Origin of the sequence: Actinomadura decatromicini, from assembly GCF_008121305.1 — a bacterium.
Classification (GTDB): Bacteria; Actinomycetota; Actinomycetes; order Streptosporangiales; family Streptosporangiaceae; genus Spirillospora; species Spirillospora syzygii.
In genome coordinates this window covers 338,178-394,703 of record NZ_VSRQ01000003.1, presented here as the reverse complement: position 1 = coordinate 394,703, position 56,526 = coordinate 338,178, and the positions used below count along the sequence as shown (strand labels likewise).

General features: G+C 72.3%; 53 protein-coding genes (1 of these 53 cut by a window edge). 26 read left to right on the top strand and 27 right to left on the bottom strand.

Annotated elements, in window-relative coordinates; all coding sequences use genetic code 11:
• Nucleotides 1-20 precede the first annotated feature (20 nt).
• Entirely contained in the window at nucleotides 21-2,090 is a 2,070-nt protein-coding gene (locus tag FXF68_RS15630) for a M6 family metalloprotease domain-containing protein (RefSeq protein WP_246178721.1), read from the top strand.
• Nucleotides 2,091-2,332: 242 nt separating this feature from the next.
• Complete coding sequence (locus FXF68_RS15625) at nucleotides 2,333-3,529, top strand: hypothetical protein (protein WP_148759782.1); 1,197 nt, start codon at nucleotides 2,333-2,335, stop codon at nucleotides 3,527-3,529.
• A 49-nt stretch (nucleotides 3,530-3,578) separates the two neighbouring features.
• Here the strand turns inward: FXF68_RS15625 and FXF68_RS15620 are convergent, their stop codons facing one another.
• From FXF68_RS15620 to FXF68_RS15595, 6 genes are all read right to left on the bottom strand, one after another.
• Nucleotides 3,579-4,769 carry a Cmx/CmrA family chloramphenicol efflux MFS transporter gene (locus FXF68_RS15620; RefSeq protein WP_148759780.1) on the bottom strand — a complete coding sequence of 397 codons (1,191 nt, stop codon included), beginning with the start codon at nucleotides 4,767-4,769 and terminating at the stop codon, nucleotides 3,579-3,581.
• Nucleotides 4,770-4,846: 77 nt separating this feature from the next.
• Nucleotides 4,847-5,422: a TetR/AcrR family transcriptional regulator gene (locus tag FXF68_RS15615; RefSeq protein WP_148759778.1), complete on the bottom strand. Its 576-nt coding sequence runs from the start codon at nucleotides 5,420-5,422 to the stop codon at nucleotides 4,847-4,849.
• Between the two features lie 46 nt (nucleotides 5,423-5,468).
• The gene (locus FXF68_RS15610) at nucleotides 5,469-9,839 is read right to left on the bottom strand and encodes an SAV_2336 N-terminal domain-related protein (RefSeq protein ID WP_148759776.1); all 4,371 of its coding nucleotides are present in this window, start codon (nucleotides 9,837-9,839) and stop codon (nucleotides 5,469-5,471) included.
• Nucleotides 9,829-10,803, bottom strand: a complete 975-nt coding sequence (locus tag FXF68_RS15605; protein ID WP_148759774.1) for an AAA family ATPase — start codon at nucleotides 10,801-10,803, stop codon at nucleotides 9,829-9,831. The genes FXF68_RS15610 and FXF68_RS15605 overlap by 11 nt, the downstream gene beginning before the upstream one ends.
• Entirely contained in the window at nucleotides 10,804-12,465 is a 1,662-nt protein-coding gene (locus FXF68_RS15600) for a VMAP-C domain-containing protein (protein ID WP_148759772.1), read from the bottom strand.
• A 7-nt stretch (nucleotides 12,466-12,472) separates the two neighbouring features.
• Complete coding sequence (locus FXF68_RS15595) at nucleotides 12,473-12,826, bottom strand: CU044_2847 family protein (protein ID WP_148759770.1); 354 nt, start codon at nucleotides 12,824-12,826, stop codon at nucleotides 12,473-12,475.
• 93 nt (nucleotides 12,827-12,919) lie between these two features.
• On the opposite strand from FXF68_RS15595, the gene FXF68_RS15590 reads away from it, so the two are divergent.
• Nucleotides 12,920-13,261 carry an MmcQ/YjbR family DNA-binding protein gene (locus FXF68_RS15590; RefSeq protein ID WP_148351573.1) on the top strand — a complete coding sequence of 114 codons (342 nt, stop codon included), beginning with the start codon at nucleotides 12,920-12,922 and terminating at the stop codon, nucleotides 13,259-13,261.
• A gap of 12 nt (nucleotides 13,262-13,273) precedes the next feature.
• On the opposite strand, the gene FXF68_RS44455 is transcribed toward FXF68_RS15590, so the two are convergent.
• From FXF68_RS44455 to FXF68_RS15575, 5 genes are all read right to left on the bottom strand, one after another.
• Nucleotides 13,274-13,408 (bottom strand): hypothetical protein, encoded by a 135-nt coding sequence (locus FXF68_RS44455; protein WP_281292210.1) that lies wholly within the window; start codon nucleotides 13,406-13,408, stop codon nucleotides 13,274-13,276.
• A 188-nt stretch (nucleotides 13,409-13,596) separates the two neighbouring features.
• Nucleotides 13,597-15,075, bottom strand: coding sequence for a hypothetical protein (locus FXF68_RS15585; protein ID WP_148759768.1), 1,479 nt, complete (start codon nucleotides 15,073-15,075; stop codon nucleotides 13,597-13,599).
• Nucleotides 15,076-15,214: 139 nt separating this feature from the next.
• Complete coding sequence (locus tag FXF68_RS15580) at nucleotides 15,215-16,963, bottom strand: serine/threonine-protein kinase (protein WP_187437943.1); 1,749 nt, start codon at nucleotides 16,961-16,963, stop codon at nucleotides 15,215-15,217.
• A complete protein-coding gene (locus FXF68_RS42360; RefSeq protein WP_187437942.1) occupies nucleotides 16,960-17,757 on the bottom strand; it encodes a hypothetical protein in 798 nt (265 codons plus the stop codon). The genes FXF68_RS15580 and FXF68_RS42360 overlap by 4 nt, the downstream gene beginning before the upstream one ends.
• Nucleotides 17,751-18,335, bottom strand: coding sequence for a hypothetical protein (locus FXF68_RS15575; protein ID WP_187437941.1), 585 nt, complete (start codon nucleotides 18,333-18,335; stop codon nucleotides 17,751-17,753). The genes FXF68_RS42360 and FXF68_RS15575 overlap by 7 nt, the downstream gene beginning before the upstream one ends.
• Before the next feature lie 170 nt (nucleotides 18,336-18,505).
• Between FXF68_RS15575 and FXF68_RS15570 the strand changes: the two genes are divergently transcribed.
• Entirely contained in the window at nucleotides 18,506-19,462 is a 957-nt protein-coding gene (locus FXF68_RS15570) for a zinc-binding dehydrogenase (RefSeq protein WP_148759762.1), read from the top strand.
• Here the strand turns inward: FXF68_RS15570 and FXF68_RS15565 are convergent.
• Nucleotides 19,446-20,642, bottom strand: coding sequence for an alpha/beta hydrolase family protein (locus FXF68_RS15565; protein ID WP_148759760.1), 1,197 nt, complete (start codon nucleotides 20,640-20,642; stop codon nucleotides 19,446-19,448). The two genes, FXF68_RS15570 and FXF68_RS15565, sit on opposite strands and share 17 nt — an antisense overlap.
• A gap of 145 nt (nucleotides 20,643-20,787) precedes the next feature.
• Here FXF68_RS15565 and FXF68_RS15560 point away from each other — a divergent pair, with 145 nt between their 5' ends.
• Nucleotides 20,788-22,719: a TNT domain-containing protein gene (locus FXF68_RS15560; RefSeq protein ID WP_246178720.1), complete on the top strand. Its 1,932-nt coding sequence runs from the start codon at nucleotides 20,788-20,790 to the stop codon at nucleotides 22,717-22,719.
• Between the two features lie 12 nt (nucleotides 22,720-22,731).
• Here FXF68_RS15560 and FXF68_RS15555 read toward each other — a convergent pair whose 3' ends face one another.
• Nucleotides 22,732-23,397 (bottom strand): hypothetical protein, encoded by a 666-nt coding sequence (locus FXF68_RS15555; protein WP_148759758.1) that lies wholly within the window; start codon nucleotides 23,395-23,397, stop codon nucleotides 22,732-22,734.
• A 30-nt stretch (nucleotides 23,398-23,427) separates the two neighbouring features.
• A complete protein-coding gene (locus FXF68_RS15550; protein WP_148759757.1) occupies nucleotides 23,428-24,234 on the bottom strand; it encodes a class I SAM-dependent methyltransferase in 807 nt (268 codons plus the stop codon).
• 189 nt (nucleotides 24,235-24,423) lie between these two features.
• Between FXF68_RS15550 and FXF68_RS15545 the strand changes: the two genes are divergently transcribed.
• On the top strand, nucleotides 24,424-25,278 hold the full coding sequence (locus FXF68_RS15545; RefSeq protein ID WP_187437940.1) for a polysaccharide deacetylase family protein: 855 nt from the start codon (nucleotides 24,424-24,426) through the stop codon (nucleotides 25,276-25,278).
• Nucleotides 25,279-25,389: 111 nt separating this feature from the next.
• Nucleotides 25,390-26,505 (top strand): hypothetical protein, encoded by a 1,116-nt coding sequence (locus FXF68_RS15540; protein WP_148759753.1) that lies wholly within the window; start codon nucleotides 25,390-25,392, stop codon nucleotides 26,503-26,505.
• Nucleotides 26,506-26,512: 7 nt separating this feature from the next.
• On the opposite strand, the gene FXF68_RS15535 is transcribed toward FXF68_RS15540, so the two are convergent.
• Nucleotides 26,513-26,770, bottom strand: a complete 258-nt coding sequence (locus FXF68_RS15535) for a putative acetyltransferase (protein WP_187437939.1) — start codon at nucleotides 26,768-26,770, stop codon at nucleotides 26,513-26,515.
• 109 nt (nucleotides 26,771-26,879) lie between these two features.
• On the opposite strand from FXF68_RS15535, the gene fdxA reads away from it, so the two are divergent.
• From fdxA to FXF68_RS15500, 7 genes are all read left to right on the top strand, one after another.
• Nucleotides 26,880-27,206: a ferredoxin gene (gene fdxA, locus FXF68_RS15530; protein ID WP_067890974.1), complete on the top strand. Its 327-nt coding sequence runs from the start codon at nucleotides 26,880-26,882 to the stop codon at nucleotides 27,204-27,206.
• Between the two features lie 144 nt (nucleotides 27,207-27,350).
• Nucleotides 27,351-28,436 carry a succinyldiaminopimelate transaminase gene (gene dapC / locus FXF68_RS15525; RefSeq protein ID WP_148759751.1) on the top strand — a complete coding sequence of 362 codons (1,086 nt, stop codon included), beginning with the start codon at nucleotides 27,351-27,353 and terminating at the stop codon, nucleotides 28,434-28,436.
• Between the two features lie 170 nt (nucleotides 28,437-28,606).
• Nucleotides 28,607-29,221: a DUF4178 domain-containing protein gene (locus FXF68_RS15520; protein ID WP_425458598.1), complete on the top strand. Its 615-nt coding sequence runs from the start codon at nucleotides 28,607-28,609 to the stop codon at nucleotides 29,219-29,221.
• A gap of 2 nt (nucleotides 29,222-29,223) precedes the next feature.
• A complete protein-coding gene (locus FXF68_RS15515; protein WP_148759747.1) occupies nucleotides 29,224-29,790 on the top strand; it encodes a DUF2617 family protein in 567 nt (188 codons plus the stop codon).
• The gene (locus FXF68_RS15510) at nucleotides 29,780-30,214 is read left to right on the top strand and encodes a DUF4247 domain-containing protein (protein WP_148759745.1); all 435 of its coding nucleotides are present in this window, start codon (nucleotides 29,780-29,782) and stop codon (nucleotides 30,212-30,214) included. The genes FXF68_RS15515 and FXF68_RS15510 overlap by 11 nt, the downstream gene beginning before the upstream one ends.
• A gap of 10 nt (nucleotides 30,215-30,224) precedes the next feature.
• Nucleotides 30,225-30,662 (top strand): DUF350 domain-containing protein, encoded by a 438-nt coding sequence (locus FXF68_RS15505; protein ID WP_148759743.1) that lies wholly within the window; start codon nucleotides 30,225-30,227, stop codon nucleotides 30,660-30,662.
• 95 nt (nucleotides 30,663-30,757) lie between these two features.
• Nucleotides 30,758-32,275 (top strand): polyamine aminopropyltransferase, encoded by a 1,518-nt coding sequence (locus FXF68_RS15500; protein ID WP_425458603.1) that lies wholly within the window; start codon nucleotides 30,758-30,760, stop codon nucleotides 32,273-32,275.
• Nucleotides 32,276-32,287: 12 nt separating this feature from the next.
• Here the strand turns inward: FXF68_RS15500 and FXF68_RS15495 are convergent, their stop codons facing one another.
• Nucleotides 32,288-32,989 (bottom strand): MerR family transcriptional regulator, encoded by a 702-nt coding sequence (locus FXF68_RS15495; RefSeq protein WP_148759739.1) that lies wholly within the window; start codon nucleotides 32,987-32,989, stop codon nucleotides 32,288-32,290.
• A gap of 78 nt (nucleotides 32,990-33,067) precedes the next feature.
• Between FXF68_RS15495 and FXF68_RS15490 the strand changes: the two genes are divergently transcribed.
• A complete protein-coding gene (locus FXF68_RS15490; protein WP_148759737.1) occupies nucleotides 33,068-34,210 on the top strand; it encodes an acyl-CoA dehydrogenase family protein in 1,143 nt (380 codons plus the stop codon).
• A gap of 31 nt (nucleotides 34,211-34,241) precedes the next feature.
• Here the strand turns inward: FXF68_RS15490 and FXF68_RS15485 are convergent, their stop codons facing one another.
• Nucleotides 34,242-35,189 (bottom strand): helix-turn-helix transcriptional regulator, encoded by a 948-nt coding sequence (locus FXF68_RS15485; protein WP_148759735.1) that lies wholly within the window; start codon nucleotides 35,187-35,189, stop codon nucleotides 34,242-34,244.
• Nucleotides 35,190-35,275: 86 nt separating this feature from the next.
• On the opposite strand from FXF68_RS15485, the gene FXF68_RS15480 reads away from it, so the two are divergent.
• From FXF68_RS15480 to FXF68_RS15465, 4 genes are all read left to right on the top strand, one after another.
• On the top strand, nucleotides 35,276-35,974 hold the full coding sequence (locus tag FXF68_RS15480) for an alpha/beta fold hydrolase (protein WP_148759733.1): 699 nt from the start codon (nucleotides 35,276-35,278) through the stop codon (nucleotides 35,972-35,974).
• Nucleotides 35,971-37,038, top strand: a complete 1,068-nt coding sequence (locus tag FXF68_RS15475; protein ID WP_148759731.1) for an epoxide hydrolase family protein — start codon at nucleotides 35,971-35,973, stop codon at nucleotides 37,036-37,038. The genes FXF68_RS15480 and FXF68_RS15475 overlap by 4 nt, the downstream gene beginning before the upstream one ends.
• A 66-nt stretch (nucleotides 37,039-37,104) precedes the next feature.
• Complete coding sequence (locus tag FXF68_RS15470; RefSeq protein ID WP_246178718.1) at nucleotides 37,105-37,821, top strand: ABC transporter ATP-binding protein; 717 nt, start codon at nucleotides 37,105-37,107, stop codon at nucleotides 37,819-37,821.
• Nucleotides 37,818-40,148 (top strand): ABC transporter permease, encoded by a 2,331-nt coding sequence (locus tag FXF68_RS15465; protein WP_148759729.1) that lies wholly within the window; start codon nucleotides 37,818-37,820, stop codon nucleotides 40,146-40,148. The genes FXF68_RS15470 and FXF68_RS15465 overlap by 4 nt, the downstream gene beginning before the upstream one ends.
• 43 nt (nucleotides 40,149-40,191) lie before the next feature.
• On the opposite strand, the gene FXF68_RS15460 is transcribed toward FXF68_RS15465, so the two are convergent.
• Genes FXF68_RS15460 through FXF68_RS15450 form a run of 3 tightly spaced genes read right to left on the bottom strand, consistent with a single transcriptional unit; the run spans nucleotide 40,192 to nucleotide 42,546 of the window.
• Nucleotides 40,192-41,472: a sensor histidine kinase gene (locus FXF68_RS15460; protein WP_246178717.1), complete on the bottom strand. Its 1,281-nt coding sequence runs from the start codon at nucleotides 41,470-41,472 to the stop codon at nucleotides 40,192-40,194.
• Entirely contained in the window at nucleotides 41,469-42,122 is a 654-nt protein-coding gene (locus FXF68_RS15455; protein ID WP_148759727.1) for a response regulator transcription factor, read from the bottom strand. Before FXF68_RS15455 ends, FXF68_RS15460 begins: the two co-directional genes overlap by 4 nt.
• A gap of 49 nt (nucleotides 42,123-42,171) precedes the next feature.
• Complete coding sequence (locus tag FXF68_RS15450; protein WP_148759725.1) at nucleotides 42,172-42,546, bottom strand: glyoxalase superfamily protein; 375 nt, start codon at nucleotides 42,544-42,546, stop codon at nucleotides 42,172-42,174.
• Between the two features lie 346 nt (nucleotides 42,547-42,892).
• Here FXF68_RS15450 and FXF68_RS15445 point away from each other — a divergent pair, with 346 nt between their 5' ends.
• The 3 genes from FXF68_RS15445 to FXF68_RS42350 are packed head-to-tail and all read left to right on the top strand — an operon-like array spanning nucleotide 42,893 to nucleotide 44,314.
• Complete coding sequence (locus tag FXF68_RS15445) at nucleotides 42,893-43,102, top strand: hypothetical protein (protein WP_246178716.1); 210 nt, start codon at nucleotides 42,893-42,895, stop codon at nucleotides 43,100-43,102.
• A gap of 55 nt (nucleotides 43,103-43,157) precedes the next feature.
• A complete protein-coding gene (locus tag FXF68_RS42355) occupies nucleotides 43,158-43,757 on the top strand; it encodes a DUF6879 family protein (protein WP_187437938.1) in 600 nt (199 codons plus the stop codon).
• On the top strand, nucleotides 43,727-44,314 hold the full coding sequence (locus FXF68_RS42350; RefSeq protein WP_187437937.1) for a phytanoyl-CoA dioxygenase family protein: 588 nt from the start codon (nucleotides 43,727-43,729) through the stop codon (nucleotides 44,312-44,314). The genes FXF68_RS42355 and FXF68_RS42350 overlap by 31 nt, the downstream gene beginning before the upstream one ends.
• Before the next feature lies 1 nt (nucleotide 44,315).
• Here the strand turns inward: FXF68_RS42350 and FXF68_RS15435 are convergent, their stop codons facing one another.
• Together FXF68_RS15435 and FXF68_RS42345 are read right to left on the bottom strand one after the other, a co-directional pair.
• Nucleotides 44,316-46,739, bottom strand: a complete 2,424-nt coding sequence (locus FXF68_RS15435) for an ATP-binding protein (RefSeq protein ID WP_187437936.1) — start codon at nucleotides 46,737-46,739, stop codon at nucleotides 44,316-44,318.
• 355 nt (nucleotides 46,740-47,094) lie between these two features.
• A complete protein-coding gene (locus tag FXF68_RS42345) occupies nucleotides 47,095-47,241 on the bottom strand; it encodes a hypothetical protein (protein ID WP_187437935.1) in 147 nt (48 codons plus the stop codon).
• A gap of 222 nt (nucleotides 47,242-47,463) precedes the next feature.
• Here FXF68_RS42345 and FXF68_RS43050 point away from each other — a divergent pair, with 222 nt between their 5' ends.
• Nucleotides 47,464-48,276 carry a helix-turn-helix domain-containing protein gene (locus FXF68_RS43050; RefSeq protein ID WP_148759719.1) on the top strand — a complete coding sequence of 271 codons (813 nt, stop codon included), beginning with the start codon at nucleotides 47,464-47,466 and terminating at the stop codon, nucleotides 48,274-48,276.
• Entirely contained in the window at nucleotides 48,273-48,479 is a 207-nt protein-coding gene (locus FXF68_RS43045) for a DUF397 domain-containing protein (RefSeq protein ID WP_222869955.1), read from the top strand. The genes FXF68_RS43050 and FXF68_RS43045 overlap by 4 nt, the downstream gene beginning before the upstream one ends.
• A gap of 52 nt (nucleotides 48,480-48,531) precedes the next feature.
• Here the strand turns inward: FXF68_RS43045 and FXF68_RS15420 are convergent, their stop codons facing one another.
• From FXF68_RS15420 to FXF68_RS15405, 4 genes are all read right to left on the bottom strand, one after another.
• On the bottom strand, nucleotides 48,532-50,151 hold the full coding sequence (locus FXF68_RS15420) for a serine/threonine-protein kinase (RefSeq protein ID WP_148759717.1): 1,620 nt from the start codon (nucleotides 50,149-50,151) through the stop codon (nucleotides 48,532-48,534).
• 242 nt (nucleotides 50,152-50,393) lie between these two features.
• Entirely contained in the window at nucleotides 50,394-51,683 is a 1,290-nt protein-coding gene (locus FXF68_RS15415; RefSeq protein ID WP_148759715.1) for an MFS transporter, read from the bottom strand.
• On the bottom strand, nucleotides 51,662-52,843 hold the full coding sequence (locus tag FXF68_RS15410) for a glycosyltransferase family 4 protein (RefSeq protein ID WP_222869954.1): 1,182 nt from the start codon (nucleotides 52,841-52,843) through the stop codon (nucleotides 51,662-51,664). The genes FXF68_RS15415 and FXF68_RS15410 overlap by 22 nt, the downstream gene beginning before the upstream one ends.
• A 90-nt stretch (nucleotides 52,844-52,933) precedes the next feature.
• On the bottom strand, nucleotides 52,934-54,571 hold the full coding sequence (locus tag FXF68_RS15405) for a GMC oxidoreductase (RefSeq protein WP_148759713.1): 1,638 nt from the start codon (nucleotides 54,569-54,571) through the stop codon (nucleotides 52,934-52,936).
• A gap of 149 nt (nucleotides 54,572-54,720) precedes the next feature.
• Here FXF68_RS15405 and FXF68_RS15400 point away from each other — a divergent pair, with 149 nt between their 5' ends.
• Nucleotides 54,721-55,800 carry an NAD(P)H-dependent amine dehydrogenase family protein gene (locus tag FXF68_RS15400; RefSeq protein WP_148759711.1) on the top strand — a complete coding sequence of 360 codons (1,080 nt, stop codon included), beginning with the start codon at nucleotides 54,721-54,723 and terminating at the stop codon, nucleotides 55,798-55,800.
• Nucleotides 55,797-56,279, top strand: coding sequence for a carboxymuconolactone decarboxylase family protein (locus tag FXF68_RS15395; RefSeq protein WP_148759709.1), 483 nt, complete (start codon nucleotides 55,797-55,799; stop codon nucleotides 56,277-56,279). The genes FXF68_RS15400 and FXF68_RS15395 overlap by 4 nt, the downstream gene beginning before the upstream one ends.
• Nucleotides 56,280-56,376: 97 nt before the next feature.
• Here FXF68_RS15395 and FXF68_RS15390 read toward each other — a convergent pair whose 3' ends face one another.
• A protein-coding gene (locus tag FXF68_RS15390) for a TauD/TfdA dioxygenase family protein (protein ID WP_148759707.1) crosses the window boundary here: on the bottom strand, nucleotides 56,377-56,526 show its 3' portion. The gene runs 759 nt beyond the window's last position; 150 of the gene's 909 nt are visible here — the last part of the coding sequence; its start codon lies beyond the right edge, outside the window; its stop codon occupies nucleotides 56,377-56,379.

Below are 56,526 nucleotides of genomic sequence, written 5' to 3'. Positions count from 1 at the left end.
CCACCAGAGGCAGGGGAGACATGCGCGCCAAGAGAACCCTGATGGTGCCCGCGGCGGTGATGGGTCTGGTCGTGGCGCTCGCGACCGCCCCGCCGGTCGCGGCGCAGCCGAGACCGGCGATCCCGAAGCCGACCGCCAACCCGTGGCAGATGCGGCACTGGCCGCAGACGCAGCCGTGGCAGCGCGCCCAGCCGCCCGGCCGTCCGCACCGGCACGGCGCGCCGAGCGCCATCGACCCGCAGAACTACGAGCTTCCCGAGACGATGACCTGGGACGACTACAAGTCGATCCCGGGCACGAACTGGTCCGACCCGTCCCGGAAGGGCTCGGTGAAGAACTTCAACGGCGCCGTCGTCCTCGTCGACTACTCGAACCAGCCTTTCGTGGTGACGCAGCCGAAGAACTCCACCATCTTCGGCAACCCGGTGGCCGTCGGGGACGTCCCGCGCACCCAGGTCGCCAAGTTCTACCAGGACTTCCTCAACAAGCCGCAGCAGCTCAACCACGGCCACACCCTCCACGAGTACTGGATGGAGGACTCCGGCGGCCGCTACGGCGTGAACCTCACCGGGTTCGGCGCGTACAAGATGCCCGCCAAGGACCACGAGTACGGCGTGGACGGGATGCAGGGCGGCACCGGCTGCCCGTCCGGCGACACCTGCAACCGCGACCTGCGCAAGGACGCCCGCGCCGCGTGGGTCGCCGACGTCGGCGAGGCCGAGGCGAAGAAGTACGACTTCGTGTTCTTCCTCAGCGCCGGGCAGGACGAGTCGTCCACCTGGCAGGAGTTCGGCGAGATGAAGTTCGGCACCAAGGAGCAGGTGCCGGCGGAGTGGGGCCCGGGCGATCCGAAGCTGACGAACTGGGTGAAGACCCGGTACGTCCCGTGGACGTCCTGGCAGGCCGGCTCCACCCTCTGGCCGAACGCCGTTCCCGGTGAGTCGTCCACCCAGGCGGAGAGCTCCGGCATGTCGGTCTTCGCCCATGAGTTCAGCCACATCCTGGGCGTCGGCGACAACTACAACAACCCGTACAGCAACCCGCCCCGCCGCGACTACAGCGGCCCGTGGGAGATGCTGAGCCGCGGCACCTTCAACGGGCCCGGCGGCCCGCACAGCCGGTGGACGATCCCCGCGACGGGCGGCGCGTCCATGGGCGCCCAGCACATGCTGCGCAACAAGCTGAAGCTCAAGATCGTCGACACGGGCAAGGTGCTCCAGCTCGACCGGGGCGACCTCGCCAAGTCCGGGACGCTCGTCGCGCGGGTCACGGCCCGCTCGGTCCAGCCGGGCGCGAACGAGCTGGCGGGCATCAACCTCACGTTCGGGGCGGGCGGCGACAAGAGCCCGAAGTGCGACATCAACACCGACCCCCTGTGCGACGGCGGCGGCTACAACAACTACACCCTCGAAGTCGTCGACCGGATGGGCACCGACTCCTTCACCCCCGACTCCGGCGTCCTGCTGTCGAAGACCAAGGACCAGGACACCGAGCCGTTCATCTGGGTCAAGGACGCCAACCCGCAGGACATCAACAAGGTCGACTTCGTCCTCCCGGACGGGACGCCCAAGAAGATGACGATCGGCGACTACCGGCAGCTCTCCGACGCCCTGTTCCACGCGGGCACGGACTCCGGCAGCCAGTACGAGTACGTCGACCAGGCCAACCGGCTCCACTTCTACGTCCTCGACCTCAAGCGGGACAAGGACGGCGTGCTCTCCTACACGGTCGGGATCCGCTCGCTCGACGGCGCGGGATCGCAGCAGCGCGGCGTGGAACTCGGCGACGGCAAGGCCGAGCCGACCGGCGGCGGCTGGACGAAGTGCAAGCTGACGCTCCGCAACACCGGCTCCGGCGGCACCGGCTACTACGGCTCCGACGTGTTCCGGCTCAAGGCCACCGCGTCCATCCGCGGCGTGACGACCTGGCTGCCGAACGCCCTGGCCACCGCCCAGGCCAAGGGCAGCACCGAGGTCGAGGTCTGGGCCAAGCCCGCGCGCTGGAACTCCCGCAAGGCGGGCCTGCGCCTGACGGCCACCTCGGAGAGCGACCCGACGAAGTCGGCCACCGGCACGTGCTCCATGCGCTAGCGGCATCTAGTGGCTCGTTAGCGGTACGTGGCGCGTTGCGCTGATCTGGTCCCGGATGGACGGGACGGCCCGGGCCGTCCCGTCCATCCGCGTCTGGTCCTCCGTCCCCGCCTCCTGGGCGGTTGACAAGGACGACGTAATGGCCGATGAAAACTAAATTGCATTTCCCAAGGTCATATCGGGATCGCGGGTGAGGTGCGATCTGGGTTACGTTGCACAGTGTGATGATCTTGCAACGTATTGTGACCAGCGGTCGATGGTGCCTGGCGGCCGTGCCGCTGGCGGTCGCCGCGCCGGGCGTCGCCTACGCCGCCCCGCCCCGTCCCGCGTCCGCCGCCGTGGATACCGCCGCGCCGGACCCGCGTGACTTCGATCTGCGCCGGGGCTCCGACCGCGGCCCGGCCGTCCGGGAACTCGGGCGCCGCCTGCACCGGAGCAGCGTCGGCGGCCTGCTCGCCTCGTCCGGACAGCGAAGGTTCGGGCACGGCTGCGCGGGTCCGGCCGCCGTGCCCGCCCGCTCCCTCGTCTACTGCTTCGACAGGCACGACACCGACACCCACGACTGGGTGCCGCAGGGCGTGACCAGCGTGTCGGACGCGGTGGCCGGCGAGCGCTGGACGGGCGGCAGCAGGCCGATGCTCGTGTCCTGGCACAACGGCGGCCGCATCAGGCTCACCGTCGTCGACCCGGACAGGCGCTCCTACCGGCACGTCCTCCTCGTCGAGCCGAAGTTCGAAGGCGGGACGGCCACCTACTCCGACATCGGCATCCACGCGGGCGGCATCGCATGGTACGGGAACAGGCTGTACGTGGCCGACACCCGGCACGGCATCCGCGAGTTCGACCTGCGGCAGATCTACGACCTGGCGAGGAGCAGGGGCGGGGTCGCCGGGCACTCGGAGCGCGTCGGGCTGCAGGGCGGCAAGTACTACGCCCACGGCTTCCGCTTCCTCATGCCGCAGACCGGGAGCTGGCGCTTCGCCCGGGGGAGGACGGGCGGCAAGTGCCGGGGCACCGGACCGCTGCGCATGTCCTGGGTCGCCGTCGACCGGACCGCGTCGCGGCACGTCCTCATCGCGGGGGAGTACTGCCGTCCGGGCGGGCCGCAAGGCCGACTCGTGACGTGGCCGCTTTCGGCGCTGTCCCGGTCTTCCGGGACGGTCCGTCCCGACTGGGGCGCGACGCTGCCCGGCTACCGGATCCAGGGCGGCGTCCGGGCGAACGGCCACTGGTGGTTCACGCAGAACCGGGGCGAGCAGCGCGGCCTCCTGCTCGTCACGCGCCACCGCGGGTCGGGATGGGACCGCGTCCAGCGCCGCACCATCTCGCACGGTCCCGAGGACCTGTCCTGCTACCGCGGGCAGCACCGCGTCTGGACGGTCGCCGAACATCCCCGCAGGCGCGCCCTCTGGGGGTTCCGCGCCGACGCCTGCGGGTGACCGGACCGAAGGGCCCGGCCCGCGGACTGCCCCGTGCCGGGCCTTTCGCTCACGTGCCCACCTCCTGGCGGGCCCGCCGCTCGGCGGCGGGCGCGGCCGACCGCCGCCGGGCCTGGTCGAGCGCCACGGCGGCCACGGCGAGGACGCCGAACCCGGCCCCGATCCAGGCCGTGGCCGCGTACCCGGCCCCGGCGTCGATCGCGAGGCCGCCGATCCACGGGCCGAGCGTGATGCCGACGTTGAACGAGACGACGTTCCCGGCCGCGACGAGCGTCGCCGAGCCGTCCACCACCCCGAACGCCCGCGTGTTCAGCGTCGGGTTGGTGCCGAACCCGGCGAAGCCGAGCAGGAACACGAGCACCGCCACCGGCACGGGCGAGGTCGCGGTCAGCGCCAGGACCACCGACACCGCGACGAGCCCGCCGAACCCCGCGTACAGGGTCGGGACGGGACGCGTGTCGGCCGTCCGCCCGCCGACCGTGATGCCGATGAGCGCGCCCGTCCCGTAGAGGGCGAGCACGGCGGGGACCCATTTCTCCGCGATCCCGGTCGTCTCGGTCAGCAGCGCGCCCAGGTAGCCGAACGTCACCATCAGCCCGCTCGTGGACAGCGCGGTCGTCCCGTACAGGAGCCACAGCCGGGGGACGGCCATGGCGCGGATCTGGTCGCGCGTCCGGGGCGCTGTGCCGTCCGCGCGGCCGCCGGGGATCGTCGCCGCGACCCCGGCCATCGCGAGGACCGACATCGCGGCGACCGTCCAGAACGCGGCCCGCCAGCCGAGCTGCTGCCCGACCAGCGTCCCGGCCGGGAGGCCCGCGATCGCCGCGACCGTGAGCCCGCCCGCGAGGATGCCCATGGCCTTACCGCGCGCATCGCGCGGGACGAGCCGCACCGCAGTCGCCGCCGCCACCGCCCAGAACCCCGCATACACGAACGCGCCGACGACGCGGGTCGCGAACAGGACCCCGTAGTTCGGCGTGACCGCGCCGACCGCGTGGGCCAGCGCGAACACGGCGAGGAAGGCGAGCAGCGCCCGGCGGTGCGGCCAGCGCAGCGTGAGGACGGCGAGCACCGGCGCGCCCACCAGCATCCCGATCGCGAACGCCGAGATCAGCAGCCCGGTCGCCGGGACGGACACGCCGAGGTCGTGCGCCATCCCGGGCAGCAGCCCGGCGAGCATCAGCTCGGACGTCCCCTGCGCGAAGATCGCCAGCCCCAGCACGTAGACGGCCACCGGCATCGCTCTCGCCTCCTGTATTGGATTGATTGGTTCAAAATTCGGACATGGGAAAACGGCGGGTCGGTCGGGTTCGTTCGTCAGAGGGCGTCCAGGGCGGTGTCCGCGATCGCGGCCAGGGTGCTCCGGTCGGCCCCGCCCCTGGACATCACGCGCATCCCGCTGATCGTGGAGACGAGGAAGTGCGCGAGCGCCAGCGCGTCCTTGTCCCGGTCGATCTCGCCGGACCGGATGCCCTCCTGGACGGCCGCCTTGAGCGCCACGAGCCGCCGCCGCTGGTCCCGGTCGAGCCGCTCGGCGATCTCCGGGTCGCGCGGCGCCAGCTCCACCATCGTGTTGACGACCAGGCAGCCGACCGGGTCGTCCGGCTCGGGCTCGACCGTCCACTCCAGGACCGTCCGCAGCCGCTCCCGCACGGGACGGCGGCCGTCCTCCAGCACTTCGACGAGCCTGGCCGTCCTGGTGTCCATGTAGCGGACCAGCGCCTTCTCGAACAGGTCGCGCTTGCTGCGGAACGTGTTGTAGATGCTGCTGCGCCCGAGTCCGGTCGCCTCGCACAGCTCCTGGGTGGACGTGGCCTCGTAGCCGTCCGTCCAGAAGGCGCGCATGGCCGCGTCGAGCGCCCGGTCCTCCTCGAACTTCCTCGGCCGTGCCATGCCGGTACGGTAACACGTTATGGACAGTGCGATCCAATACAGAAGGTCAGAGCCTCAGCGTGACGAAACGGTGGCGGCCGGGATACGCGAGGAGCGCCTGTCCCCGCGGTATGGGACCTCGGACGGCGCGCGGCAGCCCCCAGAGATCGCCCTCCCTGCCCCCCGTGTCTCCCGTCAGCAGCACCGGAGCGCCGATGTCCCGCCACGACTTGACCAGATTGCCGCCCATGTCCAGAAGGGTGCGGTGCCGGGACAGGACGAGTCGCGGACCGTTCGCCGGACTCGACCGGAGCAGGTCGAGAAGTGGAAGGAGCGGATCGCTCCGGAAGAGACCCCAGTGGTTCTTGACGAGGAGGAATACATCGGGGCCCCGTGTCATGGTTCCGTGTCGTGCCGCCTCATCGATCGCCTCCCCTAGAAGGCGGCCGAACTCGTGGGCTGCCACGGTGTCCCCCGGTGCCTCCAGAGTGATCTTTTCTTCTTCTTCTCCGGGAATCAGATCGTCCCCGTCCAGGAGGTAGACGAGTCCTCTGGCGTGCGCGCGGATCTCGTCATGCAGGCGGTTCAGAAGTGTCGCCTTCCCGGAGTGAGGCGGGCCGGAGATCAGCAGATGGCGGTCGGCCTCGAAGTTCAGCACCACGTCCTCGCCCGTGTCGCTGTCGACACCGATCGATATCCGCGGATACGGCTCCCGCACGGTCGACGGCGCTGGTTCGTAGCCGTCGAATACCAGGAACCGAGAGGCGAAAGACGGGGCGGCCCGGCGCAGTTCACGGACGTCGTCGCTGTCTCCGCAGAGGACGACCATCGGGTCGTGGCCGTATTCGTCCATCAGACGCGGGAGTTCGCTGACGAAACCGTCCCAGAGCGGGGCGGCATGGTGCCGGATCTCGCTGAGGTGAAAGAGCAGCACACCGCCGCGGTTCTCTTGAAAGAGGCCGGGCCAGGGCGGGACGGGCTCGCCGACCGGACGGCCCGCGGAATCGAGCAGCGGCACCTCGTGCACGACGCCGCTGGAAAGCGCGCCTTCGTCGCGGAGCAGCCATCCGTACAGGCGCGCCATCCTGGCCATCCGAGCCCGATCGGTACCCTCCAGGATCAGATGGCGGATGCGCCTACTCGGCGCTTCCCCAGGGGCGGGCTCCGGAAAAAAGACCCTCCGGAGCATGTCCATGGTCGCTTCGGTGTCGGCCTCCAGGTCGATCTGGTCGAGCTGGATGTCGGGGGGCACGGGCGGCGCCGGGCGGGCTTCGGCTCCTCTCGCCCGCTCGACGAAGTCGTCGACGGCGGATCGCGATGGCTCCGGCGCCAGGACGAGCTGGCGGGGGACGCCGCCGCCGGCGAGGAGGTAGGCCGTCCGCTCGTCGGGGAACGACACGGTCGCCCGTCCGAGCACGCGCTGGAGTTCGGCGGGCGGCCGGGGGCTCGCCGCCATCCGCCAGCCGACGAGGGGCATGACGCGGTTCCAGATCGTGCTGTTCTCGACGGTCTCCGAAGAGAGCAGGAGTTGCACGCCGAGCGCCCTTCCGCGGCTCGCGAGCGAGACCAGGGTCTCTCCGACCTCGCGCCTGCTGGAGGGGAACGTCAGCGAGACGTCGGTGAACACCACGAGGCGTGGATGGTCGCTCGCGGTGTTGGCGGCGCGCTCGTCCATCTCGTTCGACAGATAGTCGAGGAAATGGCGGAGTTGCTCCGGCCGTCCGAGCAACTCGGACTCGGAATAGTCGACGTGCGGCAGCGGAAGCGGATCGCCGAGCGGGTGCTCGCCCATTCCGGCGAACGCGAACCTGAGATCCGAGGGGGAGTACCCGGCGGCGAGCGCGAGGACGATGGCGCGGTTGACGCGCTGACGTGCTTCGGTGCCGCCCACGATGAGGCCGTGCGGGATACCCGACGAAAGGTCGAACGGGTAGAAGCTGAGGGCGTTCCCATCGGCGTGATGGCCGATGGTCGTCTTCCGTGGAGTGGTCGCGGGAAGCGCCCATGTTTCCCCGAACGCCTCGCCGGGACCCGCGCCGTTGAGCCGGAGAACGTCGATATCGAGGGGCGGCTGCGTCTGAACCGGCCCTCCTGGCAGATGGACTGTGAGTTGGCGTGCGCGCGGTCCGCGCTGCTCCATCTGCGCCAGGAGCGAGTCGGCGTCCGCGGCGGAGACACGCGCGGGACGGAAACGCGCATCCGGCCTTCCCTCGACCCTGAGCGTGGCCTGCTCGCCGTCCGCTGGATCGTCGAGTTCGATCCGCCATCTGGTGAGGTGGTCGAACCGGTCGATGTCCGTGGATTCCTCGCGGGAATAGAAGATGAAACGGAAGCCCACGTCCGGCCCCGTGGCAGTCAGCCGGGCGAGGTCGTCGGCCAAATCGGGATCGGCGTCCAGGAGCCGCCGGTCGACGCCCAGGACGACGGCCAGCGCGGGAAGCGGGTCGAGCGGCGAGTTCCGGTCGGCACGGTATTCGGCCCAGGTTTCGATGCCCGCGTCCCGCAGGACGGCCTCGCGGTGCCGTCGTTCTGCTTTGAGTATCGACGCCACGCTGCCGGTACCCGGCTCGGACAGGTCGAGGACGGTTGCGGCGGTGTGCGGGAGCAGATGAAGGCCGCTGTAGGCGTTGCTCTCGTGGAAGTCGGAGCAGTTGAGCAGGGCGAACGCGACCTTGTCCGGCGGGTGGCCGATCGCCAGGCTGAGCAGGACGGTCCGGAGCATCTCATGGACGGCGCGTGGTGGCCCCGAGACAGCGCCGTGTGAGCCCTCGCCACCGTAGAGGAAGTCGAGCTGCGTCGTGCCGCCGTTGTCGTACGTGCCGATGGCTTCGAACATCGGGTCGACAAGGTCCCAGATGAGCCGGGGTCCGTCGGCCGGTGTGACGCGAGGGTCCGACGTCTCGCGCGGTTCCAGGGGGTCGGGGACACCCGCCGGGGCGGTGGCCAGGTGGGAGCGGGTCTCGGGGGTCAGGAGGGCGAAGTGGTCGGTGTCGGCCGTCAGTTTCACCGGGCCGCCGTCGGTGGGGAGGAGGGCGCGGAAGCGTTCGGCGGCCGTTCCGGCGCGGCGTTCGATCTCGGCGGAGACCGCCTCCAGGACATGCCGCGTGTGCAGCGCCTCCGGACGCGGCAGCGTGTCGAGCAGCGCCTCCCGCGCGCCCGGCACGAACTCGTAGCGCACCCCGCCGACCGAGCGCAGCAGGCCGCTCAGCAGCACCTCGGCGAGTTGCCCCGGACCTGAGCCGCCGAGGATCCGGTGCTGGATCAGCCGCATCACCGGCAGCGACGGGACGGAGACCGCGACGTGCGCGGCGAGTTCGGCGGCGTCCGCGGACGCCGTGGCGAGGAACCGGCGGACGCGCTCCTCGACCGGCAGTTCGCGTTCGCGGCGCACGGGCACGGGCACGGCCGCGGCGGGCGGCCGGGCGGGCAGCGTCGCGACGGCGGCGGGCTGCGGGTCGGAGCCGGAGACGAGCCGGGCCCACGCGCCGAACCAGCGCGGCGCCACCTCCAGGACGGGCACGGGCACGCCCGCCTTCGCGTCCCCGTCGTACGGGACGAACCGCAGGTCCGCGTTCGGCGCGCCCGGACGCGGCAGCACGGCGACGCCGGGCGCGGCCGGGGCGGCGGTGCGCCGCCAGAGGCGCTCGGCGAGCGGCTGGAGGATCGCGGTCGGCCCGGTCTGCGCCCAGCGCCGGACGGCCCGCGCGGCGCGTCCGTCCCACCAGTGCGGGCCCGAGCAGTCGGACAGGACGAGCACGGCCCGGCGCCCGGACGCGTCGAGCAGCGTGCCGGGGTCTTGGCGCGGCGCGTCCGGGATGGCGGCGACGCCTCCGGTGGTGTCGAGGTAGGCGACGTGGACGTCCTGGAACGCGCCCTGGCGGAGCAGCGTCTCGGTCAGTTCGCGGGCGAGCGGGCGCCACAGCCGCATCGTCGGGCCGGTGTCCACGACGAGCGTGAGCGAGAGCCAGCGTTCGGGTTCGGGGACGAGTACCGGCGTCCACACCCCGGTGTCGGCGATGCGCGCGGCGGTCGCGTCCTCGTCCAGCCCGAACCGGTGCCGCGACGGCACCCGCCGCTTCAGCGGACGCAGCGCCCGCTGCACGCCGAGCGGGTCCGCGAGCATCGGCGCGGTCGGGACGAGCACCTCCGTCGCCTCCCCGACCGGCTCGGGGACGGCGGCGCCCTCTCCGGGCGTCTCGGGTGCGGCACGGGGATGGAGCGGGGAGAGCGGCTCGGGCTCGGGACGCGGCCGGGGGACGGTGTCCGGGAGCGGCGGCGCTTCCTCGATCACCTGCGGAACCGCCGGGAGGGGCTCGCGGGGAGGGGCGTCCTCGGACGGAGTGATGTGGCAGGCGAGCCACAGGATCTCGCTCAGCTCGCGGGCGTCCGGCGGCGGTCCGATGGCGGACAGCGCGTCCCGGAGCCGGTCAATCGTCATCGACGGGGCCCGCGAGGTTCGGCATGACGCGGTCGGCGAGGGCCCGGCGGTCCTCGGCGTCGGCGTGGCGGCACAGGTAGACGGCGTTGAGGAGCTGGTCGGTCGCCAGCGTCCCGGAGGCGGCCCGTTCGAGGAACCGCCGGACGAGGTCGTCGCTCCGGTCGGCGAGCGGCCCGAGGTGCTCGCGGACGATCGCCGCCAGCTCCGCCTCCCCGGACGGCTGCCGCAGCTCGACCGTGACGCAGCGGCGCAGGAACGCGGGCGGGAACTCGCGCTCGCCGTTGCTGGTCAGCACGACCAGCGGGAACGCGCGGCAGCGGACGGTCCCGGCGGTGACGGTGACGCGCGCGCCCGGCCCGTCGGCGGTCATCACCTCGGCGGACGGGTCGGCGCGGCGGGACAGCTCCGGCACCTCGTACTCGCCCTTCTCGAAGATCGTGAGGAGGTCGTTGGGCAGGTCGATGTCGCTCTTGTCGATCTCGTCCACGAGCAGGACGCGGGGCCGCCGGTAGGGCAGCAGCGCCGTGCCGAGGGGGCCGAGGCGGATGAAGCGGCCGATGTCCTCGTCGTCGGCCGGGGACGTGTCGCGTCCGGCTGCGTACAGGCGGGTGAGGGGGTCGTACTGGTAGAGGCCGTCGCGCAGCGTCGTCCGGCTGGTGATGGGCCAGTGCAGGACGGGTCCGAGCCCCAGTTCGTGGGCCACCGCGTAGGCGAGCGTCGATTTCCCCGTACCGGGCGGACCCGTCACCAACAACGGACGACGCAGGTACAACGCGGCGTTGACCTGCTGCACGGCGTCGTCCGACGGACGGTACGTCGTCGCCTGGTGCGCGTTCCCCGAACCGCCCTCCGGGGACGGCAGCACCGGGCCGCCGTCGAACGCGCGCCAGGGCGGCGGCGGAGGCAGCCGGTCCACTCCGTCGTGCGGGCGACGGCTCCCTGTGTAGATCAGCCAGTCGGGCACCTAGACCTCCATGGCGAGGGGCGGATCGGGCAGGCGGGACGGGTCGTCCCAGAGCAGGGTCAGGGCGCGTCCGCAGTGCGGCTCGCCGTCCGGCGCGACGAGCGCCTCCTTGCGCAGCGCGAGCGCGATGCGCGGCAGTTCGGCGGGCGACCTGCCGCCGACCGCGGCGGTCAGGTCGTCCAGGACGCGGTGCCCTTCGCAGTCGTCATGGGAGGGCCCGACGCACTTCTCGCGCGTCCACAGCATGACGGGGATGCCGTTGTTGAGCGCGGCCTTCAACCACGTCTTCATCGGACGCGACCCGTAGACGAGCACGGAGAAGTCGACGTGCGCCTCGAGCCAGCGCTCGAAGTCGCCGCCCCGGCGCGGCGCGTCGCAGGCGACCCGGTGCGGCTCGCCGCAGCCCCGCTCGGTCAGCAGCCGCCAGCGGTGATGGGCCTGGTCGCGGCGGATCGAGCCGGGGCGCAGCCGCTCCACGTCCCGCACCACCACCGGGTACCGGCGCATCGGGATCCGGTTGCGCGCGTCGACGTACCACTGCTCGAACGGCCTGCCGAGCCAGCTCTCCGGCACCGCGAACTCGATCATCCAGTCGCGGCCGAACAGCGCGGGCGCGACCGCCGCGACGCCCTCCTCGACGACCTCCCGGACCTTGCGCTCCGGGACCCGCGCGACCGGCCGGGACGGCCCCTCCGCCCCGTCGATCCACGTCTGCACGGCGACGTCGAAGGCGTTGTCGAACGTCACCCGCTCCAGCCGGACGATCACCGACGCGGGATCGGAGTGCGCGGGGGCGGGCGCCGCGCCCGGCAGGTGGCGGGCCGACCAGGCGGTGAGCCGCTGCCGCCGCGCCTCCGGCAGATGCCGCCCGAGCGCCGCCAGATACCGGACGAGCCGCTCCTCCGCCAGCCCCTCCGCCACGTACCGCACCGACGCCCACGCCGACCGGAAGCCGTCGAGCGCCGGGCGGCCGACCGTCCACGCCAGGTCGGCGGCGAGCGGCTCGGTGAAGCGGACGCCGTCCAGCAGCTCGCGCAGCTCGCGGCGCGCGTCCGGGGACGCCCAGCGCAGCGGGAGCAGGTCGTCGAGCGGCTCCCAGTGCGCGCGGAGGCTGGCGAGCGGCAGCATCCAGCCGAGGTCGGCGCGGTCGCCGTGCCGCAGCTCCGCGTTCGTCACCATCCCGATGACCTCGCCCGTGTCCGTGTCGTACACGGCGGACCCGCTGTAGCCCTCCTCCAGCCAGTCGCCCGGCCCGGTCTTCAGCTCCCACCACTCCTGCCGCATGCCTCGGTGCGGGGACGTCGTCACCGTCGCGTGCCGCTCGTTCCGGTCGTGCCGCCGGGGGAAGCCCCAGACGCCGAACGTCCGCCCGGCGACGCGCGGGTCGTCGGGCGCGGCGAGCCGCGCGGGCGCGTACGGGACGGGCTCGCGCAGTTCGAGCACCGCGACGTCGCCGAGGTCGCCCGCGCGCCGCCAGCCGCCGACGTGCGTCACCCGGGCGGGCAGGTCCTCCCGCAGGCCGGGGAAGCCGATCCGCGCCTCGTCCAGGCCGCGGACGGAGTGCGCGCAGGTCAGCAGCCGGTCCGCGGTGACGAGGAAGGCCGCGCCGACCTTGCCGCCGCCGGGCGGGCCGACCCAGGCGCGCCACTGCCAGCCGTCCACGACGCGGCTACGCCCCCTCCCCGTCGGTCCCGGCGGTGTTGTCGGCGGGCGGGCGGCCCCAGGTCAGCTTGACCTTGAGCTGCCCCTCGACGGAGGTCTTGGCGATCACCGCCCCCGCCGCCGCGTTGAGCTTCACGCCGAACTCCAACTCGACCGCGTCCGGGTCGGCGGCGCCGCCGCGCAGCGCCGCGAGCGCCGAGTCGGCCGCGTCCTTGATACTGCGGAACGCCTCCTCGAACGAGACGGCCGCGTCGTGGATCATGTCGCCCGCGCGGGACACCGACTGGAAGCCCGGCTCCCGGTCGTCGGTCTCCACGACGACCGTCCCGTGCTGTGTCTGCCACCGCACCAGTTCGTCCACAACGCCCTCCCCGACCCAAAAATCTATCAAGATCACATGATTCGGGATGGTTGGCTGGAGACACCCGCCGGGGGACGGCCACAGGAGGACATGATGATCACCGTGGAGCAGGTGCGGGCGCTCGCGCTGACGCTGCCGCGCACGTCCGAGCACCTCATCAGGGACCGGGTGAAGTTCCGCGTCGGCGCGATCGTCTACGTCGCCTTCTCGCGGGACGAGACCGTCATGGGCTTCGCGTTCCCCAAGGAGGAGCGCGCCGCGCTGGTCGAGTCGGAGCCGGAGAAGTTCCACCTTCCCGGCGAGTCGGACATGCGCTTCAACTGGGTGCACGCCTGGACGTCCGCCCTCGACGAGCCGGAGATGCGCGAACTGGTCGTGGAGGCGTGGCGCATGGTCGTCCCGAAGAAGGTGGCCGCCGCCCGCCTCGGCCTCTAGGCGCCGGCGGGCCTAATGCGGGGGCGGCATCGGGTCGATCGCGTTGGCGGCGCCGCACCCGCCCTCGCCCGCCATGCGCTGCGCCCTCGGCGGCGTCCACACGTCCGTCCGGCCCGGCGCGACCCCAGCGGCTCGCTCCGCGGGCATTCCTTGCTCCGGGGCCTGGCGTCCCACTCGGTGTCCGGGGCGACGCGCAGCTCGAAGCACCGCCGGACCGTGACCGTATCGCCGGACAGGCCGGCCGACGCGGCGCCGGACGTCCGGACGACGACCCGCACGCCGTCCTTGGATATTCAGGACGCGCCGGAATCCGCGTTGCTCCTCAGTTCCCCTACTCAGGGGGCGGCGGCGGGCTGGGGCTCCTTCTCGCCCGGGGTCTCCTTCGGCGGGGCCTTCGACCGTCCGGACGGCACCCGCCGCCCCCACGCGGCCGCCGCCGCGAAACACGCGAACGGCAGGGCGGGCAGCAGGTAGCGGTAGTCGAAGTCCACCGTGGCGGGCGGGATCGCCAGCAGCATCACGGCCGACGACCAGAACAGGGCCGTTCGCGCGCGCGCCCGCCGCCACACGATCCCGGCCGCGCCCGCGAGCAGGACGAGCCCGAGCGCCGTCCCCGGAACGCTGACCCGCTCCTGGTAGTCGCGCAGGAAACCCGCGTACGGCTCGACGATGTGGGTGCGCCCGGTGCCGTGCGAGTACTCGTACACGACCGTCCGCCTGGTGCCGCCGCCGTAGACCGGGAGTTCGGGCTTGCGCGCGGTCGGCTTCGTCGGGAAGTGGTAGCGCGCCTCGGTGCCCACGGTCGGGTACCGGCTGCGATGCCACGCGAACGTCCGGACGAAGAAGTCGTACGACGCGACCTTCGCGTAGTCGAGCGGCTGGTTCCGGATCGCCCAGAACGCGAACCGCTGCGCCCGCGCGTTGGTGTCCGGGTCGAACGCGCCGCCGTTGGTCCACCCGGTCGGCGAGCCCTCCTCCCAGATCTGGTGGGACGACGCGGGCCGGTCGTCCTTCGGCCCGTGCGGGCACAGGCTCGCCAGGTCGGCGGGCGGCGTGTGGGCGTCGCAGTCGGCGAACGCCGCCGTCCGGCCCCAGAGGAAGATGCCGTCCACGCCGGTCATCCCGAACCGGCCGTGCTCCTGCTGGTACCAGGTCGCGTACGCGCCGACCGGCAGCGCGAACGTCACCGCGAGCGCCGCGTACGCGGGCCAGCGCGTCCGCCTGACCACCAGGTACACCACCGCGATCAGGAACAGCGGCACCCCGACCGTGCGGGTCACGGCCGCGACGCCGAGGAGCGTCCCGACGAGCGCGGCCCGCCGCCAGCCCGTCGCGCCCGGCTTCGCGAGGACCAGCATGGCGCCGAGCGCGAGGACGGTGAACAGCGTGTCCGACAGCAGGAGGTGTTCGAGTTCGAGCTGGTAGGCGTCCAGCAGCAGCGGCGCGACGGCCGCCGCCGCCCACGGCCGCCGCACGTCGAAGTCGCGGACGAGCATCCGGTACCCGGCCGCCGCCAGCCCGACGACCGCCGCGTGCTGCAGTGCCGTGACCAGCGCCAGGCTGTGGAACGGCTTGAGCGTCCACAGGAAGATCCCGTAACCGGACGGGCGCAGCGGATGCGGGAACGGGTCGTCCGCGATCCGCACGAAGTCGTAGCTGTCGTTGAACCACAGGACCCCGCGGAACCCCAGCATCGCGACGACGCGCAGCAGCACGCCCGCCACCAGCACCGCGGTGAACAGCCGGTTCCCCTTGACGGCGGCCAGCACGGACCCGGCCGTGGGACGGCGGACGGCCAGCGGGAAGAACGACACCGGGGACCCTAACTGTGGACGTGCGGGCGGACAGGATCCTGCGCCGACCTGGGATCGGCCGCGTCACGCCGGGGCGGGGAGCGGCCACTCCCACCGCCCACGCATCGGCCGCGATCCTACCAGCGCCCCGCCGACCCCCTCAGCTCCCCGACACCTGGAGCACCGGCAGCGTCCCCTCGATGGCGGCCCCCGCGGACTCCGGCGGGATCGGGGTCTTCTCCCGCACCGTCGTCGTTATCTTCATGGGGACGCGCGGGGTCACCAGGTACCTGCCCGGCCGCAGGAGGCGGCGCTCGGGGAGGGTCATGACGTACGTCGTCGTCCAGCGGCTCATGATGGCGCACTCCGCCTGGACGAACGGCTGCTGCTCGCCCTTCGTCTCGCTCGTGACGGGGAGGACGGTCGCGTCCCCGGTCCGCTGCGGGAGGTCCTTCCGCTGCATCGGAGGCATCCGGTAGAAGCCCAGGAACGCCGAGCCGTCGACGCCGAGCTGTTCGTCGTCGAGGCCGATGCCCCACTTGTACCAGTGGGTCTTGGGAGGTTTCGCCTTCTCGCCCAGGCACTGGCGTCCGCCGCCGCCCGGCGGGTAGTAGACGCCGCCGGGCGTCCGCGCCCGGAACTCCTCGACGAGCCGCACCTCCGTCCCGGGCTTGGCCCGCACCGGGGTGAGCGTGTACTTGAGGTCGATGTACGGGGTCTCGACCGGAGGCAGGGCGGCCTGGCCGAGGAGGACGCCGGGCTTGGTGAAGTAGGCGTGGACGCCGGCGTGGCTCGTCCCGCCGACGCCGGGGCCGGGGTCGGGCAGGAAGAACCAGGCCGCGATGGCGGCGGACCCGGCCCCGGCGGCGATGCGGGTCGCGACCTTCTTGCCGCCGAGCCTGCCGAGGAAGCCCTTGGCCGTGTCGGCCGCCGCCCCCTGCGCGAGGCCCCCGGAGGCGTGGCCCGCCGCTCCGGCGACGCCGGCGCCCGTCGCGGTCGAGGAGGCGCCGGGGGCGAGGAGCGCCGCCCCCAGCATCCCGAGCGGAATCGCCGTCGCGACCGTCGCCGCCACCGCGCCGAGGGCGACCAGTCCGCGCCGCTCCCAGTCGGGGCCGTACGCGCGGGCGGCCGCGGCGTCGACCTCGCTCACGAACTCGTGGGCGCTTCGCATCCGCTCGGACGGGTCCTTGGCGAGCCCGCGCAGCACCAGCGGCCGGAGCGCGTCCGGGACGCCCTCCAGCGGCGCCGGGCCCTCGGTGTGCGCGGCCCTCAACTCGGCGAGCGTCGTGCCGCGGAAGGGCTTCTCGCCCGTGACGCACTCGACGAAGACGCAGGTCGCGGCGTAGAGGTCGGTGGCCGGGGTGGCGGGGCCGCCCGCCCATTGCTCGGGCGACATGTACGCGGGCGTCCCGGCCAGGCCGCCGCGACCGGCGAGGACGGCGATGCCGAAGTCGATGAGCCTGCTCCGCCCGTCGTCCTGGACGAGGACGTTCCCCGGCTTGTAGTCGCGATGGACGACGCCGGCCGCGTGCGCCGCCGCCAGCCCGAGCAGCGAGCCCTTCAGCGTCGCGAGCGCGGCCTCGGGGGTGAGCGGGTCGGTGCGCTCGTCCAGGACCTTGCGGAGCGGACGTCCCGGCACCGCCTCAAGGATGATCGCCGCGCCCCAGGGCGACTCCCGGTAGTCCAGCAGGCGCGCCACATGCGGGTCGACGACGCGGCGGAGGATCTGCGCCTCGTCGCGGAACGTGGTGCGCGCCGCCGCGTCTCCGAGTGACTCGGCGGCGAGGTACTTGATGGCGACCGGCGGGCCGCCCGACTCGTGGCGTGCGAGCACGACCACGCCCTGCGCGCCCGTCCCCAGCTCCGCCAGCTCGACGAATCCGGGGAGGCGGTGCCCGGGCGGGATCACTGTCCGGTGTTCGTCTGGATCTCGCTCACGACGAGGGGCGAGGGAACCGAGGTCATGGTCTGGTCGTCGAGGTTGCCCCCGCCCGCGTCGCAGTCCGCGCCGTCGCACTTCCAGCTCACCGTCCACCTGATGGTCGCGGTGATCTGATACTTGCCGCCCGGCTGGCCGGCGGACGACCGGGTGTACGCGTAGTGGCAGGTCTTGCCGTCCTCGGTGCCGCCGTCCTTGCATTCGATCTGCTTCTCGCCCAGGTTCCAGACCACTTCCTGGACCTTCCCCGTCAACTGGACGGTCTGCGCGCCCTCCTTGATCGGCTCGGTCGCGACGTCGTGGTAGCCGTCCACCCACAGGGACGTCTGCAGGGCCACGTAGGTCTTGTCCTTGGGGGCGGTGTGCACGACGGGCACGGGGAACTCGGTCGCCGCGCGGGCGCGGAGGACGAGGTCGGCCGTGGCGGTGGGCGCCGCCTGGAGCGGCGCGGGACCGCCGGGCGCGGGCACGAAGCCCTGCGCCTCGTCCAGGGTCAGGCCCTCGGGCGGCGGGGGCAGCACGGGACCGCCGCCCGTGTTGCCTCCGGATCCGCCGCCGCCACCGCCTCCGCCTCCACCGGGAACGCGGATGACCAGGTTGCAGGTGCCGCCGGTGCCCGTCTTGTGGCAGGGCGCGGCCTGCGCGGGAACGGCGGCCGCCAAGGGGATGGCCAACGCGGTCGCCGTGATGGTGGCGGCTGCCGCGCGGCGCCGGGTGCGGGGGTGCGGGGGCATCGCGTGTCCTTCCCTGCCGGTCGTCAGCATGGACGGTCCTTGACGTTCGCGGCGACCTTCCAGACGCCGGAGTCGTACTGGACCGTGGCCCGGTACGCATAGGTCCCGCCCGGGAGCTCACCCGTCCGCTTGCCGGTCGTCGCGGAGAAGCGGTAGGCGGCGAGGGTGCGGACGCAGTCGATGACGTAGACCTTCGTGTTGTCCGTGGCGCGTGCGTACACGCGGGGGTTGAACGTGTTGGCGAAGCGCCAGATCTCGCCCTTGGCCCTGGTGGCCTCGACGTCCCGGGTGACCTCGCTGAGGAGGGGGTCCATGGCGACGGCGGGGAGGGCCGCGGGGTCGTTCGTCTCGTAGGCCTTCCTGTAGGCGGCCTGGTAGTCGCGGTAGCGCTTCAGGACGGTCTTGAAGAGGCGTTCCGTCGGGATCGCGGACGGCGCCGCGGCGGCCTGGGACGGGGCCGCGCCCGTGTCGAAGGAGCCGTTCGGGGCGAGTTCCCCGCCGGACGACGAGTGCGACGAGCCACACCCCGCGACCGCGAGGGCGCAGAGGGCGAGGACGGCGGGCAGCCGGTCGGCGCGGTGGGATCCCAGCCGAGGGGGGAGAACCAACCGGGCGCGCATCGCCATCCCTGAGCGGCAGCCGACAACGGGGCGGAATACGCGCGAAAGCTTACAGAGATGCGTGTGACGAGAAAAGGGATTCGTTGGGAACGGCTTGACCTCTACCAGGCTTGAGGTAGCACGCTTCCCGTGGAAGGCGTGATCGAAGGGGTTCCTGAATGCGTGCTGTGTGGTTGAGGGAGTTCGGCGGGCCGGAGGTGCTGGAGGCGGGCGACGCGCCCGATCCGGTGCCGGGCGAGGGGCAGGCGCTGGTGGCGGTGGAGTTCGCGAACATCACGTTCGTGGAGACGCAGGTGCGGTCGGGGACGAGTCCGATACCGATGCGATGGGAGCCGCCGGTCGTCCCGGGCAACGGGGTCGGTGGCGTCGTCACGGCGGTCGGGCCGGGCGTGGACGAGGCGCTTGTCGGACGCCGGGTCGTGACGTCCACCGGAGGTACGGGCGGGTACGCGGAGCTGGCCGCCGTCGACGCGGCCGGGGTGTTCGAGGTGCCGGACGGCCTGCCGCTCGACGACGCGGTCGCCCTGCTCGCGGACGGCCGGACGGCGACGATGATGCTCCGCGCCGCCCAGCCCAGGCCGGGAGAGCGGGTGCTGGTGGAGGCCGCGGCGGGCGGGGTGGGGACGCTGCTCGTCCAGTTGGCGAAGGCGGCGGGCGCGACGGTCGTCGCGGCGGCCGGGGGGCCGGGCAAGACGGAGGTCGCGGTGCGGCTGGGCGCGGACGAGACCGCCGACTACCGCGAGCCGGGCTGGGCCGGGAAGGTCGGCCCGGTGGACGTGGTGTTCGACGGCGTCGGCGGGGACGTGGCGCGCGAGGCGTTCACGCTGCTCAGGCGCGGTGGCCGGATGGTCAGCTTCGGGTTGGCGAGCGGCGAGTGGGCGGACGTCAAGGAGGAGGACGCGGCGGAGCGCGGAGTGACGCTGGTCCGCCCGGCGGCCACGCCCGAGGAGTTGCGGGAGTTCACGGAGAGCGCGCTCGCCGAGGCCGCCGCCGGACGCCTCCGGCCGGTGATCGGGCAGCGCTTCCCGCTGGACGGCGCGGCCGCCGCGCACGCCGCCATCGAGGCGCGGACGACCGTCGGCAAGACGCTGCTGGAGGTCACCCGACCGTCTTGAGGAAGGTCGTGAGGGCGCGTTCGTAGGCGGCCGGGTCGACGTTCCACGCCTCGGTGTGGCCGCCGTCCGCCTTGACGTGGGTGACCATTCCCGGTGGGGCCGTCCTGGCGAAGGTGAAGGCGGGGCCGTTCGCGACGGTCCCGTCGTCCTTCGCGGTGTAGAGCAGGACGGGTGTCCGCAGTTTCGGCGCGTACCGGCGCTGGTCGTAGTCCGACAGGTCGATCCCGATCCGCCATTGCAGGACGTGTTTCGCCACGTCCGTGAGGAAGGGCGGCAGGCTGCGCGCGGAGCCCTGCTTGTCGAGTGTGGCGTTCCAGTCCATGACGGGGGAGTCGAGGACGACGCCCCGCACGAACGACGGGTCCTTGCGAAGGGCCGTCATGACCATTGCGCCGCCCATCGACCACCCGTACAGAACGACACCGGTCGCGCCGTGTGCGCGCGCGTACCCCATGGCGGAGACGACCTCGTTCCATTCCGTGTCGCCGAGATGGTTCTTCCGGTCGGGGGACGGAGGCGCACCCACATCGTTCCTGTACGCGATGGACAGCATGGGGAGTCCGAGCGCGTGCACGGCGCGCATGGCACGCATCGTTTCGAGCTTGTCCGCGTTCCGTCCGTGGACGCCGATGACCCATGTGCCCTTGGTCGACGTGCCCTGGGTCGGCCCACCCGGCACCAGCCACGCGGGCATCGGGCCGAGCTTCGACTGATAGGTGACGTTCTGGAAGTCGAGACCGAGCGACTTCTTGGGGTCGTCACCCCATACCCAGTGGTCGATGTTCGCGTGCGTCCCCTTGGTCAGGGTTCCCTGCGTCACCGACGCGACCTTGCGGACGACGTGGTCGCCGTCCCGGCTGACGACGGGGCCGAGGAGGGCGCGGCCGCCCTTCCAGGCGAGCGCCCACGTCCCCGGACGTTCCGTCGACGTCTCGCGCGGCAGCGTGACGGTGCCGTTCGCGACGTCCGCCACGGTGAGCGGATACTCGTCGGAATGGTCCACCTGGGTCGCGACGCCCGCGAAGTACCAGCCGATCCCGCCGACGACCGCGCACAGCAGGACCATGATCGCGACGGCGGCCGCGATCAGCGCGCGGACGCGGCGGCGTCGGCGCCGTCGCGCCGGGGACGGCGCCCCGGGCGTCCCGGGGACAGGTGAATCTGAGGCTACGGTCGACACGACACGAACGTTAACCGCCGCTGAACGTCGCCAACGCCCCGGTCAACCCCCAATATCTGGATTCATACGGCTAATCTGCCCGGCAGACGCCATCAGACGGGTCGCGTGACACGGGGAGGACGCACGGCGTGACGGGGCATAGCGGGTGACGGGGGAGAACGAGCGCATCGCGGAGGCGGAGGGCCGGGTCGTCGAGTTCGCGCGGCGGACCGCGCCGCCCGGCTGGCGGCGGATCGACCTGCACTGCATCGCGACCGTCGCCGTCAACGACGTCGCCCTGACCGTGCTCACCGGGGAGGGCGAGACGGTGACGGCGGAGACCGTCCCGCAGGAGCTGACCGCCCTGCTGATGGACCTCCGCCGGGCGCACTACCTGTCTGAGCAGGGGACCTGGTTCTCGATGGTGGCCATCGTCGAGCCCGATTCCGCGTGCGCGCTCTACAACTACGACTTCGACCCGATGTGGGACCCGCCCATCCCGGCGGACTGCTGGCGGCGCGACCAGATCGTCCTGCCAAGGGACGGCGCGAACATGCCGCCCTGGCTCCGCGACCGGCTGGACGGACGCGCGCCCACGGAACCCCCAGCGCCCGACCCAGGACCGATGAATCCGGTCGAGCAAATGGAGTTGCTGTCCAACCAGGTCACGATCGTGGTCGCCGACCATGCGCCGCCGCTGTGGCGGAAGGTGTTCGGCTACTACCAGGCGGTCGGCGGGCACGTGGAGTTCCCCGCGATGATGTGCAGCCGGGCGGACGGCACCATGACGACGTGGACGCGCCCCGCCGCCGCCGGGGCCCTCCTCGACCGGCTCCGCGCGGGCACCCACGCATTCCAAGGGTCCACCTGGTTCCGCATCGACTTCGAGGTCGTGTATGAGGACGGGACCGTGCGGTGCAGGGCGAGTTTCACCAACGACGACGAACCGCGCTGGAACTCGGAGCCGTCGCCGGACGACATCCGGCGGGAACTCGACCGGTTCCCCCGGGACGACGTTCCGGAATGGATGACGCGGCGGCTCGGCGGCCCGCCGCCGCACACCATCGCCGACCGCCCGCCGCCGCCCGCCACGATCGCGCAGCCGCGCACCGACCCCGGCACCGGCCTGCGGCGTGCGCGCATCTTCGACCACGCGGCGCCGGACGGCGGACGTCCCGCCGTGTCGCGCCCGCCCGTCCCGCCGGACGAGGTCGAGCGTGTCACCGAGTACCTGCGTCGGGGCCCAGTCGTCATGGCTGCACGGTCGAAGGCGCCCGACCGGTTGGACCCGACCAGGGGCGATGCCGTCCCGCTGACATTCCACACCGACGGGACGTGGGTCTGGTCAGGCGCGGTGGCCTATTACCTGAAGGAACACGACATCCCGCCAGAGGCCGAACTGGTGGCGCACATACGCGCCAACGGGTTCGAGTTGCCCGCCGTCGACGACGACACCATGGACACCGCCAACGCCGCCGTGACGGGACGGTCCGTCCCAGAGCGCGTCCGGACGGAGGCAGAGCCCGACTGGACGCACACCCTTCAACACCGTCTCGACCAGCTCCGGGTGGATCGCGCCACGTACCGAATCAAGGAGACGGCAGAAGGGGTCTGGTGCCTCGTCCCAGACGGCGAACGGTGGGCGGTGTTCCAGATGCGGGACGGCGAACGCCGCAAGGAGGTCGCGTTCGACGACGCCGAGCAGGCCGCCGCCCACCTCCTCGGACGCCTCCTCCTCGACCCGCGCCACACCGTCGAGGACGGTCCATTCGAGCCGCTCAAGGGCGAACCCCCGCTCTCCCTACTGCGCGACCGTCACGTCGTGGAACTCCCCGCAGGGACGGAAGTAGACCGGTACGGAGGATCGGACGGCAACGTCACCTACGCGGCGCGCACCCCGTATCCCTACCGGTCGCTGCCGGCCGAGTGGCAGGACCGTCCGTACCGCGTGTACCGGCTGCTGCGCCCGGTGGAGACGCTGACCGGCACGGCCGTCCCGTGGTTCGGCCAGCCGGGCGGCGGGACGGCCCACGTCTTCCGCCGCTCGATCGCCGACCTGCTCGCCGAAGGCGTCCTCACCGACGTCACCGAGCACTGAACCGGCGCCTGATCAGGCGCTTCCGATCGCGGACACGAGCCCCAGCGCCAGCACCAGGTCGACGTGGATGAACGTCTCCAGCTTCGCGCCCGGCGGCACGTCCGGGTCGGCGGCGAGCCGGTCGAGGACGGCGAGCGCGCCCGGCGCGTCGAGATCGTCCGCCAGCGCCGCCTCCGCCTCGGTCGCGTACGCGCGGTTCATCGGACGTCCCGGCGACGTCGCCCACTCCGCGACCTGCCCGCGCCACCGGCCCAGCCGCTCGGCGGCCCGCGCCGGCCGCGCCCCGGACAGCTCCAGCGGCTCCCGGTACGGGACCTCCAGCACCGCCAGCCGCACCGCCAGCGCGTCACCGAAAGCCCCGCCGCCCACCGCTTCCGGTGGCACGTCCAGCCAGAGACCCGCCGGGTCCCCAGAGCCGCCGACATAGACGTCGGCGTCCGGAAGCGGAACATCGACCACCTCGAACGGCGCGATGCCGTGGTCGGCCCACTGATCCGAGACCGACGACGGGACGCTCGTCACCCGGACGCCGCGCCGCCCGGCCCGCTCCGCCACCCGGCGCAGCAGGTCGGCGATCACCGGGGCGCGGAGCCCGCCGTCCAGCACTTGGACGCGCAGCCCGGGACCGCCGGACAGCGGCCCGGCCCGCCCGGTGCGCGCGTCGTGAAGCCGCAGCATGCCTCAAACCCTAGGCGGCCGACGGGGCGCTCAGAGCGGCGGGTCGGACGGCATCGCGCCGATCGGCGGCACCGCGGCCCCGTCCGGCTTGCGGACGGCCGCGAACCGCAGCCGCACGTAGTCCGCGACCCAGCCGGACTCGCGGCGCAGCGCCGGGGCGGCCAGGTCGTTCACCCGGGAGAGCAGCGGGTCGACGAGCTCCGGCGGGACGTCCGCGAGCGCCCGCGCCGCGTACGCGCGGACCCAGTCGGCGGCGCCGTTCGGCCCCTCGGTCATCCGGGTCGGCCGGTCGGCGTGTTCGAGCAGCCGCAGCGTGAACCCGGCGTCCTCCAGCTTCGTCGCGTACTCGGCGGGACTCGGGAAGTACCAGGGCAGCTCGGGCTCGCCGAGGCCGAACACGCGCCAGGCGGTCTGCATCGCGACGACCAGCTCCGCGCAGTTCCCCGCGCCGCCGAGCTCGCCGACGAACCGCCCGCCGGGACGCAGCGCGGCGTGCACGCGGCCGATCACCGCGTCCGGGTCGCGGGTCATCCAGTGCAGGGCCGCGTTCGAGGCGACCGCGTCGAACGAGTCCCCGACGATGAAGTCGTGGGCGTCCCCGACGACGAACGACAGCCCGGGGTGCATCGCGGTCGCCTGCGCGACCATCTCGGCGCTGCCGTCGATGCCCAGCACCTCGGCGCCCCGCTCGGCTATCTCCGCGCTGAACGCCCCGGTGCCGCACCCGAGGTCGATCACCCGTTCGCCGGGCTGCGGATCGAGCAGGTCGACCAGGGGGGCGCCGTGCGCGGAGACGTACCCGAAGGCGGAGTCGTACGTCGTCACGGCCCAGTTCACTGTCACAATTTATCGGACATCTCCCTAACCCCGGCGGGCTTCCCCCGTCACTCCACGTTCCGGAATCCCATTCCGGGGACCTTCCGCCCGGGGCGCCCGGCCGACCGCCAACCGGACCATGACGACGTGTGTCACCACTGTGACGCAGGGTAGGAAGCCGCCCGAGGCAACACGTTTCGGGGGTGCGTGGTGCGAAACAGGAAATTCATCATCATCGGTGCGGGACTCCTGCTCATCGCCGGCTGCGGCCACGCGGACAAGAAGCAGGCGCGGACGGCCGGCCAGCACGCCGAGCTGAAGCACGGGAAACCGGCGGCCCCGGCCCCGCCGCCGCCGCGCAAGATCGACTGCCTGCGGACCAGGTGCGTCTCGCTGACGTTCGACGACGGCCCCGGCCCATACACGGCGCGGCTGCTCGACACGCTCAAGGGGCGCGGCGTCCGCGCGACGTTCTTCATGCTGGGCGAGAACGTCGGCGCCCACCCGGACCTGGTGAAGCGGATGTCGCTGGAGGGCCACGAACTGGCCAACCACAGCTGGTCCCATCCCGACCTGACCTCGGTGTCGTCCGGGGAGCTGCGGTCGCAGATCCAGCGGACGCAGGCGGCGATCAAGGGCGTCTCGGGGGTGACGCCGACGCTGATGCGGCCCCCGTACGGGGCGACGAACAAGCAGGTCGGGCGCGCCATCGGGATGCCGCTCATCCTCTGGAGCGTGGACACGCTCGACTGGCGCTACCGCAGCGTCGCCCGCGACACCAAGGTCGGGATCAAGGAGCCCGCGAGCGGCGGGATCGTCCTCTTCCACGACATCCACAAGCCGAGCGTCGACTCCATCCCGAAGGTCGTGGACGGACTCAAGAAGCGCGGCTTCACGTTCGTCACCGTGTCCGAGATGTTCCAGGGGCAGCCGCTCCAGCCCGGCCAGACCTACACCCAGCGGACCCAACCGGCCAAGGCCGCGGCGGCGTCGCCTTCCACCCCGCCTTCCAATTCGTCTTCCAATTCGCCTTCCGCGTCGCCCGCCGCATCGGCGAGCCCGTGACGTGACGGGCCGCATCCGACCGCCGGACGCCTGAACCGCGCCTTCCGGTGGAGCGTCTCAGGGGCTTTGCGCGAACCTGGCTCCCTGGCTCCCGACCCCCTGGAGACGCACATGGCAGTCCCGCCCGCCGATCGCGGCACGACCGACGACCAGAAAGGCGGGGACGGGGCCGCGCGGCCGCGGCCCCTGTCGCTGCGGCCGTCGCGCCGCCCGCTGGTGTGGGCCGTCCCGCTGCTGGTCCTCGCGGCCGTCGTCGAGGTGCGGATCTTCGGCGAGTTCCGCCTGTTCCTCCTCGGCAACGCCCTGATCGTCGGGCTGGTCCTCCTCGCGGCGATGGTGCTCAAGCTGCTGCGCGGACGCACCGACGCCGACGCGGGCGGCGTCCGGAACCGGCTCGTGGGGAGGACGCGGCGCCTCGTGTGGTCCGAGATCGACGAGATGACCGTGACGCCGACCCTGTTCGGCCGCGTCGTGACGGTGCGCGGCCACGCCGTGAGGCGGACCATGCTGGCCGCGCCCCGCGAGGGCCTGCTCGCCCGCGACCCGGCCTTCGACGAGACGCTGCGGACGATGCGGGCCCTCGCCGCGCCCCGCGAGCTGCGGCTCACCGACAACGTGCACCGCTCCGCCCGCGTCACCTACTGGGTGATGATCGCGGTTTTCCTGGGCGCCGGAACGTTCCTCTGGCGGCCCTGGCTGGAGACGTGGTGGCCGGGCGTCGACGAGGCCGTCGAGCTGCCGCGCGCCTGCGCCGTCGCCGACGCCGCGACCGCGCGGCTGGTGCTGCCCGCCGCCGGACGGCCCGAGAGCGACGGCCGCGACTGGACGTACTCGGCCTCGTCCGACTGCCGCTACCGGGACGCCGACGGCCGGACCCTCTCCCTGGAGCTGGAGCTGAAACGGCGCACGGGCTCGTCCAGCGGCACCGAGGAGATCGGGGACGAGTACGCCAGGGCCCGGCAGTTCGAGGCCGACTCCGCCCGGCAGTTCTCCGCCCGCCCCAAGGAGTGGGCGGTGACCACGGGAGACGTCGCGGGCCTCGGCGACGAGGCGTGGCGGAGCGTCGTGGTCGACCGGAGCGACGGCGCCGCGGCGGTCCGGCTCGTGGTGCGGCGCGGCAACGTGCTGATCCAAGTCCGGTATGACGCGAACCGCCCAGCGGACCGGTCGGTGTCCGTCGCGACCGCGCTCGCCCGGAGCGCGATCAGCCGGATCGAGATCCGCTGACCGCCGGTCAGCCGTCGTCGCGCGGACGGCGGCGCGGCGGCGGCCGGGGCGGCACGACCTTCGCCGCGACCATGATCGTCTCCGGGACGTCGACCACCTCGCCGTCCCGCCGCCGGACGCGCAGCGTCCCGCCGGACCACGATTCGAGGACGCCCACGACGTCGCTGTACTCTCCCGTTGGCAGCCGGCGGCGCAGCGAGATCCGCTGACCCACGTCCGCGACGCTGATCGTCACGACCAGTCGTGCGGCGAAGCGCCCGGACAAGTGACCCCCATGTCGAATCGACGACGCCGTGGCCGCCATACTATTCACAGCGAGCTTGCGGTGAGCCGTGACGTGCGGCGGGGCCGGAAATCCGAGAGGAGTCACCGACGTGACCTACGTCATCGCGCAGCCCTGCGTGGACCTGCTCGACAAGGCATGCATCGAGGAGTGCCCGGTCGACTGCATCTACGAGGGCAAGCGCATGCTCTACATCCACCCGGACGAGTGCGTCGACTGCGGTGCGTGCGAGCCGGTGTGCCCCGTGGAGGCGATCTACTACGAGGACGACACGCCTGACCAGTGGAAGGACTTCTACAAGGCCAACGTGGAGTTCTTCGACGACCTGGGCTCGCCGGGCGGCGCCTCCAAGGTCGGCAAGATCGACAAGGACCACCCGATTGTCGCCGCGCTCCCGCCGCAGAGCCAGGACGACTGACCGGCGGGCCTCCGGGCCTGGAGCGTCCCACGGGGCGCGTCCGTAGGGCGAAGTGCGTCGAAATCCGGGCCGTGGTCTCCGCGTGGAGCCACGGCCCGGCGGGTTTCTCCGGAAGCCCGATTCCCGGACGAAAAGGTGAGGGCTTTGTTCACGTTGCCGGACTTCCCGTGGGATCGGCTCGCCCCGTACAAGGAGCGGGCGGTCGCGCACCCGGACGGCATCGTCGACCTCTCGGTCGGGACGCCCGTCGACCCGACCCCCGAGCCGATCCGCGCCGCCCTCGCCGGAGCCGCCGACGCGCCCGGCTACCCGCAGACCTACGGGACGCCCGCGCTGCGCGAGTCGGTCGCGGGCTGGCTGCGCCGCCGCGCCGGGGTGACCGGCGCCGACCCGGCCGCGGTGCTCCCCGTCATCGGCACGAAGGAACTGGTCGCCCTGCTGCCGACGCTGCTCGGCGCGGGCCCCGGCGACACGGTCGTGTTCCCCGAACTGGCCTACCCGACGTACGACGTGGGCGCCCGGCTGTCCGGCGCCACGCCCGTCGCGACCGACGGCCTGCTCTCCCTCGGCCCCGTCACGCCCAAGATCGTGTGGGTGAACTCGCCGTCCAACCCGACGGGCAAGGTGCTGCCCGCCGAGCACCTGCGCAAGGTCGTCGCGTGGGCGCGCGGGCGCGGCGCGCTCGTCGTCAGCGACGAGTGCTACCTGGAGTTCGGCTGGGACGACGAGCGCCCGCCCGTCTCGATCCTGCACCCGGACGTCTGCGAGGGCTCCCACGAGGGCCTGCTCGCCGTGAACTCGCTGTCCAAGCGGTCGAACATGGCGGGCTACCGCGCGGGATTCGTCACCGGCGACCTCGCGCTCGTCAAGCGGCTCCTTGAGGTCCGCAAGCACGCCGGGATGATCGTCCCGGCCCCGGTGCAGGCGGCGATGGCGGTGGCGTTCGCCGACGACGCGCACGTCGACGAGCAGCGCGCCCGGTACGCGCGGCGGCGCGCCGTCCTGCGCGAGGCGTTCGAGCGGCACGGGTTCCGCGTCGACCACTCCGAGGCGTCCCTGTACCTGTGGGCCACCCGGGACGAGCCGTGCTGGGACACCGTCGCCCACCTCGCGTCCCTCGGCGTCCTCGTCGGCCCCGGCGAGTTCTACGGCCCGGCCGGGGCGCGGCACGTCCGGATCGCCTTCACCGCCACGGACGAGCGCGTCGCCGCCGCGGCCGCGCGCCTCTGACGCGCCTCTGACCCGTCCCGCCGGGCCTCGGTCCGATTTCGGTTCCGTCGTTTTCGCGTGAAACCGCTGTGCCTTTTGGTACGTCTGAACGCGGTATGGGCTTAAGAGACCACAGTCGGTAGGATCCGCAGGTCTGTGCCCGTGTCATGGACGATTCGATGGAGGTGCCCGTGGGCGGAACAGCGATCGTGATCCTGCTCGCGCTGATCCTGGTCGCCCTGGTGGTGCTGATCGCCGTCCTGCTGCGGCGCCGTTCGGCGCCGGCGCGGCCCGCGCCCACCCCGCCCCGCGACCCGTTCGCGGCCGAGGACCAGGCGGCGGGCGACCCGCGGACGCTCAAGGCGGGCGACATGGTCGAGTACCTCGGCACCCGCTACTTCGTGCGCGGCTCGCTGCGGCTCCGCGAGGGCGGCTTCACCTGGAGCGAGCACCTCCTCGACGCCGACACCGCCGAGGGCGGGAAGGTCTGGGTCTCCGTCGAGGAGGACCCCGACCTCGAAGTCGTTTGGTGGACGGAGTACGACATCGGCGACCTCACCCCCGGCGAGCGGACGATCGTCGTCGAGGGCGTCGAGTACCGCCGCGACGAGCACGGCACCGCCGACTACACCAGCGAGGGGACGACCGGCGTCGGCGTCCAGGGCCGGGTCGAGTACGTCGACTACGAGGGCCCGCGCGGGAAGTACCTGTCGTTCGAGCAGTACGGCGGCGGGCCGTGGGAGGCGGGGCTCGGCGAGCGCGTCCCCACCGGGTCGATGACGATCTACCCCGGCAGCGGTGGCTGACGTTGCGCGCGACGCTCGACGCCCCCTACGCCGACGCGCGCGCGGACGCGCTGTCGTTCGCGCTCGGCCTGCCGCCGCTGGACGCCCTCGCCGTGCTGGCCGTCGAGCACGCCGGGCTGACCGTGGAGCTGCGCCTGCTCGGCGCGTCCCACCAGGTCATCGCCGGTCCGCTGAGCGAGACGGTGGCGTGCCTGCCGGGCGGCGCCGACCCGCTGCCCGGCCGCGCGAGCACCGACCTGCCCGGCTGGGCCTACGACTTCGCCGCGACGACCGCCGCGCACAGCGACGCGACGGCGTTCGGCCGCGCGGTGGAGGCGGTGTGCGCCCGGCTCGACGGCCGCGGCGACGCCCTGACCGGGGACTTCCCCGGCTCCCGGCACGCCGTGACGGCGCTCGCGCTGGAGCACGCGCCGGTACGGAGCGCGGGCGCCGCGAAGCCCGCACGGGACCGGGCACTGGACCCCGCAGTGGAGGAGACCGGGATCGGCTGGCGGACGTGGCACGCCTACCCGCAGACCCGGGAGATCGTGATGACGCGGAGCCGGCTGGTGAGACAACGTGAACAGTAGACACCGGGTGATCGGCGGCGCGGCGGCCGCCGTCCTGACCGTCCTGGCGCTCGGGGGCTGCGGCAAGTCGCAGTCGTCCTGGATCGCCGACAAGTACAGCAAGGCCGGGGCGGGCACCTACCGGTCCCCGAAGTCGCCGCCGATCGTCGCCGGGGAGATCAACCGGAAGTTCAAGTCGATCGACCGGGTGGACGACCTGGCGCTGCGCGGGGCCGCGGGCGGCATCTTCCTGCGCTACCCCAAGCTCGTCGTCGGCGTCCTGCCGGACGGGACGGGCAGCCGCATCACGGTCGACCAGCCGCGCGGCGGCTACAACCGCTACTACTCCCACGTCGGCGGACGCTGGGCCAGCCCCGGCACCAACGGCTGGACCAGCGGCGGCATCGCGTCCTTCCGCGGCGGCGGACCAGGGTCGGGGAAATAAGGAGCAACGCATGGACGGCCTCTTGGACGAGATCGGCGGCACCCTCGCCTACGGCGCGGTCGGCATCGCGCTGATGGCGCTCGGCTACCTGGTGGTGGAGGTGACGACCCCCGGCCGCCTCGGCAAGCAGATCTGGACGGACGGCAACCGCGGCGCGGCGCTGCTCCTGTCGGCGAAGCTCGTCGGCATCGCCGCGATCGTCACGACCGCGATCGTCACGAGCGACAACGACCTCGGCGACGGGCTGGTCGACACGGCGGTGTTCGGCGGCCTCGGCGTCCTGCTGATGATCGTCGCGTTCTTCCTGCTGGACGTGATCACGCCGGGCAAGCTCGGCGCGACGCTCGTCGACGTGGACGGGAGCGGGGCGCGCATCCACCCGGCGGGCTGGGTGGTCGCCGCGGCCGACCTGGGCGTCGCCGCGATCGTGGCCGGGGCGGTCTCCTGACGTCCCGTCCCGCCCCGCCCGACGTCGCGGAGCCGTCGCCGGACGCCGCGGACGCCCACCCGAGGCCGCCCGTCCCGGCGCGGGCCGCGCGGGCGCTGGTCCTCGCGGCCGTGTTCGCCTGCGCGGCCTGCGGCCTGGTGTACGAACTGGCGCTGGTCGCGCTCGGCAGCTACCTCGTCGGCAACTCCGTCACGCAGGCGTCGATCGTCCTGTCGGTGATGGTGTTCGCGATGGGCGTCGGGTCGCTCGCGGCGAAGCCGCTGCAGGGCCGTCCGGTCGTCGCGTTCGCCGTCGTGGAGGGCGCGCTCGCGCTGACCGGCGGGCTGTCGGTGCTGGCGCTGTACGCGGCGTTCGCGTGGCTCGACCTGTACGTCCCGGCGCTGGTCGTGGTGTCGTTCGCGGTCGGCGCGCTGATCGGCGCGGAGATCCCGCTGCTGATGACGCTCTTGCAGCGGATCAGGAAGCAGGACGCGGGCAGCGCCGTCGCCGACCTGTTCGCCGCCGACTACGTCGGTGCGCTGATCGGCGGGCTGGCGTTTCCGTTCCTGCTGCTGCCCGCGTTCGGGCACATCAAGGGCGCGCTGCTCGTCGGCGTCGTTAACGCGGTCGCCGGGGTCGCGGTCGTGCTGTGGCTTTTCCGCCGCCAGATAGGACGGCTCGCGCGGGTCGGGCTCGCCCTCGGAATGGTGGCCGTCCTCGCCGTCCTCGCCGGGACGTACGCGCTGGCGGACGGTTTCGAGGTGTCGGCGCGCCAGGCCCTCTACGCCGACCCGATCGCCTTCTCCAAGCGCACCAAGTATCAAGAGATCGTCATCACGAAAAGGGTCGCGCTGTCGGGAGGCTCCACCGACGTGCGGCTGTTCCTGAACGGCGACCTCCAGTTCTCGTCGGCGGACGAATACCGCTACCACGAGTCGCTCGTCCATCCGCTGATGGCGGGACCGCACCGTCGCGTGTTGATCCTCGGCGGCGGGGACGGTCTCGCCCTCCGCGAAGTGCTGCGCTACAAGGACGTCGAAAGCGCGACGCTCGTCGAACTCGACCCGGAGATGCTGCACCTCGCCCGGACGTACGCGCCGATCTCGTCCCTCAACCGCCATTCCCTGGACGACCCGCGCGCGCACGTGAAGGCCGCCGACGCCTTCTCCTGGCTGCGCGGACTGAACGAGCAGTTCGACGCCGTCATCGTGGACATGCCCGACCCGGACGACGTCTCCACCGCGAAGCTGTACTCGGTCGAGTTCTACGGAATGGTGAAGCGGATCCTCGCCCCGGACGGCCGGATGGTCGTCCAGTCGGGGTCGCCGTATTTCGCGCCGAAGTCGTTCTGGAGCATCGAGAAGTCGATCGCCGCCGCCGGTTTCGCAGGGACGCCGTACCACGTGGACGTCCCGAGCTTCGGCGACTGGGGCTACGTCCTCGCGTCGCCGGGCGGAAAGGCACCGGATCTGAGGCTGTCGCGCGACGTCCCCGACCTCCGTTTCCTGGACGAGTCGCTTCTGCGCGCGTCGACCGTCTTCCCGAAGGACCGCCGGGAACGCGACGTCGAGGTCAACACGCTCGTCCACCCGCGCCTCGTCGAATACGAGGGCGAGGAATGGCGCGACTCGTAGCCGAGCGTGCGGTCAGTCGGGCACGGACTGCCTGATCGCCTTGTCGACGGCCCGCTGGAACGACGTCACCACCGACTGGATCATCAACGGCTTGAGCTTCCCCGCCATCTCCAGCAGCCGCTCCCGCTCCTCGGGCGATCGTCCGCCCTCCCGGTAGGGCCGGACGACGGTGTCCTGGAACGCGCCCTGGAGCTCGGCGGCCAGCGCGGTCGTGTGCCGTTCGACGGCCTCGTGCGAGGCGACGAGCGTCTCCAGGGGGAGCGGCAGCGCGGCCAGCTCGGCGCTGACGCCGAGCAGCGCCGGGCTGACGACCCGCACCCTCCCCCCGCCGAGGTGCTCGACGACCCCGAGCGTCTCCAGCCGTTTGAGCAGGTCGTCGTCCAGATGGCGGCCGACGCGCCGGTCCAGCTCGTGCCGGTCGAGGTCCTCGGGGCGCTCCGGCGCCCACGGCGACAGCAGCGCCCGCTGCAGCGCGAGGTCCTCGGCGGGCGCGTCGAGCGGGATCCGCCGCAGGTGCTTCTCGATCGCGGCCAGCGTGAGCCCGAGCGACTGGAGTTCCCGGACGAGGTCCAGCCGCGCCAGGTGGTCCGCGCCGTAGAGGCCCGTCCGGCCGCGCAGCCGGGGCGGCGGGAGCAGCCCGCGCCCGGCGTAGAACCGGACGGTCCGCACGGTGACCCCGGCGCGCGCGGCCAGCTCGTCGACGGTCAGCTCCATCCCGCCTCCCTCTATGTGACAGTGCCAGTGTTACATTAATCATGTATCAGGAGGCGCTTACCGAGGGAGACCGCCGGGATGGGACGGGACATCTACACCGACGAGCACGAGGCGTTCCGCGACATGGTGCGCTCCTTCATCGAGAAGGAGGCCGCGCCCTACCACGAGCAGTGGGAGAAGGACGGGATCGTCTCGCGCGAGGTGTGGCTGGCCGCGGGCCGCGCGGGCCTGCTCGGCATCGACATGCCCGAGGAGCACGGGGGCGGCGGCAACGACGACTACCGCTACTACGTGATCTTCAACGAGGAGCTGGCGAAGGCCGGGATCCACGGGCCGGCGTTCGCCGTCCACAACGACATCAACGGCGCCTACCTGCGCCGGCTGTGCACTCCCGAGCAGAAGGCGCGCTGGCTCCCCGGCTACTGCTCCGGCGAGCTGATCACCGGTATCGCGATGACCGAGCCCGCCGCCGGGTCCGACCTCCAGGGCATCAAGACCACCGCGGTCAGGGACGGCGACCACTACGTCCTGAACGGCTCCAAGACGTTCATCTCCAACGGAATCCTGGCCGACCTCGTCATCGTCGTCGCGAAGACCGACCCGTCCGCGGGCTCGAAGGGCGTGAGCCTCCTCGCCGTCGAGCGCGGAATGGACGGCTTCGAACGCGGCCGCAACCTCGAAAAGGTCGGCCTGCACGCGCAGGACACGGCCGAGCTCTTCTTCGACAACGTCCGCGTCCCCGCGTCCAACCTCCTCGGCGAGGAGGGCATGGGCTTCATCTACCTGATGCAGAACCTGGCCCGCGAGCGCCTCTCCATCGGCGCGACCGCGCAGGCCGCCGCCGAGACCGCGTTCGAGCAGACCCTCGAATACTGCAAGACGCGCGAGGCGTTCGGACGTCCGATCGGCAAGTTCCAGCACAACCGCTTCACGCTCGCCGAGATGAAGACGGAGCTGACCGTCGCCCGCGCCTTCACCGACGACTGCATCGTCAAGGAGAGCGAGGGCGAACTGACCGCCGATGAGGCGGCGATGCTCAAGTGGTGGAACACCGAACTGCTGAAGCGCGTCGTCGACCGCTGCGTCCAACTCCACGGCGGCTACGGCTACATGACCGAATACCCGATCGCCAAGGCCTACCAGGACGTCCGCATCCAGACCATCTTCGGCGGCACCACCGAAATCATGAAGGAGATCATCGGCCGCGGCCTCGGCGTCTAACCCGCGGCCGGCTGCCGCCGCGCCGGACCGCTCACGGGGTGGGGCGGGAGCAGGCGACGGCCTGGGTGAGGGCGGTGACGTGGTCGGCGAGGGCGGTGACCAGTTCGGGTGGGCTGCGGACGGTGAAAGGCCAGGGCAGGCCGCTGAGGACGCGCGCCATGCCGGGCAGGTTCTCCGCGCCGCTCACCAGGAGCACACCGCCGCCGGGGCAGGCGCGCAGGTCGCCGAAGGTGGCCGGGAGGTGGTCGCGGGCGGTCGGCAGGTCGGTGTCGAGCCACACCTCGGTGCGGTGGGTCCAGGCGTCGAGGGTCAGCGCGCGCAGGACGTGGGCGACCGGGTCGAAGTCCTCGGGCGGGGTGAACCGGCCGGGCAGTTCGGCGGCGCCGCCGATCCTGTCCAGGCGGTACATGCGGACAGCGGCGCGGAGATGGTCGTGTCCGACCAGGTACCAGCGGCGTGCGTGCACGACGAGCCCGTACGGGTCCACCTCGCGTGCGCCGCGGGTGTGCTCGATCCGGACGGTGCGCCGCGCGTGGACGGCCGCGGCCAGCGTCAGCACGAGGTGCGGTTCGGGGCTCGGCGGGCCCGCCGTCGCCGATGTGGCGGCGGTCAGCGCGGTGACGCGGCGGCGCAGTGATGCGGGGAGGACCCGGTTGAGCTTGACCAGCGCCCGGTCGGCCGGGTCGGGTTCGCCCGCCTCCTCGCGCTGCCTGCCGGTGGCCAGCGCGACCGCGACGGCGACCGCCTCGTCGTCGGCGAGCATCAGGGGCGGGAGGCGCACGCCGCGGGCCAGCCGGTAGCCGCCGTAGCGTCCGCGGACGGACTCGACGGGGACGTCCATCTCGCGCAGGGCGGTGACGTAGCGGCGGACGGCGCGGGCGTCGACGTCCAGGCGCCGGGCCAGTTCGTCGGCGGGCACCAGGTCGCGGTCTTGGAGGATCTCCAGCAGCGCGAGGACGCGGGCCGCGGGACGGGACACGGCCGCCATCCTAAATGAGGACGGAAAACGTCCACAATGCTCCCTAGCCTCGGCGTCGAGGAGATCGATCGAAAGGAGACGACCCGATGTCGACCATCGTTCTCGTCGGCGGCTCGTTCCTCGGCGCGTGGGCCTGGGAGCGGGTCACGCCGCCGCTGACCGCGTACGGCCACCGGGTGCATCCGCTGACGCTCACCGGTTTCGGCGACCGGGCGCACCTGGGCTCGCCGGACACGACGCTCGCCACGCACGCGCGGGACATCGCCGCCGCGATCGAGTACGCCGACCTGCGCGAGGTGGTGCTCGTGGCGCACTCCTACGCGGGAGCCCCGGCCACGATCGCCGCCGCCGCGATCCCCGAGCGGATCGCCCGGCTGGTGTATCTCGCCGCGCTGCTGCCCGAGCCGGGCAAGAGCCTGTTCGACGCCACGCCCGCGCCCGTCGTCGAAGCGATCATGGCGAGCGTCCGGGACGGGCGGATCCCGGTGATGAGCGACGAGGTCCTCGACGCGGGCTTCGGCGCGCACGGCCTCACCCCCGAGGACCGGGCCTGGCTGCGGGCGCGCGGGGCCGGCCAGCCGATCGGCACCTACCGGGATCCGGCTCCGGCCGACCTCGGCGCGGTCGGCGGGCTGCCCCGCACCTACATCGCGTGCGCGGGCGACCCGGGCGAACCGCCGCGTCCACCCGGTGCCGACCTGGTCACGCTGGACGCCGGGCACTGGCCGATGATCACCGAACCGGAGGCGCTGGCCCGGACGCTGGACGAGGCGGCCCGGTCATGATCCGCCCGTACCGGGTGGCGATCCCGCAGGAGGACCTGGACGACCTGGCGGCCCGGCTGGCCGCGACCCGCTTCACCCGCCCGCTGCCCGGCGACGGGCTCGGCGTGCCCGCGGACCGCGTCCGGCGCCTGGTCGAGTACTGGCGCGACGGCTACGACTGGCGCGCCTGGGAGCGGCGGATCAACGCCCATCCGCAGTTCACGACCGAGATCGACGGGCTCGACGTGCACTTCCTGCACATCCGGTCGCCCCGGCCGGACGCCCTGCCGCTCATCCTCACCCACGGCTGGCCGATGTCGGTGGTGGAGTTCCTCCCGCTGATCGACCGGCTGAGCGACGCGTTCCACCTCGTCATCCCCTCCGTGCCGGGCTTCGGGTTCTCCGGCGTGCCGCGCGGGCCGGGCTGGGACCGCCGCCGCGTCGCCGCGGCGTGGGCGGAGCTGATGCGCCGCCTCGGCTACGAGCGGTACGGCTCGCACGGCAACGACGTCGGCTCGCTGATCTCCATCGAGCTCGGCCGCGCGGATCCGCGCGGCGTCGTCGCGGTGCACGTCACCCAGGTCTTCTCCCTGCCGTCCCGCGACCCGGCCGAGCGCGCCCGGCTGGGGCCGGACGACCGGGCGAGACTGGCCGTCCTGGAGCGCTTCATGGCGGACCGGAGCGCCTACCTCGCCCTCCAGTCCACCCAGCCGCAGACCCTGGCGCACGCGCTCGCCGACTCCCCGGCCGGGCAGCTGGCCTGGAACCTGCAACTGTTCGGCGGCACGGTGAGCGACGACTACATCCTGACCAACGCCGCCGTCTACTGGCTGACCGACACCGCCGGAAGCGCGGCCCTGGTCGGCTACCACGGCGGCGGGCCGCCCACCGGGCCGTCATCGGTGCCGCTGGGCGTGGCCTGCTTCGCCGACGACTTCTTCCCTTCCATCCGTCCGCTCGCCGAACGCGACCACAGCGCCATCGTGCAGTGGAACACCTATGAAAAGGGCGGGCACCATTCCGCGCAGGAGCAACCCGACCTCCTCGCCGAGGACCTCCGCACGTTCTTCACCACCCGCCGCTGACGCCCTCGCGAGCGCGCCGGTCGATGGTCACCGGGGCGAAACCTCTCCGGTGTCAGGTTTGGGCGCGTGGAGATACAAGAAGCGGAAATGGTCGTGCGGCTTGAGGTCGTGCGGAAGATGTATGGCGGGGTCGCGGCGCTGGACGGGGTGTCCCTCAGCGTGCGGGCCGGGGAGGCCGTGGCCGTCATGGGGCCGTCGGGCAGTGGGAAGTCGACGCTGCTCAACATGGTCGCCGGGCTGGACAAGCCGAGTTCGGGGAAGGTCGTGGTCGGCGGCGACGACGTGTCCGGGATGGGCGAGGCGGCGCTGGCGCGGTTCCGGCGGCGCCGGATCGGGATGGTGTTCCAGTTCTTCAACCTGCTCGACGACCTGCCCGCGCTCGACAACGTGGCGCTCGCCGGGCGGCTCGTCGGGGTCCCGGCGCGCAAGGCGCGGGCGCGGGCGGCGGAGCTGCTGGACGAGCTCGGCCTCGCCGACCGCCGCGACGCCTATCCGGCCGTGCTGAGCGGCGGGGAGCGGCAGCGGGTCGGGGTGGCGCGGGCGCTGATGAACCGTCCGGCGCTGCTGCTCGCGGACGAGCCGACCGGCGCGCTCGACAGCGCGACCGGCGAGCAGGTCGCCGAGCTGCTCCTCGACCTCAACCGCAAGGGCCAGACGCTGCTGCTCGTCACCCATGACGAGGCGCTCGCCACGCGGTGCGCGACCCGGGTCGTCGAGTTCGTGGACGGGCGGATCGTCCGCGAGGCGGAGCTGGAGCGCGGCGGGTCATGGGGCGTCCGGTGAGCGGGGTCTGGGCCGCCTCGCGGGCGGGCGTCCGGCGGCGCAGGATGCAGACGGGCAGCATCGGGGTGGTGGTCGCGCTGGCCACGGCGACGCTGGTGTTCGGGCTCGGCCTGCTGTCGGCGTCGCACTCGATGTTCGACGACGCCTTCGCCGAGGCGCGCGGCGCGCACGCGGCGGCGGACTTCGACGCGGCGAAGGTGACGGAGGCGCAGGTCGCGGCGACGGCGCGCGGCTCGGGCGTGACCGCGGCGGCGGGACCGTTCCGGACGGCGACCCTCGCCCGTCCGGACGGACCGTCCACGTTCCCGATGCGCCCCGAGGGCCTCACCGTCGCCGGACGCGCCGACCCCGGCGGCCCGGTGGACCGGCTCACCCTCGTGTCCGGACGCTGGGTCCGCGGGCCCGGCGAGATCGTCCTGCGGGGCAAGCCGAAGGGCCCGTTCGGGCTCGGCGGCAAGGTGACGTCGCAGGGACATCCGGACCTGACCGTCGTGGGCTTCGCCGTCGCGGCGACGGAGGGCCCGGGCGGCTGGGTCACGCCCGCCCAGGTCGCCGCGCTGCGTCCGGACGGGTTCTGGATGGAGTACCGGTTCGCGCGGGCCGGGAGCGCGTCCGAGGTGCGGCGGAGCCTCGCCGCGGCGACGGCCGGGCTGCCGGTGCGCGGCCAGGACTCCTACGTGACCGCCAAGCGGAAGTTCGAGGGCCGGTTCAACCAGCTCATCCCGTTCATCTCGGTGTTCGGGATCCTCGCGCTGACGGTGTCGGTGTTCATCATCGGCAACGTCGTCAGCGGCGCCGTGGTGTCGGGGTTCCGGCACATCGGCGTGATGAAGGCGCTCGGTTTCACGCCCGGTCAGGTGACGTCGGTGTACGTCGTGATGGTCGCGGTCCCGGCGGTGGTCGGGTGCGCGGTGGGGCTCGTCGCCGGGCATCTGCTCGCCGGGAGGATGGTGGCGAACCTGTCCGAGAACTTCGAGCTGCCGTCCGCCGGGGGAGTGTCGCTGCCGATCGAGGCGGCGGCGGGCGCCGGGGTGCTCGCGCTGGCGGGCCTCGCCGCGCTGGTCCCGGCGCTGCGGGCCGGACGGCTCCCCGCCGTCCAGGCGATCAGCGCCGGGACGGTCTCGCGCCGCGGCCGGGGACGGCGGGCGCAGCGGTGGCTCGTCCGGACGCGGCTGCCCCTCCCGGTCGGGCTCGGCCTCGGCCTGCCGGTCGCGCGGCCGGCCAGGGCGGCGGTCACGCTCGCCGGGCTCTGCCTCGGCGTGACGGCGGTGACCATGGGGTTCGGGCTGCACACGACGGTCACGAAGATCATGTCGTCGGACACCGAGAGCCGCACGTCCGTGACGGTCGGCGTCGATCCGCGGGTCGGTCCGGGGCGGTCGCCCCGCTCGTCCTCGGGCGAGCCCTCCGCGTCCAGTGAGCAGCTGCTCGCGACGGTGCGGTCCCAGCCGGGCACCGCGCACGTGACGGCGTCCGGGCAGCGGCCGGTGCGGGTCGCGGGGCTCGCCTCGGAGGTGTCGGCCGAGACCTACGCGGGCGACTACCGGCCGTTCCTCGGGGACGGCATCATCCGCGGGCGCTGGTTCACCCGTCCCGGCGAGGTGGTGCCGTCCGAGGCGTTCATGCGGCTCCAGGACCTGCACGTCGGCGACGCCCTCACCGTCCAGGTGGACGGGAAGCCGGTCACGCTCCGGATCGTCGGCGCGTTCGCGCACCCGGACACCGACCGGCTGATGCTCGACGCCGCGTCCCTGCCCGCCGCCGCGCGCGGCGCGGCCGACCCGCCGCGGCTGCTGGTGATCGTCAAGTCCGGGACGGACCCGGCCGCGTACGCCGAGCGGATCAACAAGGCCGGGGAGGCCACCGGGATGTTCGCCGAGACCGCCGGTCCCGAGCTCGCGGACCGCGCCGTGTTCAGCGGCCTGTTCCTGCTGTTCTCGCTGATCATCTGCCTCGCGGCGGCGCTCGGCGTGCTGAACGGCGTGCTGCTCGGCGCGCGCGAGCGGGCCCGCGACCTCGGCGTGCTCAAGGCCGTCGGGATGCCGCCGCGCCGGGTCGTGCTGATGATGGTGACGTCCATGGCGGCGCTCGGCGTCGCGTCCGGGGTGATCGGCGTCCCGCTCGGGGTGCTCGCCCACCACGGCGTGATCACGCTGACCGGCGAGATGCTCGGCAGCGGGATGGCCGCGCCGTGGATCCACGTCTACGGCTGGACGCTGCTGATCCCGCCCGCGTGCGTGGGGCTGGCGGTCGCCGTCCTCGGCGCGTGGCCGCCCGCCGCGCGCGCCGCCGCCGTCCGCACGGTGACCGCCCTGCGCAGCGAATGACCGCCCTGCGCAGCGAATGACCGCCCTGCGCAGCGAGTGACCGCTACAGCGCGGCCGGACGTCCGGCCTCGGCGGTCGCGCTGACCGGGAGGGCCACGGCGACGGTGAGGCCGCCGTCCGCACCCGCCGTGGCCCGCACCGTCCCGCCGTGCGCGTGGACGATCGCCGCGACGATCGACAGCCCGAGCCCGGCGCCGTCCGCCGACCCGGTCCGGTCGGCGTGCAGGCGGCGGAACGGCTCGAACAGCTCGTGCACCCGCTCGGGCGGGACGCGCGGCCCGGTGTTCGTGACGGTGAGCCCGCCGTCCGCCGACACCGCCACCTCGACCCGCCCGCCGGGATGGTTGTGCCGGATCGCGTTCTGCACGAGGTTCGCGGCCATCCGGGTGAGCATCACCTCGTCGCCCGCGACCGTCGCCGGCCGGACGTCCGCGGACACCGAGACGCCGCCCCGCGCGGCGAGCGCCGCGTGGTCGTCGACGACCTGCTCGGCCACCGACGCGAGGTCCACGGGGGCCCGCGCGTCGAGGCCGCGCTCGCCCTGCGCGAGGACGAGCAGCCCCTCGATCAGCCGCTCCGACCGGCGCGTGTTGCGGAGCATCTCGTCCCGGACCTCGGCGAGCCGCGCCGGATCGGGGTCGGCGAGGCCGACCTCGATCGCCGTCCGCTGGATGGCGAGCGGCGTCCGCAGCTCGTGCGAGGCGTTGGCGACGAACCGGCGCTGGCTGTCGATCGCCTGTTCCAGCCGGTCGAGCATGGCGTCGAAGGTGTCGGCGAGCTCCTTCAGCTCGTCGTCGGGGCCGGTCAGCGCGATGCGCTCGTGCAGCGTCGACAGCGACAGGAGGCGGGCGGTCGCGGTGATCCGGGTCAGCGGGCGCAGCAGCCGCCCGGTGAGCCACCAGCTCACCGCGAACGCCAGCACGATGATCACCGCGATGGCGACCAGGGTGACCAGCCGCTGCGAGCCCGCCAGGCTGTCGTGGAACTCCTTCGGGCCGATGACGTCCCGGCCCGTCCCGTCCCGCGGGCCGAGCGCGTCCGGCGGGAGGGGCGTCTCCGGCGGGACGGGCCTCTTGGGCATGTCCTGGCCCAGCGGATCGAAGGGGACCTCCGCGCACGACGGCCCCGTGCCCCGCTGGTCGCACGGGACGTCCCGGGCCGGGACGATGAAGGGCCCGTCCGACACCCGGTCGTCCAGGATCCGCTTCTGGATCCACACGACGGCCCCGAGCACGCTCAGCGTGATCACGGTGAACAGCCCGCCGTAGAGCAGCGTCATCCGGGCCCGCACCGACCCGCGCACCGCCTGCCTGGGCGACCTCACAGCCGGTACCCGTGCCCGGGGACGGTCACGATCACGGCCGGTTCGCCGAGCTTCGACCGGAGCTTGCTCATGGTCACCTTCACGACGGTGGTGAACGGGTCGGTGTGCTCGTCCCAGGCCCGCTCCAGCAGCGTCTCCGTGCTGACGACCGTGCCGCGCGCCTGCATGAGCACCTCCAGCACCGCGTACTCCTTGCGGGACAGCCGCAGGTCGTGACCGTCCCGCCGGGCCTGCCGCCGCGCCGTGTCGAGCGTGATCCCGCCGTGCTCCAGCACCGGCGGCAGCGGCGGGACGTTCCGCCGCGCCAGGGCCCCGATCCGCGCGACCAGCTCGTCGAACGCGAACGGCTTGGCCAGGTAGTCGTCCGCGCCCAGGTTCAACCCCGACACCCGGTCGTGAACCGTGCCCGACGCGGTCAGCATCAGGATGCGCACGTTCTCCCCGCGCTGCGCCAGCTCCCGGCAGATCTCGTCGCCGTGCACGGACGGCAGGTCGCGGTCGAGCACGAGCACGTCGTACTCGTTGACCGCGAGCCGCTCCAGCGCCCCCGCCCCGTCGTAGGCGACGTCCACGGCCATCGCGCGCTTGCGCAGTCCCTCGGCCACCAGGTCGGCGAGGAACCGCTCGTCCTCGGCCACGAGTATCCGCATCGTCCCATTGCCGCAGACCAGGGATAAGGCGGCGGTTAACGCCGGCGCGTCAGCCGGGCCGCACGATCTGCTGGATGTTCCACTTGTTGCCGTCCGGGTCGGTGAAGTACACGAACCGCCCCCACGGGTACTCGTGGACGTCGCTCACCTCGACCCCGCGCCCGGCCAGCTCCGCCCGCGCCGCGTCCGCGTCGTCGACGACGAGCTGCAGCCCCTTCAACGACCCCGGTGCCATGTCGGGCTCGATCCCCGTCCCGATGGCGATCGAGCACGCCGACCCGGGCGGCGTCAACTGCACGAACCGGATCTGCTCGTTCACCTGATGGTCGTGGTCCGCATTGAACCCGGCCTTCTCGACATAGAACGCCTTGGCCCGATCCACATCCGAAACCGGCACCGCCACAAGCTCCAACCTGAAATCCATACCCCCATCCTTGCAGCCCGCTCCGTGAGGCGGTCCAGCCGGGATCATGCCCGGCGATCCGCGGGCCACTCCTCCCGCACCCCCGGACCCGGCGCGTCGGTGACCGCCGCATTCCGATGGGTCGCGTGACGCTGATCCTTATTGTTATTAGAGATCGCCGAGCGCAGATGCCAAGTATGATGATTATTGACCACTGTGTCAGATGAGATTGGACAAGGTGGATTATGGCCGCATAAAAACGGGGATCAGGGCAGGGGTTATCGAGAATCTTCCATGCCCCATTCCGCTATCGCTTGACTCGTTCATGGAACCCGTTATATAACTGCGGACAAATAAAAAGGGCAAGGTGAAGGTCCACGTCATGGCGCTCAGGCTGATCGGGGGATCCGGCTGCGGTAACGGGCCGTGCCCCGCGGTGTACGAGACGGAGAACGGCACGATCGTGGTGCAGGGATTCGTCGTCGACCCGGAGAGGGCGGAGCTCGTGCTGCCGCCCGGAGAAGGGGCGGTGGAGATCCCGCGCTACATCCTGGAGCGCGCGCTCGCCGCCGGATGACGGTGCCCGACGGCGGATCCGCCCTCAGTTCGGGAGATCTATCATCATTCTCAACATGGATCAATTCGGTCGTTTATTCACCGAATTCCGGGAGTCCGCGAGTCGCATCGAGACGCTCCCCGTCTACCGGGTGGACGACGAGCGCGAGAATTTCGAACACTACCTGGCCGGGGCGCCGCTCCCGCCGGGACGGAACGAGAAATGGGCGCGGAACATCCGTGAATGCGTCGCCGCCGGGAAGTACATGGGCCGGGTCCACATCATCGACCGCGTCCTCACCCCGTACCTCCAATTCGAGATCGACTGGTACTACGCGGTCAACGGCGCCGCCGGCGAGGACATCCGGTTCATACTTCGCGACGACGTCCCCGACGTCCCGTTCACCGACACCTGGATCTTCGACGACGAGATCGTGGTCGACCTGAGCTACGACGACGACGGCCGCCTGCTGTACGTCAATCAGAACGAGGCCCCGGCGCGGCTGGAGCAGGCACGGACCGCCTGGCGGGAGTTCCACCGCCGGTCCTTCCCGCTCGCCGAGCTCCTGGCGGCGATTCGCGGCGCCGACCTGCCGGTTCCGCGCCGGACGCCCCGCCGCGGTCCGGTCCCAGCGGAGGTGGACGCATGCGCCGGTCCGACGACGGGCGGCACCTGAGCACCGAGTTCGTGATCAACGACCAGGCGGCCGGGTATCCCCGCCGGACGGTCGAGACCACCGCGACCCCGGAGGAACTGGACGACCTCGTCAGCTCCGGCTACCTGCTCCTCCGGGGCGTGCTCGACCGGGGGACCGCCGGCGCCCTCGCGGAGGCCGTGCTGCGGCTCGCCGAGGCGGAGGCCGACCGGCCCGAGGCCGAGAGCCTGCCGGGCGACAGCATCTACATCCGGTCGCTGCTCGACAAGGACCCGGTGTTCCATCCGCTGCTCCGCTTCGAGCCCCCGCTCTCCATCGCGCGGACCCTGCTCGGCCCGCAGGTCTGGATCGACCTGGAGGCCCGGCTGAACCACGCGGGCCGTCCGGGCGTCGCGGTGCCCTGGCACGCGCACCTGCCGGTGATCCCCGATCCCGTGCCCGCCCTCTTCAGCTACCCGCACCAGCTCCACTGCCTCCTCTACCTGGACCACATCACCGAACGAGAAGGGGCCCTCTGCCTCATCCCCGGGTCCCACAGCAGCGGCAACGTGCGGATACCCCTCGGTGAGGCCCGGTGATCTAGTCGCCGCCTGTCGACCGCCCCAGAGTCGCGCGGACGGCGTCCCGGAGCGCCGTCGACCGCACGTCGTCGTAGCCGGCCAGGATCGTCAGGGCCTCACGCCTGTACCGCGACGCCTCCTCATCGTCGGTGCCGTCGTCGGACGCCGACAGGGCGTCCGCCAGGTGGGCGAGGCTCTTCGCGCGCTTCCACCGGTCCCCGACCTGCTGATGGACGGCGGCCGCCCGCCGGTGGAAGTCGGTGGCGTCGGACGGCCTGTCCAGCGCGAGGTAGGCGCGGCCCGTTCCGTCCAGGGCCATCGCCTCGCGGCTCGGATCTCCCTCCCGGCGGAAGATCACGGAGGCGCGCTGGGTGGAGCCGAGCGCGTCCTCGGGCAGTCCGGCGGCGAGCTGCGCCTTGCCCAGGTAGAGCAGGGCCGTGCCCTCCCACAGCGGATTGTCCATCTCCCGCGCGATCGCCACCGCGTCGGCCGCCGCGGACAGGGCCTCGTCCGGCTCGCCCCGCCTCCGCCGCAGCAGGCTGAACCCGGTGAGGACCATCGACTCGTACAGGCGGTCGTCCAGCGCGCGGAAGGAGTCCAGCGCCTCGGCGAGGAGGCCCCGCGCCTCGTCGGGCCGCTCCAGTTGGAGGAGTGCGTAGCCGAGGCTGTAGCGGACGGTCGCCGACCATCTCGGATCGTCCAGGTCCCGGACGATCGACAGCGCCTCCTCCAGCTCCGCGCGGGCCCGATCCGGACGGTGCGCGAACAGCTCCACCCAGCCGAGCCCGTTGAGCGCCTTCACCGTGCTGAGCCGGTCGCCCAGCTCCCGGTGGATCGCGATCGCCGCCCGGTGGTGGCGCGCGGCCTCGTCCAGCCGCAACGTCATCCGGCAGAGGCGGCCGAGACTGTCGCGCAGGACCGCCTCGCCCTCCAGATCGCCGAGCCGCCGCACCGCGTCCAGACCCGCGAGGGACGTGACCTGCCAGTCCTGGAAATGGTTGTAGGTCGCGTAGATCCGCTCCAGTACCGCCGCCAGCTTCCAGGCGAGGTCCAGCCGCTCGGTCTCGGACGCGGCCCGCACCGCGCCCACCAGGTTCAGCTTCTCCTCCGCGTACCACCGGGCGGCCTGCTCCCGGTCGGTGAAGGGAACCGGCGGGAAGTCCGGCGGCCGCTCGACCGCGAACAGCAGTGTCGTGTCATGGGCGATCAAGAGGACGCACCGGTACGCGCAGTGCAGGTACCAGGCGCACACCCGCTCGACCGCCTCCAGTTGCTCCGGCTGCGGGATCTCGGCTCCGGCCCTGTCCACCGCGTAGGCGCGCAGCAGGTCGTGGAACTGGTAGCGGCCCGTCCCCCGGCGCTCCAGTAGATAGGCGCCGGTGAGGACGTCCAGGGAGGTGCGCACCCGATCGTCCTCGGGACCCGCCAGCACCATCGCCGCCGCCACGCCGAAGTCGCCGCCGGGGTGCAGGCCGAGGAGGCAGAACAGCCGGGCCGCGTCCGCCGGGAGCGCGCGGTAGGACCAGGCGAAGACCGTCCGGACCGCGTCGGCCTCGCCCTCGTCGCCCGTGGACAGCGCGTCCCAGAGCGACGACTCGTCCCGCAGGTCCGCGATCAGCTCGCCGAGCGGCATGCCGGGACGGCTCGCCGCGCGTTCCGCTGCGATGCGCAGCGCCAGGGGGAGGTGGGCGCACAGCCGGGCCAGTTCGGCGATGTCCGCCGGGTCGTCGCCGGTCCGGTAGCCCGCCGTGGTCTCGGTGAGCAGGGCGACCGACTCCCGCTCGGTGAGCGTGCCGAGGATCGTGCGCTGCGCGCCGTCCCGGACGAGGAGCCCGGACAGCCTGCTGCGGCTCGTCACGATCGCCAGGCTGGGGCCGGTACCCGGAATCAACGGCCTGACCTGCGCGGTCGTTCCGGCATTGTCGAGAATGACGAGCATTCGCCGGTCCGCGAGAAGCGACCGGTACAGACTGGACTTCGCCTCCACGTCGTTCGGGACGGCCGACGCGGGAACACCGAGCGCGATCAGAAAGCGCTCCAGAGCCTGGCCGGGCATCACGGGAAGGCCCGGATCATAGCCACGGAGATCGATATAAAGCTGCCCATCCGGGAATTCTTCGCGGACGCCGTGCGCCCAATGCAGGGCCAACGACGTCTTTCCCACTCCCGCCGTTCCGGCGATCACGTAGACGACCGTTCCGCTGCCGGTCTTCAACCCGGCCCGCCGCGCGGCGACCAGCTCGTCCAGCCGTTCCATGTCGTCTAGGCGGTTGACGAAGACCCTGACGCCGCGGGGGAGCTGCCACGGCGCGGAATGCGTCCCCCGGCCGTAGTGGAAATGTATGTCGCCACGGATATCTCGGGCTTGTACGACGTCACCGGCTCGTCCCGACATGGTGGAGCGGATGCCTTGGGCGGCGTCATCATGCTGGTTCTCCGACATGCGATCACCCGTCGTCAACGACGACTCCACCCTACGCTTTCCCGCCCACCCCGGGAAATGCGTCCCCGGGGCCAGGTAGGGCCAGCTCAGACGGTTAAGGACCCAGGCTTCGCCGCTACCGTACGGGCATTTACGGCACGGCCGAGAAGACCCGGAGCGGCCGCCGTCCAGGGGGCGCGGTGGCCTGCTCTTCCTGGGGGCGGGGGAGAGCCACCGCACGCGGCGGCCGCTCCGGGAGTTCAGCGGTGTCTGCCCACGTAGCCCGTACCGGAGACGGCCAGGCCGACGAAGAAGGCCAGCGCCCACGCCGCCATGCCGGTCAGCAGGGCCAGCCCTATGATCACGAGAGCGGAGATCACAGGTTCTCCTCGATCCTGCGCTGGACGGCCAGCGCCTCGCTGAGCAACTCGTACGAGTCCTCGATGAGGGTCGCCCGCATGCCGAAATACAGCTCTCTCTGCGTGAGCGGACGGCCGAGGCGAGTGGCGATGAGGCATTCCATCGCCGGTGGACGGCGGATGTGCCAACCGGGATATTGCTCCTGAAGACATGCGCGTTCTTGATCGTTCACGGGTCGGGTTCCCTGCGAATCGGTTCGGCTATCGACAGGCGAGCCTTCCAGCGGAGAGTTACTCTGAGCTACGAACAGCTCACCCCCCGGCGAGCACCCGAGCGGGTCAGGCGAACCCCCGTCCCAGCGGGCCGACACCCCAGGAGCCCCCCGATGGCACCCTCGCGCGACGCCAACCCCTCCGCCTACCAGGAAGTCTTCGTCAACGAACTGCGCGCGAGACGCGAGGCGTCCGGCCTCTCCCGCAACAGGCTAGCCGCGGCCCTGGGCTGCACCCCGCAATGGATCGCGAAGGTCGAGACCTACGAAAAGCCCCCGTCCGAGGGCCTCGCCGACGACCTCGACACCTATTTCCAGACCGGCGGGATGTTCCATCGCCTGTGGGAGAGGCACGTGGTGGCTCGGAAAGAGGGTCTGGTGCCCAGCGGCTTCCGACCTCTGATCGAGGCCGAGAAGAACACAAGAGAAATGAGTATCTATGAACCGCTTCTGATTCCCGGACTATTTCAAACCGAAGACCATGCGCGCCTGGTGCTCGGTGCCGGGCTGCGCCCGGAGAAGGCCGACGAGTTGGTGGCGATCCGCATGGACCGCCAGAGTCTTCTAACCCAGGACGACCCGCCATGGGTCTTCCTCATGATTCGCGAGGCGGTCATCCGGGACCTCCACCCGGAGGTGCGGATCGGGCAGTGCAAGCGGCTGCTGGAATTGATGGGAGAACTGCACATATCAATCCAGCTCATTCCGACGCAGGCGAAAGTGTTTCACGAGAGCGGCTTCCAGGTGCTCAGCTACAAGCGCCTGCCGGATGTTGCCTACGTGGACGGAGCGGGCGGCTACGGCCAGATGCTCACAGACGTGTACGACGTCCGCAGACTTACCTTACTCTTCAACGTGATCAGGTCTGCCGCCCTGTCGGCCGCGGATTCCGAAGACCTGATTCGGGAGATCATGGAGGACATGTGAGCGCACTTTGGGTACCGCCTGTCAACTGGCGCAGGAGTTCGCACAGTGGCTCCGAAGGCGGTAACTGCGTGGAGGTCGGCGCGGGCAGGCTGGTGGTGGCGTTCCGGGACTCGAAGGATCCGGACGGGCCGAAGTTGGCGTTCGGGCGCGCGGTCTTCGGGGCGCTGGTGAGCGACATCCGGGCTGGACGGTACGACCGGTAGTTCGGTGGGGCGTTGGTTGCGGTGGGGCGGTCGCGTCTGAGGCGACGGTGGGTCACTCGCCGGGGGTTGGTGGGGTGCCCTGGTAGACCGTCAGGTCGAAGGTGACGTACTCGCTGGGGTCGTCGCCCCTTTCCTTGATTTTGATGAGGCCGATCAGGCCGCTGTCGGTGGTGGCGCAGATCAGCTTGTTCTTGATCAGGTACTCCGAGCCGAGTTGGTTGGTGTAGCGGGTGCTGTCGTGGCAGTTCTCGTAGTTGCCGGACTGTCCCGGCGGCAGCACCGACAGCCTGCTCCCGCTGATGGTGTAGCCGTCGTAGGTGAGATCACCCTTGGAGAGGTCCGACTTTGGGTGCTTGGGGTCGTCGGTGAAGCTGACCGTGTAACCGTTGCTCAGGTTGATGTCGGTGTAGTGGCCGAGTCGGCTGCCGATGCCCTTGCCGTTCTCCGTGCCGCCGCCGCTGTTCGTGGCGGCGGCGGACGGGGCCGCGCCTAGTGGGGTCCCCCGCTCGCTTCTGCTTCTGTGCGCCGCGGTGACCCCGACGGTGATGATCAGCGCGAAGAGGAGCAGCGAGGCGACCCCGCCGATGACGATCTTGGTGGCGGCCGAGCCGGAGGACGCGGGCGGGCGGGCTCCCGGAGGGAACGGGGCGCCCGGAGGCGGGACGGGGAAGACGCGGCCAGGAGGCGGGCCGGGGTAAGGGCGTGGTGGTGTGCCTATGGGTGTCGTTCCGGCTGTCGCCATGTGCGGGGTGGTGCCGGGGTGAGGTGGGGGTGGGGCGGCGGCGTAGGCGGGGAGGCGGCGGGTTACGTCGTCGGGGAGCCAGCCGGAGGACGGCGCGGCGGTGTCGGCGGCCAGTTCGGCGAGGATCGCGGCGGCGTCCGGGCGGGCCGCCGGGTCCTTGTCGAGGCAGCGCCGGAGCAGGTCGCGGAGCGACTCCGGGCAGCCGTCCAGGTTCGGCTCCTCGTGCGCGATGCGGAACAGGACGGCGGTGTCCGGGCCGTCGCCGAACGGGGTGCGGCCGGTGGCCGCGAAGAAGATCACGCTGCCGAGGGCGAAGTAGTCGACGGCCGTGGTGCAGTCCCGGCCGAGGGCCTGCTCGGGGGCCATGAACTGCGGTGATCCGATGCGCATCCCGGTCCGGGTGAGCGGGGTGGTGTCGGCGGCGCGGGCGATGCCGAAGTCGATGACGCGCGGGCCGTCCCCGGCGAGCAGCACGTTGGACGGCTTGAGGTCGCGGTGCACGACGCGGGAGCCGTGGATCGCCTGGAGCGCCTCGGCCATGCCGGTGAGCAGCGTCCGGACGGTCTCCTCCGGCATCGGGCCGTTCGCCATGACCGCCTGTGCGAGCGATGGGCCGGGCACGTACGCCGTCGCCATCCACGGGCGCGGGCCGTCGACCTGGGCGTCGATGACGGCGGCCGTGTAGCGGCTCTGCACCCGCTGCGCCGCGGTGACCTCCTGGCCGAACCGGCGGCGGAACTCGGGGTCGTCGGCGAACTCCGGGCGGATGACCTTGACGGCCAGCCGCCGTCCGCTCTGCGTGGTGGCGAGGTAGACGCGCCCCATCCCGCCCGCGCCGAGGCGGGCCAGCACGCGGTAGCCGCCGATGTCCGGCGGGTCGTCCGCCTCAAGGGGCGTGAACGGCGGGTCGGACCAGGCGGGGGGCTGCATGCGTCCTCCTCGACCGGCACCCTCCGCCCGGATCGGCGAGCCTGCCGGAAACGTCTGTACCGTCCATGCTCGGTATCGAACTTTATCGTCGGCGGACCCGCGAGTCCCTCGCATTTGCGATCAAATCTCCGGGGGCGGCACCGCTTCGGCCGCGATGTTTTGAGCGCGGGGCGGGGAGATCATGATGCGGCCTTTTGGGTGACCGTTATGGACATTTTTGCAAACGCCTGGAGGGGAGACGATCAAGAGCTTGGAGGGTCGGTGTCGCGGGGCGGGTCGGGGACGCTTTCGGTGCGGATCAAGAACGTTCCGGCTATCACCACCAGGCCGGACAGGGCCAGGACCAGGCGGGGCGGGGCCACGCCCAGGGGGCTGATGTTCCACTCTTCGAGGGCGTCGGACGCGGCGCCCGACACGAGCGCGGCGAGGGCCAGGCCGAAGCGGAGGGTGGCGTGGAAGGCGGTCAGGGCCAGGTTGCGGCGGTAGCCGTCCAGGCTCTCCTGCATGTAGGTGATGCCGCCGACGAGGGCGGCGGTGGCGGCGCCGCCGAACAGGACGGCGCCGACGAACGACCAGGTCAGCGACGCGATCGCGCCCATCATGGCGATCGTCACGCCCTGCAGCGCGGTGGCCGTGCGGATCTGCGTCATCAGGTGCCAGTCGCCCTTGCGGACGATCACCAGCCCGCTCACCGCCCCGACCCCGAACAGGGCGACGAGGACGCCGAAGCCGATCGGGCCCGCGTGCACGACGTCCTGCACGAACACCACGCCGAGCGAGAACAGCGCGCCCAGCCCGAGCGCGACGACCGCGACGCCGGGGAGGACGCCGCGCACCACGGGCAGCCGGAGCGCGTCCAGGAATCCGCCCTGTTTCGGCTCCTCCGGCTCGGTTGCCCAGCGTTCGCCGCGCCGCGGCCCGAGGTCCGGAATGGAGCGGATCGCGAAATAGGAGACGAGGTAGGTCAGCGCGTCCAGCCAGAACACGACGACGTAGCGCCAGTGGCCCTCCCATCCGACGTGGTTCGAGACCCAGAGCATGAGGCCGAACGCGCCCGCGCCGACCGGGATCATGCCGTAGGACGTGGCCATCGTGATGCCGTTGGCGACCTCCAGCGTGCCGGTGTCGTGCTCCTTCTGGTCGGGGCCCTCGATGAGCCAGGGGATCGCGGCGTCGCGCGCGGGCAGGAAGCACAGGCCGACGACCTCGATCGCGAACGCCCAGAAGTAGACCCACCAGAGGTGGGGCAGGACGGGCAGCGCCACCGCCATCCCGACGCGGATCAGGTCGGACGTCATCATCACGCTGCGCCGCCGCCACCGGGTGACGACCCGCGCGGCGAGCGGCGCGCCGAGCGCGGACGGCAGCAGCCGCAGTACGAGGACGCCGCCGACCGCCGTGGTGGAGCCGCTCAGCTCCAGCACGAAGTACATGAGGGCGAGCGTCCCCATCCAGTCGCCGAGGGAGGAGACGGTCTGGCCCACCATGAGCCGCCGGAAGTCGCGGCGGTTCAGCCGGTCCTTGAGTCCCATGCGGGCTCGACCCCCCGTGCCGCGTCCCAGGGCCGTGGCGGCTCGACAGGTGGCGCCCCGCGCAGCAGGGCGGCGAGGCGGGCGGCGGCGCGGTCCCAGCTCCACTGCTCGCACACCCAGCGGCGGCCGTTCGCGCCGAGGGCGCGGGCCCGGTCCGGGTCGGAGAGCAGTTCGTGCAGGACGCCGGAGAGCGCGTCCGGCCGCGCCGCGTCGAGCAGGACGCCGGTCCGCCCGTCCTGGACGGATTCGGGGCTGCCTCCGGAGCGTCCGACCACGACCGGCAGCCCGGCCGCCGACGCCTCCAGCACCGACAGCCCGAGGCCCTCGACCTGGAGGCCGCCGCGCTCGTCCCGGCACGGCAGGACGAACACGTCGGCGGCGGCGTAGTAGCGCGGCAGGTCGGCGGGGGACACCGGGCCGGTGACCGTGACCGTGCCGGGTGCGGCGCGGGCCGCCTGGTCGGTGAGGCGGGCGCGGGTCGGGCCGTCGCCGACGATGACGAGCCGGGCGTCCGGATGCCGCCGGAGGACCTCGGGCCAGGCGTCCAGCAGCCGGTCGTGGCCCTTGCGCCGGACGAGCCGCGACACGCTCAGCACGACGGGGCCGCCGCCGAGCCCGTGCCGCCGCCGGACCGCCGAACCGTCCAGTCCCGGCCGGAACCTGAGCGGGTCGACGGCCCCGGCGAGCTGCACGAGGCGTGTCCGGTCGCCGAGGACGCGGGCCAGCTCCGCCCGCGTCCCGGCGCTGAGGAAGGTGAGCGCGTCGAACGCGGGCGCCACGGCGCGCAGCGCGGCGCGGGTCGGCGCGGCGCGGAACCAGCCGAGCTCCTGCCCGTGCGTGGAGCCGATCAGCCGGTGCACCCCCGCGAGCTTCACGAACGGCGCGTACATGCCGAACGGCGCGGCGGCGGTGATCCAGGCGGCGTCCGCGCGGTGCCGGGCGGAGAGCCGCCGCAGCCCGCGGAACAGCAGGTAGGCGTGCCGCCGGACGACCGGGAAGTCGAGCCGGGCGTCGAACGCGGCGGCCCCCGGCCAGGCGGGCGCGATCACGAGCAGCCGGTCGGCGGGCAGCCTGCGGACGAGCTCCCAGGTGAACGTCTGCACCCCGCCCGGCTCCGGTGGGAAGTGCCCGGTGATCACGATCGTCCGGGGTATCTCCATGGGAAGCCGTTTCCCCGGCAGGCGGGAGCCATTCGCCGGGCACCGGCCGTCCGCGTCCGCGACCGGTGCCCGCGGCCCAGCCCGCGCCCATCACAGGTCGGTGGCGACGATCTCCTCGATGTTCCGTTCCGCGAGCGCCGTGATGGTGACGAACGGGTTGACGCTGGTGTTGCCGGGGATGAGCGATCCGTCGATGGCGTAGAGGCCGGGATGCCCGCGCAGGCGCCCGTAGTTGTCGGTGGCCTTGTTCAGGACGGCCCCGCCGAGCGGGTGGTAGGTGAGGTGGTCGCCCCAGATCTTGGACGCGCCGAAGAGGTCGGTGCGGTAGATCGTCCCCTCCTTCTGGTTGATCTTGTCGAAGATCGTCTTGGCGCGGTCGATGCTCGCCTGCTTCCAGGCGGTCTGCCAGCTCAGGTCGACGCGCCCGGCCGCCGCGTTCCAGGTGAACTCGGCGCGGTGCGGCGTGTTCGTGATCGACAGGTAGAACGAGGCGTAGGTCTCGATGCCGGTGGGGATCGGCGCGACCTCGGCGAACGCGCCGCCCGCGTCCCAGTTGTCGATGCCGCCGGTCGGCATGGCCGACTGGAGCTTGCCGGTCGGGTCCCAGAGGTGGTTGGCCCGGCCGCACATGACGTTGCCGTTGTCGCCCCAGCCCTTGCCGATCTCGCCGTTCAGGTTGGGAAGCCGCCCGGTCGCCTTCATCTGGACGAGCAGTTTGCTGGTGCCGACGCTGCCCGCCGCGAAGAAGACCCTGTCCGCGGTGACGGTCTTGGTGGCGGTGACGGCCCCGGTGGTGTCGAGCTGGTCGATCACGACCGTGTAGCCGCCGTTGGACGCGGGGGACACCGACGTCACCTTGTGCAGCGGCGAGATAGCGACCCGTCCGGTGGCCTTCGCCTGGGCCAGGTAAGTCTTCTGCAAGGACTTCTTGCCGTAGTTGTTGCCGTACAGGATCTCGGCGGCGAGCGCCGACTGCGGGACGGTCCCCGCCGCCTCACGCTTCATGTAGTCGAAGTCGTACACGTTCGGGACGTAGACGAACTCGAACCCGGAGCGCTGGGCGTGCTTTCGTCCGACGCGGGCGTACTGGTAGCAGTCGGTGGTGTCGAACCAGGCCCGGTCGATCTCGTTGACACCGAGCCCGGCGTTGGCGCGCGGGTAGTAGACGCCGTACATCTCGTCCGCGTCGACGGACGGCAGCACGGCCCCGAACCGCGACCGCTTCGGCGTCACGGCCATCCCGCCGTTGACGAGCGACCCGCCGCCGACGCCGCGTCCCTGGTAGACGAGGATGCCGCCGAAGTCCTCGGCGTCGAGGATGCCGGTGTAGCGCGGGACGTCCTTGTCGAGCGGGAAGCCCAGGAAGTTGCTGATCGGCTGCTTGGTGCGGGTGCGGAGCCAGTAGGAGCGGTGGTCGGGCGTGCGGGTGTTGGGGAAGAGCTTGCCGTCGGGGCCCGGGGTGTCCCAGGCCATGCCCATCTCGACCATGTGCACGTCGACGCCCGCCTGGGCGAGCCGGAGCGCGGCGACCGAGCCGCCGTAGCCGGTGCCGATGATCAGTGCCGGGACGCGGGCGCCGTCGCCGATCGGGCCCGCGGCGCCCGGAGCCGCCGTGCCCGGAGCCGCCGTGGCGCGTCCCGGCAGGCCCAGCATGCCGAGCCCGGCGATGGAACCGGTTCCAGCGAGGAACCGCCGCCGCGACAACCCGCCACTGGTGGAGTCAGCCATGTGACCTCCCTCATTCGGGATGAGATTGAAACGGGTTCTACCTCTGCGGCGCCGGGCGCGTCACGGGGTTACGTGAAAGTAACTCATGTCCACATGCGGCTACCAAGCATTTGCTTGGCTAGGCCGCGAAACTCTGTTACGTTCCGGCCATGATCTCCGCGATCGTCTGGGGCACCGGCAATGTCGGACGGGCCGCGATCCGCGCCGTGGCGGCGCATCCGGCGCTGCGGCTCGCGGGGGTGATCGTCCACGATCCGGGCAAGGCCGGACGCGACGCGGGCGACCTCGCGGGCCTCGGCCGCGACCTCGGCGTCGCGGCGACCGACGACGCCGGGGCGGTGCTGGCGGAGCGTCCACAGGCCGTGGTCTACGCGGCGTCCGGCGACATCCGGCCGGACGAGGCGCTCGCCGACGTCGTCTCCGCGATCCGGGCCGGGGCGGTCGTCGTCACGCCCGCCCTGTACGCGCTCTACGACCAGCGCGGCGCCCCGCCCGAGACGCGGCGGGCGGTGCTGGACGCGGTCGCCGAGGGCGGCGGCTCACTGTTCGTGTCGGGCATCGACCCCGGGTGGGGCAACGACGTCCTGCCGCTGCTGGTCAGCGGGCTCGGCGGCGTCGTGGACGCGATCCGCTGCCAGGAGATCTTCGACTACTCGGCCTACGACCAGCCGGACGCCGTCCGGTACCTGGTCGGCATGGGCCAGCCGATGGACTACGAGCCGCCGATGGTCGCGCCGACCGTCCCGACGATGGTGTGGGGCGGGCAGATCCGGCTGATGGCGCGGGCGCTCGACGCCGAGCTGGACGAGATCCGCGAGACCGTCGAACGCCGTCCGCTGGACGCCGACGTGACCACCGCCGCGATGGGCGGGTTCGAGAAGGGGACGCAGGGCGCGCTCCGGTTCGAGGTGCAGGGGATCGTCGGCGGCGAGCCGCGCATCGTGATCGAGCACGTCACGCGGATCGACCCGTCCTGCGCGCCCGACTGGCCGTCCCCGCCGGACGGCGACGGCGCGCACCGCGTCATCATCGAGGGCGCGCCGCGCATCGAGGTCACCGTCGAGGCGACCGACGAGAACGGCAACCGCGCGGCGGGCGGCAACGCGACGGCGGCCGGACGGCTCGTCGGCGCGATCGACTGGCTGGTGGACGCCGAACCGGGGCTGTACGACGCGCTCGACGTCCCGCTGCGTCCCGCCGCCGGGAAACTCGGGAGGGAGGCCGGATGAACATCGACGTCCCGGACGGCAAGGACCCGATCGGCTACGTGTGGGGCGAGATGGTGCCCGGCATCGGCCCGGCGGCGGCGAACCTGTCGCTCGCCGTGTACGAGCACACGACGCTCGGGCTGCGCGAGTTCGAGGCGGCCCGGCTGCGCGTCGCTCAGCTCAACGGGTGCCTGTTCTGCCTCGACTGGCGCACCGAGCGCGACGGCCGGAAGGTCGAGGCGGAGTTCGCGGACGCGGTGGCCGAGTGGCGTACCACTGGCGCGTTCGATGAGCGAACCCGCCTCGCCGCCGAGTACGCCGAGCGGTACGCCCTCGACCACCACGCGCTGGACGAGGAGTTCTGGGAGCGGATGACCGCGCACTACGACCAGCGCGAGATCGTGGAGCTGACGATGTGCGTCGGCTCCTGGCTCGCGTTCGGCCGGCTGAACCACGTGCTCGGCCTGGACTCCAGGTGCGTCCTTCCCCGCTCCCGGTGATCCGCGTCCTGTTCCGGGCGGGCGCCGTTCTGGACGCCGTTCCGGGTGACGCCGTTCCGGGCCCGGTGCCAGCCCAACACCAGGCCCGGATGTCTCATCAGGCGGCGGACACCGCCGGGGTGTAGTGGGAGGCGTCGTCGCCTTCGACGATGTAGGAGCGCCGTCCGTCCACGGCCTTCGGGATGTCGCCCGCGACCGTGACCCGGTGCAGCAGGCGGGGGAGGTCGCCGTAGTCGTCGGGCGCGTA

What these genes read in the sequence shown, in the direction of transcription:
- FXF68_RS15630 (WP_246178721.1), top strand. Translation starts at nt 21, where the DNA reads ATGCGCGCCAAGAGAACCCTGATGGTGCCCGCGGCGGTGATGGGTCTG.
- FXF68_RS15570 (WP_148759762.1), top strand. Translation starts at nt 18,506, where the DNA reads ATGCGTGCTGTGTGGTTGAGGGAGTTCGGCGGGCCGGAGGTGCTGGAG.
- FXF68_RS15590 (WP_148351573.1), top strand. Translation starts at nt 12,920, where the DNA reads ATGATCACCGTGGAGCAGGTGCGGGCGCTCGCGCTGACGCTGCCGCGC.
- FXF68_RS42350 (WP_187437937.1), top strand. Translation starts at nt 43,727, where the DNA reads ATGCGCCGGTCCGACGACGGGCGGCACCTGAGCACCGAGTTCGTGATC.
- FXF68_RS15540 (WP_148759753.1), top strand. Translation starts at nt 25,390, where the DNA reads ATGGCAGTCCCGCCCGCCGATCGCGGCACGACCGACGACCAGAAAGGC.
- FXF68_RS15620 (WP_148759780.1), bottom strand. Translation starts at nt 4,769, where the DNA reads ATGCCGGTGGCCGTCTACGTGCTGGGGCTGGCGATCTTCGCGCAGGGG.
- FXF68_RS15555 (WP_148759758.1), bottom strand. Translation starts at nt 23,397, where the DNA reads ATGCTGCGGCTTCACGACGCGCGCACCGGGCGGGCCGGGCCGCTGTCC.
- FXF68_RS15490 (WP_148759737.1), top strand. Translation starts at nt 33,068, where the DNA reads ATGGGACGGGACATCTACACCGACGAGCACGAGGCGTTCCGCGACATG.
- FXF68_RS15410 (WP_222869954.1), bottom strand. Translation starts at nt 52,843, where the DNA reads ATGGAGATACCCCGGACGATCGTGATCACCGGGCACTTCCCACCGGAG.
- FXF68_RS15450 (WP_148759725.1), bottom strand. Translation starts at nt 42,546, where the DNA reads ATGGATTTCAGGTTGGAGCTTGTGGCGGTGCCGGTTTCGGATGTGGAT.
- FXF68_RS42360 (WP_187437942.1), bottom strand. Translation starts at nt 17,757, where the DNA reads ATGCTGACGACCGGCAGGGAAGGACACGCGATGCCCCCGCACCCCCGC.
- FXF68_RS15495 (WP_148759739.1), bottom strand. Translation starts at nt 32,989, where the DNA reads ATGGAGCTGACCGTCGACGAGCTGGCCGCGCGCGCCGGGGTCACCGTG.
- FXF68_RS15435 (WP_187437936.1), bottom strand. Translation starts at nt 46,739, where the DNA reads ATGTCGGAGAACCAGCATGATGACGCCGCCCAAGGCATCCGCTCCACC.
- FXF68_RS15405 (WP_148759713.1), bottom strand. Translation starts at nt 54,571, where the DNA reads ATGGCTGACTCCACCAGTGGCGGGTTGTCGCGGCGGCGGTTCCTCGCT.
- FXF68_RS15610 (WP_148759776.1), bottom strand. Translation starts at nt 9,839, where the DNA reads ATGACGATTGACCGGCTCCGGGACGCGCTGTCCGCCATCGGACCGCCG.
- FXF68_RS15400 (WP_148759711.1), top strand. Translation starts at nt 54,721, where the DNA reads ATGATCTCCGCGATCGTCTGGGGCACCGGCAATGTCGGACGGGCCGCG.
- FXF68_RS15615 (WP_148759778.1), bottom strand. Translation starts at nt 5,422, where the DNA reads ATGGCACGGCCGAGGAAGTTCGAGGAGGACCGGGCGCTCGACGCGGCC.
- FXF68_RS15475 (WP_148759731.1), top strand. Translation starts at nt 35,971, where the DNA reads ATGATCCGCCCGTACCGGGTGGCGATCCCGCAGGAGGACCTGGACGAC.
- FXF68_RS15455 (WP_148759727.1), bottom strand. Translation starts at nt 42,122, where the DNA reads ATGCGGATACTCGTGGCCGAGGACGAGCGGTTCCTCGCCGACCTGGTG.
- FXF68_RS42355 (WP_187437938.1), top strand. Translation starts at nt 43,158, where the DNA reads ATGGATCAATTCGGTCGTTTATTCACCGAATTCCGGGAGTCCGCGAGT.
- FXF68_RS15480 (WP_148759733.1), top strand. Translation starts at nt 35,276, where the DNA reads ATGTCGACCATCGTTCTCGTCGGCGGCTCGTTCCTCGGCGCGTGGGCC.
- FXF68_RS15395 (WP_148759709.1), top strand. Translation starts at nt 55,797, where the DNA reads ATGAACATCGACGTCCCGGACGGCAAGGACCCGATCGGCTACGTGTGG.
- FXF68_RS44455 (WP_281292210.1), bottom strand. Translation starts at nt 13,408, where the DNA reads ATGCCCGCGGAGCGAGCCGCTGGGGTCGCGCCGGGCCGGACGGACGTG.
- FXF68_RS43050 (WP_148759719.1), top strand. Translation starts at nt 47,464, where the DNA reads ATGGCACCCTCGCGCGACGCCAACCCCTCCGCCTACCAGGAAGTCTTC.
- FXF68_RS15505 (WP_148759743.1), top strand. Translation starts at nt 30,225, where the DNA reads ATGGACGGCCTCTTGGACGAGATCGGCGGCACCCTCGCCTACGGCGCG.
- FXF68_RS15415 (WP_148759715.1), bottom strand. Translation starts at nt 51,683, where the DNA reads ATGGGACTCAAGGACCGGCTGAACCGCCGCGACTTCCGGCGGCTCATG.
- FXF68_RS42345 (WP_187437935.1), bottom strand. Translation starts at nt 47,241, where the DNA reads ATGGAATGCCTCATCGCCACTCGCCTCGGCCGTCCGCTCACGCAGAGA.
- FXF68_RS15420 (WP_148759717.1), bottom strand. Translation starts at nt 50,151, where the DNA reads ATGCAGCCCCCCGCCTGGTCCGACCCGCCGTTCACGCCCCTTGAGGCG.